The sequence below is a fragment of the Embleya scabrispora genome (assembly GCF_002024165.1).
Taxonomy (GTDB): domain Bacteria; phylum Actinomycetota; class Actinomycetes; order Streptomycetales; family Streptomycetaceae; genus Embleya; species Embleya scabrispora_A.
Window position 1 is genome coordinate 57,672 of record NZ_MWQN01000002.1, and the last position, 57,671, is coordinate 115,342.

Sequence of the window (57,671 nt, forward strand, 5' to 3'; positions counted from 1 at the left end):
CACCGCCATGATGCTGATCAGCGCGAGTGCGGACACCAGTACGGCGAACGTGCCGAAGCCCGGCACGATGTCGTTGCCCACCTGCCGCACCGCCGCGATCGCGTCCGGGTCCGGCAGCGCCGAGGCGAGCAGCGCACCCAGCGACATCAACCAGGCCGCGGAGCCCGCCGCGCCCGCGTACGTCCACCAGATCACCTTGCGCGCGGGCACGTCGGCCGGCAGGTAGCGGGAGTAGTCGGATACGTAGACGGCGTAGCTGATCTGGTAGCCGGCCGCGCCGGAGAAGACCACCAGGAACGCGGTCCAGGACATTCCGCCACCGCCGGCGGGCGTGGACACGTCGAGGTTGACGATCGCGCCGACGCTGAGCACGCCGAACACGGCGATCAGAACGTACGTCAGCCAGCGCTGGACCAGGTGCAGCAGGTCGTGGCCGACCACGGCGAGCACGATCGCGATGGCGATCAGTACCGCGTACCACAGCGTCGAACCGCCGGGCAGCACGGTCTGTAGGCCCTGGGTGGCGAGGACCACGTTGAAGACGTTGAAGCCGACGTAGACGAACACGACCGCGACGAACGGCACGATCGCGCCGCGGATGCCGAACTGGGCGCGCGACTGGATCATCTGCGGCAGGCCCATCCGCGGGCCTTGGTTGGCGTGGAACGCCATGAAGAAGGTGCCGAAGCAGGCGCCGAGTACGACCGCCAGGATCGACCAGCCCAGCCCCAGGCCGAGGGCCGGGCCGATGAAGCCGGTGACCATCGTGGTCAGCACGAAGTTGCCGGTGAACCAGAACGGGCCCTGATGCCAGACCTTGCCGTGCCGCTCCCGGGCGGGGACGTAGTCGATCGAGCGGGTCTCGATCGCCACGCCGCCGGGGCGGGGACCGGGGTCGGACGGGTGCCGCGAGCCGGAGTCGGGGGCCGACGCGCGGTGCGAGCCGCGCCCGGACGCGGACGCGGACGCGGCGTCGGGGGTGCTCGCGGCCCGTACGGCCGTCGCGGGAGCAGTGGCGGAGCGGGCGGCGGCCGGGGCTGCGCGCGATGGCCTGGTGGCATCCATGGGCTCTCCTGCGGTCCTGCGTCCTGCGCGGTCGACGCGTCGGGGTCGACGGTCGGTGGGTGACGCCTGAAGGTACGCCCGGTAAACAACCGTAAACGATCGATATCGTGTCGAATCTGATTGGCGAGGGTGGACACTGTGTCCATGCCCATATCGCACTCGGCTGATCTTCCCGGCATTCTCCGCATTTCCGACCTGGTGGCCCTTCCCGATTTGCGTCTGGCCGTGGTGTCCGGCGCCGAGCACCTGGACCGCCGGGTCGAGGCCGCGCACGTGTCCGAGCTGCTGACCCCGGGGCAGTGGCTCCAGGGCGGCGAATTGTTGATGACGATCGGCCTGCTGCTGCCGATGACCGATCGGGACTGCGCCGCGTACGTGCGCGATGTCGCGGACGCGGGCGCCTGCGCGCTTGTCCTGGGTCTGGGACGGGAGCTGCCCCACCAGCGGGCGCCCGAGCCGCTGATCCGGGCCGCCGGGGAGGCCGGGCTGCCGCTGCTCACCGTGCCGGACGAGGTGCCGTTCATCGCGGTCACCAAGGCGGTCTTCGCGGCCCGGGCGGCGCAGCAGCGGTTGGCCCTGGAGCACGCGTTCGAGGCGCAGCGCCGGTTGACCATCGCGGCGGCGTCGGGCAATGGCGTGCTGGCCACGCTGCGGGCCTGGCGGGCGGCGACCGGGGTGGACGCGATCGTCGCCGATCCGGTGGGCCGGCTGGTCGCGGACAGCCTGGCGGGGCCGCCCGAGGCGCCGGGCGCGGACGGCTCGCCGGACGCGGTGGCGTTGCTGGCCGCCAGTACCGACCTGATCCGCCGGGTGGCCGCGCGCGGGCTGCACGGCAGCGGGAGCAGCAGCGACGCCGAAGGGGTGCGGGTGGAGGTGCAGCCGCTGGGCGCCCGGCGGCTGCGCGGGCTGCTGGTGCTGGCGGGGCCGGTGGAGTCGGCGGCCCGACTGCTGGTGTCCGGGCTGGTGTCCCTGCTTTCCCTGGAACTGGAGCGGCGGCATCTGGCCGACGAGCCGGTACGTCGCCGGCGGGCCGCGTTGTTGGGCCGGCTGCTGGCTCCCGGGACCACGGCGGAGCAGGCGCGGGACGTGCTGGATGCGGCGGGGCTGGCGGCGGGGTCGGTGCGCGGGGTGGTGGTGGGCCTCGACGGCGGGCCCGGGGAGGGCGCGGACGCGGCGGTGGGGGATGCGGCGCAGGCCGATGCGGGTGAACTGGCCGCCGATCTGGCACTGGCGCTGCCCGGCGGGCTGGTCCGGGTGGCGGGCGGGGCGGTGGAGGCGGTGTTCGGGACGGATCTGGACGTGTACGCCATCCTCGGCCGGTTCGCGCCCGGGCGGCCGGCGGGGGTCGGTCCGGCGGTCGAGCCGGACGCGGCCGGATCGTCGATCCGTCAGGCCCGCAGTCTGCTGGCGGTCAGCCGGGCGGCGGGGCATCCGGTGGAGGCCCGGCACGGTACCGCGAGCCGGCTGCTGCTGGGTCTTGCCGACGCGCGCACGCTGGCGGGCTACGCGGACGCCGTGCTGGGGCCGATCGACGCCGCCGATCCGGGGGGCGAGTTGGTCACGACGCTTGCGATGTGGTTGGAGACCGGGGGCTCGTGGGACGAGACGAGTCGGCGCCTGGACGTGCATCGGCACACCGTGCGCAATCGGGTGGACAAGGCGATGCGGGTGGCCGGGCGGCGGGTGGAGAGTGGGGACGATCGGTTCGATCTGTGGCTGGCGGCCCGCATCCGTCGCGACAGTCCGGGTTGATCGTCCCCACACTCAGGCCGTCCGGCACCCGGGCCATCCGGCGGCCGTTGGCCTCAAACGCCGGCCGGGCTTCTGGCCTCAAACGCCGGCCGGGCTTCTGGCCTCAAACGCCGGCCGGGCTACTTGGCCTCAAACGCCGGCCGGGCTGTTTGGGCTCAAGTGCCGGTTCGGCTGCTTGGGGACGAGCGCCGACCGGGCTATTTGGCCTCAAACGCCGGCCCGGCTACTTGGCCTCAAACGCCGGCCAGGCTGAGTGGCCTCAAACGCCGGCCGGGCTGTTTGGGCTCAAGTGCCGGCCGGGCTGTTTGGGCTCAAGTGCCGGTTCGGCTGCTTGGGGTTGAGTGTTGGGCCGGTTGGTTGGGGATGGACGCCTACCGGGCTACCTGGGCTCGAACGCCGGCCCGGCTGCTTGGCCTCAAGCGCCCGCCGGGTTGTTTGGGCTCAAGTGCCGGTTCGGCTGCTTGGGGTGAGTGTTGGGCCGGCTGGTTGGGTGGTTTTGGTGGTGGTTGGGTTCGGGTGGGAGTTGCGGGGGTGGTCAGCCGACTACCGCTGGGGCCGATTCGTTGGGTCCCGTCGAGGCGTTGGGCTTGGCGGGTTGGAGCCTTCCGGTCGGCCGTTGGGTTTGGGTGGGCGTGTCCGAGTCGGGGTGTTCCCCGTTCGGGCTGGAGGGTGCGTTGCGGGTGAGCAGGTTGTCGAGGGCGAAGCTGCCGGAGCCGAAGACGACGATCAGGAGCAGGGACCAGCAGAACAGCACGGAGAGTTCGCCGCCGTTCTGCAGCGGCCACAGGTCTTCCTTCTGGTGTTCGGTGAAGTAGGCGTAGGCCATCGAGCCGGAGGACAGGAACGCGGCGGCGCGGGTGCCCAATCCGAGCAACACCAGCCCTCCGCCGACGAGTTGAATGACCGCCGCGTACCAGCCGGGCCACTCGCCGGCGGAGATGGTGCCGCGCCCGCTGTCCGGGAAGCCGAACAACGACGCGGCGCCGTGGCAGGTGAAGAGCAATCCGATGACGATTCGGAACAAACCGAGGACATGAGGTTTCGCCGATTCGACGGCGGCGTGCGGAACTGGGGACATCGGACGCTCCTGGGGAACGGATGCGGGAAATTGGTCCAGACCAGATTCGAGCGGCCCGTGCGCCGGCGACAATGCCGGGCTCCGCAACTGTCACAAAATGGCACAGCGCCCGCGTGGACACCGAGGGCCGAACGGGCGACGCTTCCGATGCCGCCGACTTCCGGGACGGCGGACACCGCTCCCGGGCCGCCGTGCCCGGGAGCGGCGCACGAACCCGACTTCGGGCGGCCTGTGATCCGCCACCCGACGGGCGTCGGCGCCGAACACCCTTACCGGCGCACGCCATCGCTCGGCACCACCGGCAATTGACCGGCAACCCCCTTTCACCGGGCTTTCGTTCGTTCTGCGGATCGGCTCGGACATCCCGGCCATCCGGTCGGTTCGATCCCGTGGGAGGCCGCCCCGCGCCCCGGACGTCGGCGACCTCGACGGGTGACGTGACGGTGACAACAGGGGTGCAACGAGAGTCAAGTTTCGTTTGACGTTCGGTGGATTCGCAGGGACAGTGTGTGTGCGCACCGATGCGAACAGTTGCCCCAACGGCTATCGGGCGTTTCCTGGTCGACCCCGCACCCCCTTGCGAGGAGTGATCCGTTCATGGGCGTTTTTGCGGCGAAAGCTCACGACCGAATGATCCCGGAGCGGTGGGCCGACTGTCCGAGGGCGCCGCACCGGGGCACCAACTCCCGTGCGTGGGCCGCCACTTGCTCTCGCGGGAGCCGGCCGCATCCCGTGCCCTGATGCCCCGGGCCCGCATCCGCCCCGAGCGGCCATGACCCGCTCACGGACACCCGCCCTGCCGGCCACCGGTCCGGATCGTGTCGAGGCCCGGCACAGGATGACCGGAATGTCCGCGAACCGGAAGCGGAGGTGCCGCTACCGGCCGATCGGGACCCGATCGGCCCGGACCGGGCACAGACCCCCGCCGGACCCGCCGATCCCGGACCACCCCGTCCCGGACCGGCCCACGATCCACCGGCCGCCGCAACCGACCGCGTCGCCGCCGCCGCAACCCTGCGCCGGCGGTCCGACCACGGTCGTCCGCTCGACGCAACTCCTCCCCCGCCGACCATCGTTCAGGGATCCCTACCCGTGTTGCGATTACTCCGCCGTCCCGCTCACGCCGCCCCCGCGGCTCGCGCCGGCCGGCCGAACCGGCCGTTTTCGACGTCCGCCGCCCGGCGTCCGGTCACGGCCGTGACCGCCGGTCCGCGGCATCCGTCGACGCCGAACCCGCCCGCGCTCACCCGATCGGGCACGAGGGGCGAACACGGATGATGAAGATACGTCCCTCCCGCAAGACGGGCGCGGCCGAGACGAGCGCGGCGGGGGCGACCGCCGATACGCCGCCCGACCCCTCCCCACCCACCGGCACGGTCTTCGCGTCGCCGTCCGCGGTCGACCCGAACTCCCGTCCCACGCTGCGGATTCGGTTGACCGCCCGGATCCGGCCCCGGGTGCGCGGTCTGATCACGCTGATGGTCGTGGTGCCCTCCGCGGGCATGGTCTTCTTCGCCGGATCCGCGATCCTGGACATGGTCGAGCAGGCTCGGGCCGCCGACCACGCGCACGACCTGGTCCGCGTCTCCGCCGACGCGGGCGAGGTGGGCCGCCGGCTCCAGGCCGAGAGCGCCGCCGCGGTCACCCTGCTCTCGCGCGGTCCCGGACCGATCACCAGCGCCGACTACCGCACCGCGATCGCCGCGAGCGAAACCGCCATCCGCCGCTACCAGGACCGCCGTCGCGGTCTGGAGACCGCCTCCACCGCCGAACGCGACGCGCTGACCGCCGTGGACACCGCACTGCGCGGCCTGCCGGGCCTGCGCGTGCAGGTCGACCAGCGCGGCGTGGCCACCTCGGCGGCGGCCGTGCGCTATTGGGCCTGGATCGGCACCACCGTGGACCTGCGCGCCCGGGTCGCCCTCGACCCCGGCGTCTCCGGCGAGACCGCCGGCCGACTGCGCGCGATCACCGCGCTCGCCCAGGCCCGGGCCGCGCTCGGCCAGCAACAGGTCACCGTGCTGCGCTCGTTGGGTGCCGACCCGCTGGGCGGCCCGGTCCTCAAGGCGTCCTCCACCGCGCGCGCCGCACACGACCAGGCCCTGGAGGCCTTCGCGGTGACCGCGCCGTCGAGGTGGCGCGAACTCCTGGCCCGATCGTTGTCCGGTCCGGAGATGATCCGGGTCGCGCAGACCGAGGACGCGCTCGCGCGCGGCCCGCTGGAGCCCGAGGTGTGGCGCGCGGCGCTGGCCGAACGGGCCGACCGCATATGGTCGGTGGAGCAGGAGGCCGACGCCGACGTGGCCCGCGAGGTGGCCGACGTGGCCGACCACCGGTGGTGGCTGGCCGGCATCCAGGGCGCGGTGCTGATCGGCGCGGTACTCGCCGCCGCCGCGGCCGCCGCCTGGCTCGGCCGACTGCTGCACCGGCGCCTGCGGACCCTGGCCGAGCGGGTCACCGTGATGACCCAGGAGACGCTGCCCGCCGTCGAGGCCGACCTGCGTCGGCGCGACGCGCTGGCCCCGCACGAGACGGGTCGGACGTACGCGCTCAAGATGCTCGGCGCCAAGCCCGAACGCGAGCGCGGCGCCGACGAGATCGCCGACCTGGCCCGCGCGTTGACCACCCTCGCGTACAGCACGGTCGAGCACAGCGCCTCGCTGGTGCTGGCCCAGCGCGAGTACAACGACGCGCTCGGCGACGTCGCCCGGCGCATCCGGGTGCAGACCAGCCGGGTCAGCAGCGCGCTCGACCGGCTCCAGGAATCCAGTCTGACGGTGGATCAGCTCGGTACCGTCTTCGAGGTCGACCACGGCAACGAGGGCACCAAGCGGCTCGCCGACTCGATCGCCGTGCTCAGTGGGCAACCGCCGAACCGACTGTGGCCGGACACCCCGCTCTACGAGGTGATCCGCGCCGGCGCCCAGCGGGTGACCAGCTACGAACGCCTGCCCGACATCGCGTTCAAGGGCATCCCGACCTCGGTCGTCCTCGCCGGCGACACGGTCGGCGCGGTCACCCAGATCATCGGCGAGATCGTCGACAACGCGGCCCGCTTCTCCGGCCGGCACGAGGTGGAGATCACCGCCGCCCGCACCGAGGCGGGCGTCCTGGTGCGGATCCAGGACCAGGGCGTCGGCCACCACGACCCGGACCTGCTCAACCGGCGGCTCAAGGCCGACGTGGACGCGCTGCCGTCGCTGCGCCAGACCGGTCTGACCGTGGTCGCGCTCCAGGCCCGGCCGCTGGCCATCGACGTCGAACTGCGGCCCGGCACCGACGGCGGCACGGTCGTCGACATCGTGCTGCCGCACGCGATCATCGCCTCCGTCGGCCGGCACCGCCGCCGGGTGGACAACGGCGCCCGGCCGATCGCGCCGCGGCCGGCGCCCGCCGCCATCGCCGGCGGCGCCAACGGGAATGGCCCGAACGCAAGCGCCCCCAACGGCCGCAGCCCCTTCGCGGACGGCCCGTACCCGCTCACCGCCAACGGCAGCGGCCCCGCCGACGCGCTCGGCGACGGTACGAACGGCGCCGACCCGCACCTGACCGGCCCGATCTCCGGCGGCCCGCTCCCCGCCAACCTCGCGCCCGAGTTGACCGCCCAGGGCCTGCCGAGGCGGGCGCGGCGCACGGGCCAACCGACCCAGTTCCGTCGTAGCGCCCCACCCACCCGTGACATCGCGCAGGCCAGCGCCGCCGCCGCCTCCTTCGGCCGCGGCGCCCGCGATCTGCCCTTCACCCGGACCCCCAAGGAATCCCCATGACCGAGCCCGCCGTCGACCAGAGCGTGCTCGACGACTTCATGCGCCAGTTCGTCCACGACCACGCCCCCGACGTGCTGCACGCGGTGGCCGCCAGCGGGGACTCGCTGCTGGTCGCCCAGGCCGCGCTGCCCGGTCGCCTACGCGCCGACGAGGCGTCGCAGACGGCATGGCTCGCGAACGCCGAGAAGATCGCGTCGAGCGCCCCCGGAGCCCTGCTCATGCAGGACTACAGCGCCGACCTGATGGGCCTGGGGCCGGTCAGTGTGCTGATGTCGCAGGCCGAGCACGGCCTGCTGCTCACCATGGGCAACACCGCGCCGGGCCCGGACGGACAGGTCCACCCCTCCGCGCTGATCGTGGCGACCACCTGGAACGCCGACGTCGGCGGGCTGATCCGGGCGATGCACGCGTTGATGGAGCGGGTCGGCCCGTCGCTGACCCCGCTCGCGCGCGGTCGCGGCCTCCAGCCGCAACCCGCGCGTATGCCCGCCCCCAGCCGGGTCTTCTGATCCGAACGGCCCGGCTGCCCCACCGAGCGATCCGGCCATCCGCCCGAGTCGCCCGGCGTACTCGCGCGCCCGGCCCACCGGCCGATCCGGCGCAGCGCGCCCCGCGTGGCTCGCGCACGCCCCGGGACGCACCCCGAGATCCGCGTCACGCGCCGTCGCGGACGAGCCGCCGACCCGAAGGGAGTCCGACCCGTATCGCGCACCCCGTTTCGCGCGTCCCGTCCGCGCCACGACGGTCGACGCCCGGTCCGTCCGGCAGCGCCCCCGTCCACGCTCCTTCCGTCCGTGCTCTTCCAGTCCGAGAGAGAGACCGACATGCGCAGCTCCATACGTAGACGGATCCGCTCCACTCGCACACCCGTGGCCCTCGCCACCGGGCTCCTGCTCGTCCTGTCCGCGTGCTCGGGCAGCGCGGCCGGGAACGACAAGGGCAAGACCGCCGACGAGGTGGCGAAGATCGGCCTGCTCACCCCGGCCACCGGGCCCTACGCCGCGGTCGGCGAGGACACCCGCGCCGGCCTCGAGCTGTACCGGGACACACACGGCGGCAAACTCGGCGGCCTCAAGGCGGACATCGTGGTGCGCGACGAGGGCGCGGGACCGCCGACCGCCGTACCGGCCGCGACCGAACTGGTCAAGCAGCAGAACGTGTTGGCCATCACCGGCATCGTCAGTGGCGGCAGCGTGGCCGGTGTACTGCCGATCGCCGCCGCCAACAACACCGCGCTGATGGGCGTGGCCGGTCGCCCCGAGTTCCCCGACCCCAAACTGACCGCGCACGTCTGGTCGTTCAACACCCAGTCCTACGAGGCCGGCGCCGCCGCCGGGCCCTGGGTCAAGGAGCACGTCAACGGCCCGGTCTACGCGATCGGCCCCGACTACCAGGGCGGCTGGGACCAACTCAAGGGCTTCACCGAGTCGTTCACCAAGGCCGGTGGCACGCTGGCCAACCCGGACGGCAAGACCACGTTCACCCCGTTCCCCGGTACACAGAACTTTTTGCCCTATCTGAACAAGATCGCGCAGAGCGGCGCCAAGGCGGTCTACACCTTCTACGCCGGCACCGCGGCGGTCGACTTCGTCAAGCAGTACCGGGCGTCCGAGGCGGCCAAACTGCCGCTGTACGGCAGCGGTCCGCTGACCGAGGGACGCCAACTCGACGCCCAGTCCGACGCCGCCGCCGGCATCACCACGTTCGCCACCTACGGCGCGGACCTGGACAACCCGGCGAACCGCGCCTTCGTCGCCGCGTGGCAGCAGCGCCACCCCGACCGCAGCCCGACGATCTACGCGGTCGCCGCGTGGGACATCGCCCGCTCCCTGGACAGCGCCATCGGCGCGGTCCGCGCGCAGAAGAAGCCGCTCACTCCCGAGGCGGTGAACACCGCCCTGGGCAATGTCGGCCAGATCGACAGCCCGCGCGGCGCGATGCAGTTGAACCCGGCCACCCATTCGCCGGTGCAGCAGTGGTACCGCTTCGAGGTGCGCAACGACGGCCCCAAGCGGGCCAATGTCGCGGTCGAGCAACTGGCCGTGCTGGGCGGCTGATGCGCCCTCCATCCCCACCCTCCACCCCACCACGCGAGGAGCCGGCCTTGTACGCGTTCGCCGAAGCCGACGACATCACCTACCAGTTGGAGACCCTGCAACGCCTGCTCGACCCGACCACCCGGATGGTGCTGGACTCGCTCGACACCCCGACCGGCCAGGAGTGGCTGGAGATCGGGTACGGCCTGGGCAGCATCGCCCGCGAACTCTCCCGCCGGATCGGCCCGTCCGGCGCCGTGCACGCCACCGACCTGTCCGCGCGCTCGGTGTCGGCACCGACGGGCGGTGCGCCCATCCACACCTTCCCGCTGGACCTGCGTACCGACAGCCTGCCGCCCCGTCCGTTCCTGGGCATCCACGGCCGGCTGGTGCTGCTGCACATCCCCGAGCGCCGGGAGATTCTGACCCGTCTGGTCGACGCCCTGGAGCCGGGCGGCGTACTGGTCCTGGAGGACTGGTTCTGCCCGACCGCCCCGCGCGTGCTGAACTGCGCCGATCCGACCGACGCCAAGATCTTCACCGAGGTGGTGGAGGGCGTCCTGGCCGTGCTGCGCAACCGGGGCGCCGACCTCGAATGGGCGGCGTCCACGCACGAGGCGTTCGCCGAGGCGGGGTTGACCGGGATCCGGGCGGTGCGCACCGAACCCGACTGTGCGGGTCCGGGCCCGGCCCACCGCCTGTACGCCTGCAACGCCCGGCAACTGCGGCCCCAGCTCCAGGCGTTGGGGGTCGCCGACGAACTCCTCGACCGCTTCCAGGAGATCGTGGTCCAACCGGACCTGGTCACCACGGGCTGGCGGCTGATCTCCACGGTCGGCACCAAGCCGGGCAAGCACTGACCGTCGAACCCGGGCCGGCCGAACACCCGGCGCCGGCACCGTGTTCGACCGTCCTCCGGCCCGAAGCCGCCCGGTTTCGGGCCGGAGGCGTGTGCGCGCGGCGCCCGGTCACACGTGGTGGAACGTCGGGTGGGGATGCATCAGGAAGTCGTGGTGGGAGATGTTCCACGCGTAGGCGCCGGCCATCGCGAACACGACGCGGTCGCCGACCGCCAGTCGGGCGACCGGTCGGCGGCGGGCGAACACGTCCTTGGGGGTGCACAGTTGACCGACGAGGGTGACCTCGGCGGCGGTCGTCTGCGGGCGCGGCCACGGATGCGGCCACGGGTGTGGGCTCGGCAGGACGGCGAAGGGCTGGTCGTGTCCCTTGGCCGCGGGAGTGCGCAGGTGGTGGGTGCCGCCGCGGAGCACCGCGAAGGCCGCGCCGTGGCTGCGCTTGAGGTCCAGCACCTCGGTGGCGTACCAACCGCAGTACGCGGTCAGCGCCCGGCCGGGTTCGATCCGCAGGGACAGATCCGCGCGGCCGGCGAGGATGTCGGCCAGTCCGGCGCCCAGGCGGGACCAGTCGAAGCGGGCGGTGGGGTCGGTGTAGTCGACCGCCATGCCGCCGCCGACGTTGACCTCGGACAGGGCGATCCGGTGCCGGTCGGCGACCGTTCGGGTCCAGTCGACGATCCGCGCGGCGACGGCGACCTGGGTGTCCGCGTCCAGACCGCTGGCCAGGTGCGCGTGGATCCCGCGCACCCGGACCCGGCCCGCGTCCGGACCCCGCAGCAGGTGCAGGCATTGCTCGGCCTCGTCCGGGTCCAGGCCGAACGGGGACGGATCGCCGCCCATGGTCAGCGCGGCGCCACGCAGCAGTTCGCCGCCCAGGGGCACGTCTACCCGGAGCAGCACGTCGACGTCGCGGTCGGGCGCATGCCGGGCGGCGAGCGCGATCAGGCGATGCAGTTCGGCACGGCTCTCCACGTGGATGCGCCGCACGCCCGCCCGCAGCGCGGCGATCAGCTCGGTCTCGGTCTTGCCCGGCCCGCCGAAGGCGATCCGCGCGCCGGGCAACACCGCCAGTACATGGGCGAGTTCGCCGCCCGAGGAGACCTCGAAACCGCTCACCGAACCGTCCAGCGCGGTCAGGATCTCCGGTGCCGGGTTGGCCTTTGCCGCGTAGTGGACCTCGACCCGTTCGGGCAGCGCGGCGCGCACCGCCGCCGCGTGTGCCCGGAGCCCGGCCCGGTCGTACAGGTAGGCGGGCAGCGCCTCGGGGTCGAGGTCGGTGACGCGGGCGCGAATGTGCGGGGGGATCATCGGGTGCTCCGGGCGGGGGTACGGGGTGCGTCGTCGGGAGTCGGTCCGACCGGCGGCGCGGGGATGCGCACGTACTCCGCCTCGCGGTCGGCGCGCCGCTCCCAGCGGGCGAGGAGGTTGGCCTTGGCGGGCAACGCCCCACCCGCGAGCAGCGCGCGCAGCGGTTCGGGTTCGCCGTGCTCGGCGGCACACTCGGCCAGCGTCGCACGTACCAGGCCCCAACAGCGGGCCTCCAGGTGCGGGTGGACGTCGACCAGCGCGGCGAGCATTTCGGCGATGTTGTTGACCAGCAGGCAGTAGACCACCCGGTCCCAGCCGCGCCGGGCGTCGTAGGTCATCGGCCCGGCCACCGAGTGCGGTAGCGCGGCCAGCACGGCGGCGTGCGGCCCGGGGAGCAGTTTCGTCCCCTCCATGTCACGCATCAACACCTGCCGGGGCCGACCGCCGGCGTCCACCGCGACCAGGACGTTCTGCAGGTGCGGTTCCAGGACCACGCCGTGCGCGAAGTAGTGGGCCAGTACCGGCGGGACGAGCAGCCGCAGGTAGTCCTCCCACCAGCGCAGCGCCTCGTCGGGCCCGGCGCCGTCGAGCAGTCGGGACAGGTGCGCGGACCCGGTCGGGTACTCGGCGGCCATGGCGGCGGCGAGCAGCGGCGTGGTTCCGGGCCGCAGTCGCGCGTCCAGCCCGTCGCGGACGATCACCCCGAAGCCCTCCAGGAGTTCGGGGGCGACGTCTGCCGACAGGCTGCGGTAGGCGGGCTCGCCGAGGATGGCGAAGTCCGGGAAGCGGGCGGCGGTGCGGGCCGCGATCGGGGCCAGCGCCCGGGTGAGCGCGACGGCGCCGGACAGTTCGTAGGCGGCGTTCTTGCGCACGCAGTTGGTGATCCGCACATTCAGACTGAACTTGAGGAACACCCCGGCGCCGGCGAGGGTGCGTACCGACGCGGTGGCGGCGAAGTGCGGGCCGGCCTCGCCGAGGTCGCGGATGTCGCCACGGAGCAGTGCGGCGCGCAGGCGCGGGTGGCCGGCGAGGAGTTCGTACTGCCACGGGTGCGCGGGCAGCAGCGTGTAGCCGGCCGGCACCGGACCGAGCCGGTCCAGGACGACGGTGTCGGCGGCGGATATGCGTTCCTGGGCGACGAGTTCGCCGCGTACGGCCAGGTGCCGCAACCGGAACTCGGCGCGGGCCTCGGGGGCGTAGGCGGCCCAGGTGGTGGGGTCGGTGCCGCGTGCCTTGGGGGTGGGGTGGAAGCGGTGTCCGAACAGCAGCGCCTGTTCCGACTCGAGGTAGCGCGACGCGGGCGGCGCGGCGCGGCGGGCCAGCCCGGCGGCCACGCCCGCGTGGCTGGAGGCGAGTTGGCCCAGGAACTCGTCGTTGGGCATACCGGTGCGCAGGCCCAGTTCGCGGTGCACCCGCCGGCCCAGCTCGGACCAGGACAGCGGATGCCAATCGGGCCCTCGTCGTTCGGTCACCGGCCCGGTGAAGCGGTGGTCGCCGAGGAGGGAGGTGCGTCGCAGTCGGATCCGCAGCTCCGTACCGGACCGGGCCAGCCAGAGCCGCAGGTGACCGCCGTCGGGTTCGACCACGCTGTGCCGTTCGGGGCCGCAGATCTCCCGGAGCAGGCAGTTGAGCAGGGTGTGTGCGACGGCGTCGTCGGCCGAGGGCGGCGCGGGCGGGGCCTGGGCGGCGGGGACCGCGGCGGGCGTGGGTCGGGCCGACTGCGGCGACATGGGCGACTCCGGCGGTTCTTGAGGTGCGAGGCGCAGGCTGCGGGATGCGCGGTGCTGGGTGTGCGGCTCGGGGCCGTCGCATGGGCGGACTGCGCCGGCCGCTATGGGATCTCGGCGGGCCGGCGCAGATAGTTGGGTCCGGTCGTGTAGTGCTTGTTGATGTCGGCCGCGCCGGAGCGCTCCTTGGTGAGCAGGGTCCCGGCGGTGACCATCGCCTTGATCGGGAGTCGGTCCGCGTCGAGGATCCGGCGGCGCAGCCACGGATCCGCCGTCTCCGCCAGCCGGTCGCGCACCAGGCGCAGCAGTCGGGCGCGTTCGGGGTCCGAGAGGGCGAAGGCCAGGGCGCCGGCGCACAGATGCACGGTGATGGTGGTGAACAGGTCGGCGAGCGGTTCGTCGCCAGAGCTGTAGGTGCGCGGGTCGTCGAAGCCGTCGTGCTCGACCGGGCAGCGGGCCCGGTTGATCCTGGGGCCGTCGTTGTCCTTGAGCAGGAGGCGCACGGGTCGGTCGTCGGCGAGTACGAGGGAGAGGTTCTGCGGGTGCGATTCGAGGGCGACGCCGTACCGGAACAGGGTGGTCTGCCAGTCCAGGAGCAGTGTGAGGTAGGCGTCGAGCAGCGCGAGCCGATCGCCGCCGTACCAGCGTTTCGCGACTCGGTCCAGGACGGACGTGCCGTCGTGCGCCCGGGCGAGCAGTGCGGCGGCCGGGAGCACGAGGGTGTCGTCGGGGAGGTTCGGGTAGCGGCGCACCAGGACGGCGAGCAGTTCGTGGTCGGCGTGCAGGTGGGTCTGTTCGTCGGCGAGCAACACCCGGTCGCGTAAGCGGGGTTCGCGGTCCAGGACGGCGGCGAGCAGGCGCTCGCCGGCGGCGCCGTCGACGAGGGTGCCGGGTTTGATCGTGCGTCGGTTGCGCATGCCGAGGGTGGCGATCGGCAGCGGGAGCTTGAGGTGTACGCCGGGGTGGTCGAGCACGGCGACGGTGCGCATCGACAGGGTCGGGCGCACGTCCAGGTGGGCCGGCGCGGTGGGCAGGGCCGGCTCCGGGAGGCGGTCGAGGGTGAGCGGGTGCACGGGCAGCGCGAGCCGGCTGTGTTCCAGGTCGGGGCGGCCGAGCGTGGTGGGGGTGGGCCACCAGTCGGGCAGGGTGCCGGTGAGCGTGGCCGCGTCGTGCGGGAGCAGGGCCCAGCGCAGCCGGAAGGTCGGGTGGTGTTCGGGGGCGTAGCGGCGCAGCGCCGCCTCGTCCAGGCCGGAGCGGGCGCGCGGGGCCGGGTGGACGGGGTGGTCGAGGTGTGCCGCGAGGGTGTCCAGGGCCGGGCCGGCGCGCGGTCCGGTCCAGGTGCTCGGGTCCGGGCCGAAGTCGGCGGCGAGCCGGGCGCGGACTGCCGGGATCGCCTCGGCCATGACGCGGCCGGCCCGGGCCGACTGGCGGCACTCCTCGGCGAAGTCGTCGAAGCCGGACCGGTCGCGGGGGTCGGCCAGGTCGCGCAGGGTGGCCAACACGGCGTCGGTGGTGGTCAGTCGGGTGCCGTCGCGTTCGGAGAGCAGCAGGGGTGCGCGGGCCGCGTACTCGCACTGGAAGCCGTCGAGCCGCACGGGCATCAGCCAACTCGCCGTGCCGTCGGGGGCGTTCAATCGCAGCCAGGTGCCGTCGGGTCGGTGCAGGGTCTCGGCGGTGGAGCGCAGTCCGAGGATGTCCTCGCGCAGCACGGCGTCGAGCACGCGCCGGAGTTGCTCGCCGTCGAGGGCGGGCGTCGACGCGGTGCGCGGGGTCGGGCCGGCCGGCGCCGGGTCGGTGACGGCGGGTTCGGTCACGGGGTGATGCCCCACGTGTGGTCGGCGAGGAACGCCTCGGCCGCGTGGTCGACCGCCGACCGGTCGGTGCCGATGGTGCGCAGTGCGCCGAGGTAGTCCCGGTTGGAGTGGTGCAGTTCGTGCCGTTCGCCGAGCGCCCGCAGCGGGTGGTAGTCGATCCGCACCCCCGCGTCGGAGGTGACGTCCTCGCGGCCCGGCGCGCTGGTGAGGACACCGGCACGGTCCGCGCAAGGCCAGTCGATGCGGGCGTGTCGATCGTTGCGCGCGCCCGGGTCGGCGGGGAGGTCGTCGCCGAGGTGTACGCGCAGGATGTACTCGAAGAGCGGGATGCCCAGGACGTCGGCGAGCAGCAGGTCGCACTGGTCGCCGATGGCGCGGTAGTTGACCTCGATGATCCGGGGTCGGCCGTCCTGGAGCACGAACTCGGTGTGGCAGGCCCCGAATCCGACGCCGAGCGCGTCGAGCCGGGCGAGCACGCCGGCGGTGCTCGCGGCGGGCGGGTGGGGGATCAGGTCCAGCCGCAGTTCGATGAAGTGGGGTGGCGGCGACAGGTGGGTGTGGAATCCGGCCAGCACCCGCGTGCCGTTTCGGTCGCCGAGGGTTTCCAGGGTGTACAGCTCGCCGCTCAGGAACTCCTCGACCACCAGCGCCGCGCCGGGCCGCCGGGATCGGATCTCGGCGCAGCGCGCCAGGAGTTGCCCGTCGTCGGCGACCAGCACCACGTCCTCGCCCGCGACGCCCTCGCGCGGTTTGACCACGCACGGGAACGGCGGGGCGAGCGTGAGCAGTTCCTTCGCGTCCTGCTCCGGCGCCAGTTCGACGGCCCAGACCGGGTCGACGCCCGTCGCGGCCAGTCGCCGGCGCATGTGTGCCTTGTTCTTCGCGCGCAGCGCGGCCCGCCAGTCCTTGGCCGGGAGGTCGAACCAGGCGGCGGCCAGAGCGGTTTGCACCTGGAGGTGGTCGCTGTTGCTGAACACCGCGTCGGGGCGGGGGCCGTCGGTGATCCGGTCGATCACCGCGCGGAAGTCGCGGACGTCGCACTCCACCACGTGGACGAAGTCCAGGCCGCCGCACACCGCGCGGTGGGCCGGCGCGTACGCGGGGTCGGTGAGCAGGGTGACGTCCAGGCCCAGGCGGTGGGCGGCGGGCAGGAAGCCGTCGGTCACCGAGTCGGTGGGGTTGAGCGCGAGCAGGTACAGCCGCATGCGTGATCGGTCCCCCTCGGACACGTCGACTCGTCGATCCGGACACCGGATTCCGGGCACCGGGCCCGGGCGTGCCCCGCCCTCGGCGAAGCCCGCCGACGGGCGTCGCGATCCCGACCGGCCGGGGACCCGGACCAACTTAGGCTAGCCATACCTCCCGGCCAAATCCGGCCCTTACCAAGCCCGTTCGGCCCAGTGTCGGCGCGGCGCGGGGAATCGTGAACCCGGCTCGGTTAGGCTAACCTAACTCCGACATCGTCCCGTGTCGTCCACCGGTCGACCCGTGTCCGAGAGGGCGAGTTCCCATCACCACCGAACGTGAACGTCGTGCGCAGCTGTACCGGCCCTTCCACCTCACCGTGGTCCGCAACACCCCGATCACCCGCAACGCGGTCCGGATCACCCTGACCGGCCCGCGCCTGGCGAACTTCGTGCCCGGCGGACCGGATCAGCGGATCAAGCTGTTCGTCCCGCGCGAGGGCCGACCGGCACCCCGGATCACCCGGACGGACCTGACCTGGCGCGAGGCGTGGGCCCGGATCCCCGAGGCGGACCGGCCGTATCAGCGCACCTACACCGTGCGCGCGCACCGTTCGGATCCGGTCGAGATCGACATCGACTTCGCGCTGCACGCGCCGGGTGGGCCGGCGTCCCGCTGGGCGCGCGCGGCCCGCCCCGGGGACCCGATCGAGGTGTTGGGGCCGACCGCCGCCCGCAACGGGGGTTACAGCTTCGAGCCGCCGGCGGGCCGCCGGCTGCTTCTGGTGGGGGACCACGCGGCGCTGCCGGCGATCGGGTCGATCGTCGAGTCGCTGCCGGCCGACGCCGAGGGGGACGTGTTCGTCGAGGTGACCACCGAGGCGGACCGCCAGCAGTTGGCCGCGCCGCCCGGCGTGCGGGTGAACTGGCTGCACCGGGGTGGCGCGCCGGCCGGGGACCACCGCCTCCTGGACGCGGTCCGCGACGCCCGGCCGCCGACCGAGCACGGCTACGCGTGGCTCGCGGGCGAGGCCGGCCGGGTCCGGGCACTGCGCCGACACCTCAAGGACGAACGCGGCATGGATCCCCGCGCGATCGCGTTCATGGGCTACTGGCGGGTCGGCCACACCGAGGAAACCGCCCACGCCGAACCCGCCCCGCCCCGAGTCGCCGCGCCGAGGGTGCGGCTCACCCTCTGAGCAGAGGCGGCTTCGACGTGGCGGGTGAGCGATCGCCTCACCCGGGTCGGCCGGATCGGGTCCGCTCCCGGCGCATCCGGCGGGCGATCACTCGCAGGTCGATCCAGGCGATCACGGCCGTGAGGGCGCAGACGATCGCCGCGATCAGCCAGAGGGTGCGCACGTTGTCGGCGACGTCCCCGGCGGCGGCCACGGCGCACGCCGCGCACGCGAGCACGAAGAAGGGCAGCGCGATCCGGGACATGACCCTACGCGCGGGGAGGTCGCTGCGGGGGTGGGCCGCCTCGCTGCCGGGAGGGCGCCTGCTCGAAGCGCGGTGTCGCGCGTTCATACCTTTCGCATACCCGACGGCAGGACCGGTACGCGGTCGCGCGCCCGGGCGTTTGCACGGGCGGGAGCACGGGAGGACGCTGGAAGCGTACGAGATCGAGTCCTCCGCGACGCCCGAGACGAGTGTCGAGCGCGATCCGTACCGAAACGCAGGTGAGATCGATGCGCATGCTTCTCTCCGCTCGGATGAACACCGAGGCGGGCAACCGGGCGATCGAGGACGGGTCGCTGGGCAAGCGGATCCAGTCCATCGTCGAGCGGGTGCACCCCGAGGCGGCCTACTTCGCCGCGTTCGAGGGTGACCGTACGTGTCTGCTGGTGTTCGACATGCAGGACTCCTCCCAGTTGCCGTCCATCTCCGAACCGTTCTTCGAGTTGGGTGCCAAGGTCGCGGTCCGACCGGTGATGAACCTGGACGACCTGCGGACGGGCCTGGCGTCCCTCGGCTGACCCTCGGCCGACGCCGGTGGCCTCGGTTCTCGGCTCTCGGCTTTCGGCTCTCGGCCGGGGCCGCCGGTAGGGTCGGACGCGGTCCGGCCGGGCGAGCCACGCGACGGGGGCCGCACACGAGGGGGCGCACGTGTTTCGGGTGGCCGTGATCGACGACTATCAGGGGCAGGCCGCAGCGCTCGACTGCTGGGGCAAGCTGCCGGACGACACCGAGGCGGTCTTCTTCCCCGACCATGTGCACGACCCGGACACGTTGGTCGAGCGCCTGTCGGGGTTCGACGCGGTGGTGGCGATGCGCGAGCGCACCGCGTTTCCGGCGGAACTGACGGCCCGGCTGCCCGCGTTGCGGCTGCTGATCACCACCGGGATGAACAACGCCGCGATCGACGTCGAGGCCGCGCGTGCCCGGGGCGTCACCGTCTGCGGCACGAGTCTGCTCCCGCACCCGGCGGCGGAGTTGACGTGGGCGCTGATCCTCGAACTGGCCAAGGGCACCGGCGCGGAGGAAGCGAGCCTGCGGGCCGGTACCTGGCAACACGGCGTGGGCGTCGACCTCGCCGGCGCCACGCTCGGCGTGATCGGTCTGGGCAAGCTGGGCACCCGGGTGGCCCGGGTCGGCGCCGCGTTCGGGATGCGGGTGCTGGCCTGGAGCAGCAACCTCACCGCCGAACAGGGCGCGGCGGTCGGCGTCGAGGTGGTGGCCAAGGAGGAGTTGTTCCGGCGCGCCGACTTCGTCACGGTGCATGTGCGCTACAGCGAGCGCACCAGGTCGCTGGTCGGCGCGGCCGAACTCGCGCTGATGCGGCCGACCGCGTACCTGGTCAACACCTCCCGCGCGCCGATCGTGGATCGGGCCGCGCTGCTGGCCGCGCTGCACGAGGGCCGGATCGCGGGGGCCGGGTTGGACGTGTACCCCGTGGAGCCGATCCCGGCGGACGACCCGATCCTGGCGGCGCCCAATACCGTCCTCACTCCCCACATCGGGTATGCGACGCGCGACAACTACGAACTGGCGTACACCGAGGCGGTCGAGGACATCGCCGCCTTCCTCGCGGGCGCGCCGGTACGGGAGTTGTGAGTCGGTCGACGGCCTAGGCTCGTGCGCATGCTCATCTGGATCAACGGCCCCTTCGGGGGCGGCAAGACGCAGACCGCGCACGAGTTGCGCCGGCGGTTGCCGGGCAGTGTGGTCTGCGACCCGGAGGAGGTCGGCTTCGGGCTGCACCGGATGACGCCGCGTGCGCTGCGCGGCGACTTCCAGGATCTGCCGGCGTGGCGGCAGGGGGTGTACGAGGTGCTGGACCTGACCCTGGCCAGGCATCCGGGGCCGGTGTTGGCGCCGATGACGGTGATCGAGCCGGACTACTTCCGGGAGATCGTCGGGCGGCTGCGCGAACGGGGCCACGATGTGCGGCACTTCGCGCTGTTGGCCGAGCGGGAGACGGTGTTGCGGCGGCTGGCCGAGCGCGGCTTCGGGCGTGCGGTGCGCGTGGTGGCGGGCCGGGAGGCGCCGCTGCGGCGGGAGAGCTTCGCGGTCGCGCGGCTCGATCCGTGCCTGGAACGCCTGGCCGGCCCGGAGTTCGCCGAGCACATCCACACCGACCACATCGACACGCCGGGGGTGGCCGACCTGATCGCCGCGTCGACCGGGTTGACCCTGACGCCCAACACCGACTCGCCCGCGCGGGCTCGGGTACGCCGGGCCTGGACGGGGTTGCGGCACATCCGCTTCGTGTAGCCCGGTCAGAGCGGGGACGGCGGCCCGTCCGGCAGGAGGGTGTCGAGGGGGAACGCGGTGGTGTGGTCCTCGGGGCGGGACAGGTGCAGCGCGGTGTGGAACCAGCCTGCGGGCTCGCGGCCTTCGGGGTCCTCGGCGGTGGCGATCACCGCTTCGACGGCGTAGCGCTGTTCCCGATCGCTGGTGAAGCGGCGTTGCGGGAAGGTGTGGGGGCCGAACTTCTCGGTGACCAGGCCGTGGGCGGTGAGTCCGTCGACGATGGCTGGGTAGGAGCCGGTGCGCAGGACGAACGCGGCCACCCACACGGGTGCCGGGGCCTCGGTCAGGAAGGGCCGGAAGCGGCGCGCGGACAGGAAGCCGGCGCCGCCGGTGACGGTGATCAGGCCGACCGGGCGCGCGGCGGCGAGCAGTTCCGGCGCGGGTGGCGCGACCTCGAGGTTTTCGGCGAACCCGGCGTCGAGCAGGCCGACCGCCCGCGCGTAGGCGATGGCGTTGGCCGCCACGTCCAGGCCGATCACGGGCACGGCGTCGGCGCGGCGGCGGGCGGCGTACCACGCGCGGTCGGCCTCGATCAGCTCGGCGGTGTCCATGGCGACGATGGGCGCGGAGCGGTACCGGTCGTACAACTCGGCAAGGGTCACGTCGTGGTTGAGCAGCGCCGCAGGGCGCATGCAAAGCGGACGGGCTAGCGAGCGCAGAGCAGGCAGGCGCGGGGCCGACGAGCGCGGAGTAGGCGAGTGCGGGGCGGGCGGGGAGCGGGCAAGCGCGCGGGCCGGCGGGTGCGGGGCGGAGCGGGCGCGGGGCGTGTGCAGTGTGGACGGGCTGGCGGGCGCGGAGCAGGCAGGGGCGGGGCCCATGGACGCGGATGGGTGCGGGGGTAGGGCGGGGCGGGCGAGTGCGGGTGCGTGGGGAGCGGGTGGACGAGCGGGCGGGGCGGGGCGGGTGCGGGGCGCGTGCGAAGCGAGTGAGCGCGCGAGTTGGTGGGTGGGGGTTGGGGGCTGGGGCGTTTTGGGGGTGGGTGGGTGGGTGACACTGGTCGGAGCGGTTTCGTTGGCGAGGAGGACCAGACGCGTGAGCACCGATGGGCAGCCGCCCGAGTCCGAACCGTTCGCCTCGTCGAGCGATCGTGGGCGTCCTGCCCCTGCCGGGTGCGGCCTCGCGCCCGGGTGGGGGACACCGTCCTTGCCCGGGTCGACGGGCTGCGCGTGGCCGCTCGGCGGATCGGGGTCGACCCGCCCGATCGGTACTGGTTCGGCGAGATTCGCGAGACGCCGCTGGGGCCCGGACGGTGTTCGGGGACGTGGCCGGTGACCCGCTGTGCGCCCCCGACCTGGCCGCAGAGGTGCTGGCCGCGTTCGGGGCCGCCGCCCCCGAGTTGCCCTCGTTGAGCGAGGTCTCCTACCGGATCGCCCTGTCCCTGCGCGAGGACCACCAGCGCGGCCATCGCCCCCTGGTCCGCCTGCTCCTGGTCGAGCGCGCCGGCGGCCCGGCCGGGGACGGCTCGCTGACCCTGGTCAACCGCGGCTATCCGAATCCGCTCCTGGTCGTCGGCCGACGGGTGCTCGGCCTGGAACCCATCTACGCCACCCCGCCGATCGGCGCGCTGACGCCCGGCACGTTCCGCCCGCCGGAGCTGACCGTCGCGGCGGGCCGGGGCGAGCGGGTGCTGCTGTACACGGACGAGCTCGCCGAGGCCGCGGGCGCGGACGGCACGCGCTACCCGTTCGCCGAGCGCGCCCCGAGCCACGTGGGCGGCGACTTCGCCGACGCGCTGCGCCGCCTGGCGGTCGACGTGGAGGCACACTTCGCCCCGGCCTTCCCCGGCGACGCGGCGCTGTTCCTGATCGAACCGGGGCCGCTCGACACCTGACCGGCGCGCCCCGAAAAAGGCCCTATCCCACCGTCCCCCGCATCGGCGTCGGCACCAGCCGCGCCGCGTCGAGCGACCGCTGCACCGGTCCGCTCCCGTGCACCCCGTACAGCCGCAGCTGGAACATCGCGTCGAAGCGCGCGTCGCCGTCGGCGAGGTCGATGGCGCCCACCTCGGACAACCGGCGCAGTCGATAGCGGAACGTGTTCGGGTGCACGTGAACGGCCGCCGCGGCGGCGGTGACGTCGCCGAACGTGTCCAGCCACGCGGCCAACGTCTCGGTGAGGTGGGTGTCGTGCTCGGCGTCGTAGGCCCGCAGTCGGGCCACCGGTCCGGCCGGCGCGTCGTCCGTGGCGGCCACCCGGTCGGCCACCTCGACCAGCAGCGACGACACGTACACGTCGCACAACCGGGCCACCCGCAGCGCGGATCGGCCCGAGCGCAACACGCGCAGCGCGCGATCGGCGTCCGCCCGGGACGAGGGCAGGTCGACGGCGCGGGCGGCGACGCGGCCGATGCCCACCACCGCCTCGATCCGCCCGCCGATCCGGGCCAGGAACTCCTCGGCCAGCCGTACCGCCCGCGCGTCCGACTCGGTCGGCAGGATCGCGTACGTGAAGCCGCCCAGCCGGGCGGTCGCGGTGCGCGGGTGTACCGCCGCCAGGTGCAGCGCCAGCGCGTCGACGATCCGGTGCTCCTCGGCGGTGCGTTCGGCCGGTGCCGCGTCGCCCACCACGGCGAGCGCGAGCACACACGCCGGCTGATGTGCCAGGCCGAGTCGGCCCGCCGCGTCCACCGCCGCCGGCCCGCCCTCCAACACCGTGGCCAGCAGGTCGGTGCGCAACCGGCGCTCCACGTCGGCGCCCGCCCGGCGGCGCAGCAGGTGCAGCGCGACCACCTTGGCCGCCTCGATCAGCGACCGCTGCAACTCGGCGGACAGCGGCCCGCGCACCACGACCCAGATCGAGCCCAGGATCTCGTCCCCGGCGCGCACCGCGATGGCCACCCGGGGCATGTCAGAGACGCCGGCCAGGTACACCGGCCCCTCACTGCGATACAGCGCCTGGAACGCGCCGCGCTCCTCCAGGATCCGCAACCACTCGGCCGGCACCTGGCGGTCCAGGATGGTGGCGATCCGCGGCTCGTCCGCCTCGTCCTGGCGACTGGAGAAGGCCAGGACGCGTCCGCTGCGGTCCTCCACCGTCACCGGCCCGTCCAGCAGCGCGGCGATCGCGTTGACCAGCGCGAACAGGTCGCCCGAGGGCGCGCCGTCCAGGGTTTCGCCGGTCTGCGCGCTGCCGATCTCGTCCACCGCGAGCAGCGAGCGCAGCAGCGTGGCGACCTGGGACCAGGACGCCCCGGGGGTCAGCGCGAGCACCACCACGCCGGTCCGCGCCACCGCGTCCCGGATCTCCGCGTCCGCCGCGAGCGGCCCGCGCACCACGACGGCCGAGGCGGCCAGTGCGGCCGCGCGGTGCACCAGCGTGGCGATGGCCGAGGACCCGTAGACCGCGACGCCGAGCACCACCGCGCCGGGCGGGTGCGCGGGTTCGTCGCCAGGGTCGTGGATGAGGACGCCGGTGACCTCGCGTTCCGGGTCCGGTTCGCCGGCGGCGACCTCGAACAGGGTCGAGCCGAGGTCGTCGATGATGCGCCCGAGCACGGCGCGCGAACGCGTGGTCATCGCGGGTCCGTCGAGGCGCCGGCGGGCACATCGGCCCGGGCGGATATCGGCGGGTTGTCGGTCAGGTCCGTCACGAGGGGATCCATTCGGTCGACACGAGCCCCCGTCGAACGCACCGGAGCGGCCGTGTCGCCGGTGGCCGATCCGTGTGCGGGAGTCTAAACGATCTTGGGTCGAAAGTGGGCAGTCTCCGGCCCACGCCCGGTTCGATCCCACGGCCGGCGCCGCCGAACCGAACCGGACAGGGTGCGTCACACATCGGGCCGAGCCGCGCTCAGCCCCCGTCCCGTCGCCGGTCCACGACATAACCCCCGAGCCGCCCGAAGCCGCGCACCACACGGCCCTCCCCCATCAGCCCGCCCAGCACCTCGCGCACCGCCAGGCGCCACGCGAGCACGGCGGCCGGATCGCTGCGCCGCAGCGCCTCGATGTCGCGCGGCACCCGGACCACCACCACGTCGGCGTCGGTGCTGCCGAGCACCGGCCGGCCGTCGGCCCCCACCTCCAGGGCGATCGCGACCCCCTCCTCCCCCGGAGCGGCCGCGTCGTCCGCCGGCTGCGGAATCCCCTCGCAGGCGAGGGCCACCCGGGGGGCGGTCAGATCCCAGCGGACCAACAGCCGATCCGTGTGGTCGCCGGCGTTGAACGCATCGGTCAGGCGCCCGTAGAAGTCGACCAGATACTCGCCGGGCACCGCGCCGAGCTTGGCCAGATTGAAGAACGCGTTGCGCCCCACCAGGGGATCGAACGTCCAGCTGATCCGGCTGATCCCGCGGTCCAGGCACCAGGCGCGCTGGTGCACCTTGAGCGCGTGGCCCACCTCGCGTCCGCGCGAGCGCACGTCCACGCCCGCGATGTGCGAGTGCAGGCCGTCGGTGGCGAGCAGAGCCACGCAGGCGCCGGTCAACCGGTCGCCCTCGTAGGTGCCCGCCACGTAGCCGCCCGCGTGCGCCAGGACCATCAGCAGTTCGGGCAGCATCATCGGGTTCGCCGAGTCCACCTGCCAGATGCGGTCCAGCAGCTTGCACACCTCGGACACCTCGTCCAGCGTGTGCAGTTCGCGGATCTCGACGTGGGCCGCGCGAGCCGCGCGGACGGCCGCCGCGGTCGCGCGGTCGCGAAGCGCACCGGAATCGGGTGCGGGCTCGGGTTCGGCACGGTACAGGTCGCCGCCGATCCGCGCGCCCGCCGGTGTCGGGGTCATCGGTTCCCGGTCTCCGTTCCCTCGTCCGTACCGGCGGAGGCGGCCCGCGCCGCTCCCCCGGTCCGCGCATCTTCGCCGACCGCGCCCGCGGCGCCCGCGCCCTCCGGCAGCGGCTCGCCGATCCGCGGTACGCCCGACAACAGCGCCCGCGTGTAGTCGTGTTCGGGGTCCTCCAGGACCTGTGCGGCCGGCCCCTCCTCGACCAGGACACCTCGGTCCATCACCGCGATCCGGTCCGCCAGGTAGCGCACCACGGCCAGGTTGTGCGTGATGAACAACATCGCGAAGCCCAACTCGCGCTGCAGGTCGCGGATCAGGTTGAGCACCGCGCCCTGGACCGAGACGTCGAGCGCCGAGGTGACCTCGTCCGCCACCAGCACCGCCGGTCGCGCGGCCAACGCGCGGGCCAGCGCCACCCGTTGCCGCTGGCCGCCGGAGAGCGCGCGCGGAAGTCGGGTGCTCATCCCCGGGTCGATCCCGACCAGGTCGAGATACCGGGCCACCTCCTCCGCGCGCCGCGCCCGGTCCTCGCGCGGCACCGCCTCGGCCACCGAGGCGCCCACGCTCAGCCGGGGGTTCAGCGACGCGAACGGGTCCTGGAAGACCAGCTGCACCGGCCTGCGTCCGGGCCGCCGACCCTGGTCGACGCCGTCCACCAGGACGTTGCCCGCGGTGATCGGCACCAGCCCGACCGCGGCCCGGCCGAGGGTGGACTTGCCCGAGCCGGAGCCGCCGACCAGACCGACCACGCGGCCCGCCGGCACCTCCAGGGACACGTCGTCGACGGCGGTCACCGCCGAGCGGCCGCGGCCGTAGCGCACCGTGATGTGGCGCAGTTCGAGCGAACCGGACGTGCCGGCCCCGGCGGGCGCTGCGTCGGCCTCGGCCGCGACCGGGGCAACCGTACCTGCGGCTTTCATCGAACCTCCTCCAGTTCGTGCACGGCGGTGGTGATCGGGTCCCAGCACGCCACGCGGCGTCCGGGACCGATGCGTTCCAGGACCGGCTCCTCGGTCCGGCAGCGGTCGTTCGCCCGGGCGCAGCGCGGCGCGAACGGGCAGCCCACGCTCTCCTCGCCGGGCTCCGGCGGGCGGCCCGGGATGGTCGCCAGCGGCACGTCCCGGTCGGTGGTCATCGTCGGTACCGCGCCGATCAGCGCGGCCGAGTAGGGGTGCGCGACGCCGTCGGCCAGGTCGCCGACCGGCAGTTCCTCGACGACCCGGCCCGCGTACATCACCACGACCCGGTCGCACACCTGCGACACGACGGCGATGTCGTGCGAGATGAGCAGCAACGCGGCGCCGGACTCGGCCCGTACGTCCCGCAGCAGCGCCAACACCTGGGCCTGCACGGTGACATCGAGGGCGGTGGTCGGCTCGTCGGCGATGATCAGTCGGGGCTCGCCCATCAGGCCCATCGCGATCATCACCCGCTGGCGCATGCCGCCGGAGAACTCGTGCGGACGTTTGGTGACCCGCTGTTCGGGGTTGATGATGCCCACCGCGCCCAGACGGGCGACCGCTCGGGTCAGTGCCGCCGCGCGGCCGGCGCCGTGGTGCACCTCGGCGACCTCGGCGAGCTGCCGGCCGACGGTCAGCGCCGGGTTGAGCGAGGCCATCGGGTCCTGGAACACCATGGCCAGTGAAGTGCCCTTGGGCGCCTGGCGGTTCAGATCCCGGTCGGCGAAGCGCAGGGTACGGGCGCTGACCCGGCCGGGGTGCGGGACCAGTCCGGCCGCGGCCAGCGCGGTCAGGCTCTTGCCCGAGCCGGATTCGCCGACGATGCCGACCGCCTCGCCCTCGGTGACGCTCAGGCACACGTCGTGTACGGCTGTGTGGCCGGGGAAGCGCACCCGCAGGTGGTCGACGTGCAGCAGGGCCGACGCCGCCTCGGCGGCGGATTGTTCGTCGGTCGAGGCGACCGGCTCGGCCTCGGGCCGGTTCGCGCCGCGGCCGCCGCTGGCACCCGCGACCACCTCGCCGATCAGGCCGAAGGTGATGCCGGTCAGTACGATCGCGGCGCCGGGGCCGACCGCCGACATCGGGTCCACCATGACCCGGTCGAGCTGTTCGTTGAGCAGGCGCCCCCAGTCGTAGTCGGGCGCCTGTACGCCCAGGCCGAGGAAGGACAGGCCGGAGAAGGCGACCAGGATGCCGGCGGCGACCTGGGCGACGAACAGCGCGACCGGTTCGGCGATGTTGGGCAGGATGTGTCGCACGATGATCCGGAGCCGGCCGACGCCGAGGATCCGCGCGGCGGCCACGTAGTCGGTGCCGGCGACGGAGGCGGTCAGGTTCTGCACGAGCCGGGCGGTGGCGGGGGCCGCGCCCAGGCCGATGGCGAAGGCGGCGGAGAAGGTGCCGACGCCGAAGATGACCGCGAGGAAGAGCACGAACAGCAGGCCGGGGAAGGCCACGAGCAGGTTGACCGTCGCGGTGATCAGCCGGCCGGCGCGCCGGCCGAGAACCGCCGGGAGCACACCCAGGATCAGCCCGCCGAGCACCGCGATCAAGGTGGCGAACAGGGTCAGTTCGAGGGTGAGTCGGGTGGCCACCACCACCCGGGCGGCGATGTCGCGGCCGAGCGCGTCGGTACCGAACAGGTGCTCGGTGCCACTGTGTCGGCCGATCGCGTCGGTGTCGATCCGGTCGGCGGTGTCGCCGGCCAGCATCGGGCCGAAGATCGCCACGAGCAGGATCAGGGCGCTCAGGATCGCCGTGGCGATCCCCATCGGGGTGCGCAGCGCCTGGCGCAGTCTAGGGGCCTTGGACATCGTCAGCTCCCGCGGATCGTGGACTTGGGGTCGGCGACGGCGACGGCGAGGTCGACCGCGAAGTGGATCACGAGCGCGGCGGCTCCGTAGACGAGCACGATGCCCTGGACGAGCGGATAGTCCTTCTGCAGGATCGCCTGGACGATGGTCATGCCCAGGCCGGGCCAGGCGAAGACGTTCTCGATCAGCACCGTGCCCGCGAGCAGGCTGCTGAGGATCAGGCCGCCGAGGGTCAGCGAGGAGGTGAGCAGGTTCGGCAGCGCGTGCCGCAGGTAGAGCAGTCGGGTCGGCAGCCGTTTGGCGCGGGCGGTGCGCATGTAGTCGGTCTCGAACACGCGCAGCGCCTCGACCCTGACGATCCGCGACAGCGCGGCGATCGGGGTGATGGCCAAAGCCAGCACGGGCAGTACGTAGGAGTCGGGCCCCTCGCGCAGTGCCACCGGGAACCAGCCGAGGCTGACGCCGAACACCGAGGCCAGGCCGACGGCGAGGAGGAATTCCGGGATGGCCACGATCGCCCCGGTCGAGGAGGCGAAGGCCAGTTCGCTGCGGCGCCGGCGGCCGTTGAGGGTGAACACGGCCATCGCCATGCCCAGGGGGATGGACACCACCATGATCAGGACGAACGCGTAGATCGCGATCTCCAGGGTGGCGGGGAGTCGGTCGCCGATCATGCTCGACACGGAGACCCGGGCGGTGATCGATTCGCCCAGGTCGCCGTGGAAGAGCCCGCTCACGAAGTGCTTGTACTGGGTGATCAGCGAGTCGTTCAGGCCCAGTTGTTCCTTGCGGGCGGCGACCGCCTCCGGGGTGGCGTTCATTCCCAGGGCGCCGCGGACGGGGTCGCCGGGGACGAAGTGGATCATCGCGAACGCGGCGGTCACCAGGGCGGCGAGCGAGACCACCAGGCGGCCGGTGCGACGCAGGAAGAAGGAGGTCCAGGGGCCGAGACGGAAGTCCACGACCCGGCCGGACAGGGCTGCGGTGCTCATCGGCCACCGACCTTGTGCAGGGAGGACGGCACCACGCCGCCACCGTCGAGTTCGAAGCTGTAGCCCCGAACGAAGTAGGGAGTCATCGAGTCCACGAACGTCACCGCGTCGGCACGCTTGATCAACTCGGATTCGGCGGCGGTCCACTCGGGACAGCCGGCCGTGTCGGGCTTGGCCATCGCCGCACCGACCAGACGCTGGTATTCGGGGTTGTCGAGCGATCCGAAGTTGAGCCCCTCGGGGGGCTTGGGTCCGGAGAAGAACGGGAGGATCTGATCGGGGGTGGTCACCGAGATCGGCGCCCACGCGAGTTCCCACTGACCGCCCATCAGGATCGGCGCGTTCGTCGACGCCGTGGTCGGCTGGATACTCACCTTCGCCCCGAACGACTCCCACTGCTTGACCGCCAGTTCGACGGCCGAGACGAGTTGGGTGCCGAACACGCCCGGATACGGCATGGAGATCGACAGCTGTTTGCCGTCCTTGCTCCAGCGCCCGCCGGACTTCTTCCAGCCGGCCTCGCGCATCAGCGCCGCGGCCTGCGCCGGGTCGTGCGGCGGGAGGTTGCCGGTGACCGAGTCCTCGGTGCATGGTGGGCCCATCGTGATACCGAGCCGCAGCGGGGCCATGCCCTTGCCACCGGTGGCCACCGCGCCGATCTGCTTGAGGTCGAGCGCGGACAGCAGCGCCCGGCGCACCCGGACGTCGGCCGTGACGCGATTCGGCGCCTCGTTGAAAAGCAGCATCCCCAACGGGTCCCGCTCGATCACCGCCTTGATTCCGGCCGCGGTCAGTCGGGCCCGGTCCGGGCCCATCACCGACGCGATGTCCAGTTGCCCGCTGAGCAGCAGATTGCTCCGGGTGGACTCGTTGCCGACGACCTTGAAGACCACCCGATCGGGCGACGCGGAGTTGTCGACGCCGTCCGGTCCCCAGGTGTAGCCGGGACGCTTGACGAAGGTGAAGTGGTCGCCCGCGACCACCTCGGCGAGTCGGTAGGGACCGGTGCCGTCGGAGGTGTGGGTGAGCTTGTCCGAGTCCTTCAAAGAGGCGGGACACACCAGCCGCAACATCGAGGTGCCGCGCAGCAGGAACGGGGCCGGTTGCGAGGAGTTGAGGGTCACCGTACCGGCCTCGTTGTCGGCGGTGGCGGTGACCCCGGGAGGCACCATCAGGCCGTACAGCGGCGACTTGTTGGCCGGGTCGACGATGTGGTTGTACTGGGCGGCGACATCGGCCGCGGTCAACGGCGCGCCGTTCTCGCACCTCACGTCGCGCCTGAGCGTGAACGTCGCCGAGTTCGCGTCCGAGGTCCACTTCTCCGCGACGCCGGAGACGATCCGCCCGTCGGTCCGGACGTTGATCAGCGAGTCGTAGGAGAAGCGGTTCATCATGGTCGCGTACGAAATCAGCGTGGTCATCGGGTTCAGGTTGCTGGGGTCGCTGGGAATCGCGATGGTGACGGTGTCGCCGTCCCCCGAGTTCCCACCCACGCCCGTCCCACCGCATCCGGCGGCGAACAGGCCCAGCGCGACGGCCGCGGCGGCCCCGCGCGAGGCTCGTCTCATCGCGCGCCTCCGCTACAGGAGTCGACGCCGACCCGCTCGGCACCGGTCGTCCCGGCCGACTCGCCGGCCACCACCCGGGGCAGCGCGCGGGTCATGTGCACAAAGCGCGCCCGGTCGCCGTCTCCGACGAAGGCGTACTGCGCGTGCTGCCCGCCCTTCGCCTCGACGGCGATCAGCGTGCGGGCGTCGCGGGCCACCAGTTCGCTCGTCTGCACGCTCTCGCCCATCACCTCCGCCGCGGCACCCAGGGTGCGCGTGGTCAGCTCGAAGCCGCGCTCGGACTCGACCACGTCCATCGCCAGCACCTGCGACGCGTAGCGCCCGACGAAGAAGCGCGCGTCCACCACCGGCGGATCGACGGGCGGCACGGCGGACTCGGGCATGCCGACACCCGCGGTGCTCGCCAAGACCTCGCGGACCAGCTCGTACATCACGCCCAATTCGCCGCCGTTGGTCAGGATCGCGATCGAGACCCCGCTCTCCGGGACCACCCGCAGGATGGCGGCCTGGCCGAGGGTGCCGCCGTCGTGGCCGATCACCGGGCCGCCCGCCCAGTCGAACAGGTTCCAGCCCAGGCCCCACGCGGTGCCGACCGCGCCGATGTCGGGCACGTCCACCTGCGACTCGCGCATGGCCAGAGCCGACGCCTCGGACAGCAGACGGGTGCCGTCGGGCAGCAGCCCGCGCGCGACGTGCGCGGCGGCGAACGCGACCAGGTCCGTCGCGGTGGTGGCCAGCGTCGAACCGGCCGGCGCGTTGGAGCGGGGCATCTGCCACACCGGCGCCTTGACGGTCGTTCCGTCGGGGCCCGCCACGTGCCCGATCGCCACCCGGTGCAGGATCGCCTCGGCGGCACCGCTCGCCACCCGGGTCAGCCCGAGCGGGACGGTGATCCGCTCGCGCAGCGTGGCCTCCCACGTCTGTCCGGTCAGCACCTCGACGATCCGACCGAGGGCGACGTATCCACTGTTGCAGTAGGAGAACATCTCGCCGGGCGCGAAGAGTCGGTTGCCGTGGTCGGCCAGATGCCCGACCAGTCCGGCCACCGCGTCGTCGCCGGGACCGAACTCCTCGAAGATGTCGCCCTCGAACCCGGCGGTGTGGCACAGCAGTTGACGGACCGTCACGCTCGCCGACGCGGTCTCGTCGACCAGCTTGAAGCCGGGGAGGAAGGTCCGCACCGGTGCGTCGAGGTCGAGTACGCCCTCGTCGACCAGTTGCATGATCAGCGTCGCCGTCCAGACCTTGGTGATCGAACCGATCTGGAAGATCGACTCGGTCGTGGCCGGGTACCCGATCTCCGTGTCGAGCACGCCCGTGGCGGCCGAGACCGTCTCGTCACCCATCCGCACCGCGACGCTCGCGCCGGGGATATTGCCACGCTTGGCCAGCTCGCCGAGACGGGTCGCTAGGTACTCGGGAGTCGGCAGTGTCCGGGCAGCGGCCCCGGACACATCGGATCGTCCCATCGTGGGATACCTCCTCGGAAGGCGGCGGCGAGTGCCGCAGAGGACGATCACGGTAGGCAGCGTCCGAATGCCTCGAATCGTCGTCCCGGACGAAGAACGGCTCGCGAACCTGTCCGAATCACCGACGCCGAGGCATAGCGCGGGGGGCGATGCTCGGCAGGGGCCGCCGCAGGGTCGTGAACCGGCCGCCGAGGCCGCCCGACGCGCGCACCACCTTCTCGCGGGCGGCCGACCGACGACGGACCCGCCCACACCGCCTCCCCTGGCACCCCACATCGGCGCCGACCCCGGCAACCGCCGCCGGCGACCGGCCCTTCGGGGCATCCGACCACCCACACGGAGCGGACATGAGCACCGATCGAGAGTCGGCAGAACCCACACAGCGCATCCGGGCGATCTTCGACGCCGCCCGGGTGGACGGCTTCCTGCACGTACGCGACCTCGACACCGCCGACGAGATCGCCTACCAGGCCGACGACCCGGTCGTGCTCGCGTCGGTCCTGAAGGTGCCGATCGTCCTGGAGTACGCCCGCCAGGCCGCCGACGGCCGGCTCGACCGGGCCGGCCGGCACCTGGTCACCGCCGCCGACCGCGAGGGCGACGGCATCGGCACCGACGGCTGTATGTACGACGTGGAGATGAGCGCGCGCGACCTCGCCTTCATGATGATCACCCAGAGCGACAACGCGGCGACCGACATCGTGCTGCGCCTGGTCGGCCGGGACAACGTACGGGCCACCCTCGACGCACTGGACTGCCGCGACACCTCCGTCACCGGCTGCAAGGACCTGTTCCAATCGGTGCTGGACGACCTGGGCGTCGACCCGGACGGCAACGTCGACGAGCAGGTCGCCCGCGCCACGCCCGAGCAGATCCGCGCGCTGACCGTGCGCGACCCCAAGCGCACCGCCGCGACCACCCCACGCGAGATCACCAAGCTGCTCGCCGCGATCTGGCGGGACGAGGCGGGCTCCGCCGAGGCCTGCGCCGAGGTGCGCGACATCATGGGCCGGCAGATCTGGCCGCACCGGCTCGCGTCGGGATTCGCGGACGAGATCCGGGTCTCCGGCAAGACCGGCACCCTGTGGGGCGTGCGCAACGAGGTCGGCGTGGTCGAGTACCCCGACGGCAAGCGCTACGCGGTGGGCGTGTTCCTGCGCCTGGAGTCGCTGGGCTTTCGCGCGCCCGCGGCCGACGCCTCGATCGGGCTGGCGGCCCGCGCGGCGATCGACCACCTGCGCGCCCGATGACCGGGGTCGGGTCCGGCGGCGCGTGCCCTGCCGCCGGGCCCGATACCCCGACCCGCGTCCCGACCCGTCGGCCGGCCCTCACGGCGGGTCAGGACGCGGGCTCCTCCGGTGTGCGGGCCACGTACACGGTGTTGGTGGCCGTACCGCCCTGGAGCGGGTTGTCGAAGTCGACGACGTGCGCGGCCGAGTCGGCGAAGACCTCGCCGAGCACCGCGCCGAACTCCAGGTCCGGCGGGTCGTTGGACCACAGCGCGAACACCCCGCCCGGACGCAGCCGATCGGCCAGCGCGCGCAGCCCGGCGGGCCGGTACAGCGCGGCATGGCTCGGGTGCAGCACGTGGCGCGGGGAATGGTCGACGTCCAGCAGGATCGCGTGGAAGCGCCGACCCGGCTCCCGCGGATCGAACCCCCGCGCCTCGCCGGCCAACGCGAAGAAGTCGCCCTGGACCAGCCGGCAGCGGGGATCGCCCGCGAGGCCGGCGCCGAGCGGGACCAGGCCGCGCCGGTGCCAGTCGATCACCTCGCCGAGCGCGTCGACCACGATCAGGTCGCGTACGCGCGGATCGTCCAGCGCCGCGCGGGCGGTGTAGCCCAGGCCCAGACCGCCCACCACCACGTCGAGTTCGACGTCCGGCAACTCGGCCAGGCCCAGCCGGGTCAGCGCGATCTCGCCCGCCGTGAACAGGCTGGACATCAGGAACTCGTCGCCGAGCTTGACCTCGTGCACGTCCTCGCCGGAGACCGGATCGCGCCTGCGGCGCAGGCTGATCTCGCCCATCGGCGTCGTCCGCCAGTCGAGTTCCTCGAAACGCGCGCTCATCCGTGCACCCTCAACCGTGTCGATACCGCCCACCGGCCGCGCCGGTGGGCGGTCAGCCTATGGTCCCGGGCGCCGTCTCGCCGTCGGGCCCGCCGTCGGACGGGCGGCGGGACCTCCGGGTGGCCGGTCGGGCCGTGGCCGCCGCTCGGGTTGCCGGACCCGCCGTGCGAGGCCCCGCCGTCGGCGTCGAACCGCGGCCACGCGAGCGCCCGACCGGGTGTGATCGCCCGATGGCATCAGGTTACCCCCGTGGGGGCTGGTCCCGGAGGAGGCCGCCGGGTCCGGTAGGGCCGGGCGATCAGCCCCAGGCGGCGCGTTCGGTCTCGCGCGGGGCGAGCACGGTGGTCGGAGTCGGCGCGTCGAACACCCGTACCGGTCGCCGCGCGTCCCACGGTTCCCACCCGGGATCGCCGGTCTTGGCGAACCGCACCCAGGCGGCGTGCATCTCGTCGGCGAGGGACTGCGGCGGCGCGTCCCCGGTGAGCGAGGTCCACGCACCGGAGTCGAGCCCGTCGAAGACGAACGGCAACTCCATCGCGTGCGCGGCGCCGAGGTCGCGCACCGGACTGCGCCAGGCGAACTCGTAGACGTGGGTGGTGGCCCCACGCTCCAGGCGGGCATCCGCGAGGCGGTTGATCGGCAGCCGGACCAGCAGGTCGGTGGCCAGCGCGCCGAGCAGTTCGCCGCGCCCCGCGCCGGGTCGGGCCGCCCGGTACGCGGCCAGGACGCGGCGGCCGATCCGGAACTTCAGCCGCGCGCCCGCGAACACCAGCGGCCCGACCCGGTCGAGCAGGCCGGTGGGCACGAACCACAGCCGGTACTCCTCGGTGTTCGAGCCGAGCAGCAGGCCGATGCCGGAACCCGCGCCGGCCACCAGGGCGTCGAGCGGGTGCGTGGGCACGAGGTCGTCGCCGATCGCCAGGGCGAAGCCCGCGCCGCCGGTCATCGGTGTACCGCCTGCGGTGACCGCCTGTTCGGCGGCGACCAGTTCGTCCGGCGGCACCTCGGCGAACGCCGCCCGGGACCGGGTCCGGCCCAGCCGCTCGGCCACCGACGCGGTGATCCGCCCGGCCTTCGCGGGCGGCAGCGCGTCCGGCATCCCGCTCTGCAGGATCGCGCGCGCGAACAGCGTCTCGGCGTCCGGGTGCGCGACCAGCGCCCCGAGCAGGATCGATCCGGCGGACTCGCCGAACACGGTCACCCGCGCCGGGTCGCCGCCGAAGGCCGCGATCTCCGCGCGCACCCAGCGCAGCGCGGCGACCACGTCGGCGAGGCCGACATTGCCCGGCGCGCCGTCCAGGACGGAGAAACCCTCGGACGCCAAACGGTAGTTCACCGCGACGTACACCACGCCGTCGCGGGCGAACGCCGCGCCGTCGTAGCCGGGCAGCGCGTTCGCCCCGTGCGCGAGCGAGCCGCCGTGCACCCACACCATCACCGGCAGCCCGCTCGCGTCGGTCGGCGCCCAGACGTTGAGGTTGAGGTATTCGTCGCCCTCGATCACCACCGTCGGCAGCAGTTCCCCCAGCACTCCCCGGTACGGCGCCTGCGGCGCGGTCGGGCCCATCGTGTCGGCGTCGCGCACCCCGGTCCACCCCGGGTGCGCGGCCGCCCGCTCGAAGCGCGACTCCCCCACCGGCGCGGCGGCGTACGGAATGCCCAGCCAGCGGGAGATGCCGTCGGCCCCGGTCACGCCCCGGAGCGATCCGGCGGAGATCGTCACCGTGGCCCGTCCCTGCTCGGCCTCCGGGGGAACGCTCATGACTGGCCATCCGATCCGCGGGTCGGCCCGCTCGACGATTCCGGCAGATCGGCCGAGGGTAGCGAAGCGGGCCGCCGCGTGGGCACGGACATCCGGCCCTCGGGGCGCACCGGAACGGGCCCCACCGCTTCGGATCTTCCGGGCATTGCGGCCGCACGCGCCACCAACCGATGACACCGTGTTCCCGGGCGGACACCGACCGCCATGTCCGGCCCACCACGCCATCGTCCGAAGCGTTCGCGAAGCGGGAAGGGGCCGAAGCGAGTTCACACGAAACGCACACGAGCGGCCGGCATCCGGACGTGGGCGAGGCGAGCTCGGCGCGGTCGGTCGAGGCATGGGAGACCGGGGACGGATCCGTGCCGCGGTGACGCCACCGTCGCGGACAGCACGATCCCATTCGCCCTCTCCGACGGGGATCCGTCCCATCCGGAGCTTTCGCCGAGCCGAATCGGGCACGCCGGCCGGCCGGTCCGCCCCGACCGGGCGGCCCGCTCGCGAACTTCGTGAAGACATTCTCCGTCGGGCGCAACTTGCCTGTCCGATAAGGAGTTTGACAGATTTTGCCGACCCCGCGAAGCCGCATTGTTCGGGGCAGTGCGAACGTGTGAGCGTTTGCCGATCGGGCACGAACCCGGCGGTCACGCTCGTCGGCGGTTCGCTCACGTCGCGAATACGCGCACGACGAAGGCCGGTTCGTGGTCGAGGTCTACCTTCCACTCGAGGAGCCTCGATGAATCGAAAAACGGTGACGGCCGGGACTGTCCTGGCCGTACTCGCCGGATTGGCGGTCTCCACCACCGCACAGTCGGCGTCCGCCGACCCGTCTCCCCCTCCCGGCTCGCAGGCGTTGGCGGTAGCCGCCGCCGACCAGGCCGTCTCCAGCGGCCTGGACTCCCTTGCCAAGGGTCCCGACGAGCAGTACCGGCGCCAGACGGTGACCCCCTGGGTCAACGGGCTCTACTCGGTCGCGTACGAACGCACCTACCGCGGCCTGCCGGTCGTCGGCGGAGACGCGGTCGTGCTGGCCGACAACCAGGGCCGGGTCCGCGCGACCCAGTCCGCCACCGGTACCCGCATCACCGCGAAGACCACGGCCACCATCGACGCGAGCGCCGCCGAGGCGACATCCAGGGCCCGGCTCGCCGCCGTGGACAAGGTGGAATCGCACCGCCTGGTCGTCCGGGTCAAGGACGGCGTCGGAAATCTCGCCTGGGAAACCGTGGTCGTCGGTCGTACCGCGACCGCGCCCAGCCGCCTGCATGTCTTCGTCGACGCGAGCACGGGCACGGTGCTCGACCAGATCGACGACGTGAAGGCCGGCAGCGCGAACAGCCAGTGGAACGGTCCGAATCCGCTGACCATCGACACCACCAACTCGGGCGGCACCTACTCCCTGCGCGACCCGAACCGGCCGGGCCTGACCTGCGCCGACTACAGCACCGGCACGATCTTCTCCAAGTCCACCGACTCCTGGGGCAACGGCCAGGCGTCGAGCAAGGAGACCGGCTGCGCCGACGTCATGTGGGCGGCGCAGAAGGAATGGAACATGCTCCGCGACTGGCTCGGTCGCAACGGGCACAACGGCAACGGCGGCAGTTGGCCGGTCAAGGTCGGCCTGAACGACGTCAACGCCTACTGGGACGGCTCCTCCGTCTCCATCGGACACAACCAGTCCAACCAGTGGATCGGTTCGATGGACGTGGTCGGCCACGAATTCGGCCACGGCATCGACCAGTTCACCCCCGGCGGCGCCGGTACCGAACCGGGTCTGGGCGAGGCCACGGGCGACATCATGGGTGCGCTGACCGAGGCGTACACCAACGAGCCCTCGCCGTACGACGTCCCCGACTACACCGTCGGCGAAGCCGTGAACCTGGTGGGCCAGGGCCCGATCCGCTACATGTACAAGCCGTCCACCAACGGCGACCCCGACTGCTACAGCTCCTCGATTCCCAACACGGAGGAGCACGCGGCGGCCGGACCGCTCAACCACTGGTTCTACCTGCTCGCCGAGGGCACCAGCCCGGGCGGCGGCAAGCCCAACAGCCCGACCTGCAACAACACCACGATGACCGGGGTCGGCATCCAGCAGGCGGGCAAGGTCTTCTACGGCGGCATGCTGCTCAAGACCAGCGGCATGACCTACAAGAAGTACCGCACGGCCACGCTCAACTCGGCCAAGACGCTCGACCCGACCTGCGCGCTGTTCACCAAGACCAAGGCCGCCTGGGACGCGATCAGCGTGCCCGCGCAGACCGGTGACCCGACCTGCACCGGCGGTCCCGCGCAGAACGACTTCTCGATGAGCTTCAACCCGAGCTCCGGTACCGTCCAGCCCGGTGCGTCGATCACCGCGACCCTGGGCACGACCGTCACCTCCGGCAACGCGCAGTCCGTCTCGCTGGTCGCGACCGGTCAGCCGAGCGACGTCACCGTGGCCCTGAGCCCGAACCCGATCCAGTCCGGCACCTCCTCGACGCTGACCGCGACGGCCGCGGCGGGCGCCGCGAACGGCACCTACGTGATCACCGTCACCGGTACCGGGCCCAACGCCACGCACACCGCCCAGTACACCCTGACCGTCGGTACCGGCGGCCCGGGCGGCGACGCGATCAAGAACGGCGGCTTCGAGGACGGCACCGCCAACTGGACGCAGAGCGCGAACGACATCACCAACAGCTCGCAGAACGCGGCACACGGCGGCACCTGGTACGCGTGGATGATGGGCTACGGCTCCACCGCCACCGAAACCCTGTCGCAGTCCAACGTCGTGATTCCCAACACCGCGGCACCCACGTTGAAGGTGTGGATCAAGACCACCACCAAGGAGACGGGGTCCACGGTCTACGACACGCTCAAGGTGCAGATCAACGGCACCACCCTCGCCACCTACTCCAACGTCGGCGCCACCGGTGCCTACGTGCAGCGCACGGTGAACCTGAGCGCCTACAAGGGCCAGACGGTCACCCTGCAGTTCGCGGGCGCCGAGGACTCGTCGCTGACCACCACGTTCCTCGTGGACGACGTGACGATCTCCTGACCGCGCGCGACCGATGACGGCCCTGCTTCCGGCGCCCCACGCCGGGAGCAGGGCTTTCGGGCGTACCGGGCGCGCGCGGGTTTGGCCGTCCGCCGATCCGGCGACCATCTCGCCCACGGTGGCCGTACCCCGCCCGGACGGGCGCGCGGCGGCCGGACCGCCCCGCCGTGCGTCTGGAGAACGATGGCCTCGAATCAGTCCGTGCCCTGGGTCGGCGCGTGGCGGGTGCTGCGCAATCCGCGGATCTGGGCGGCCCCGTCGATCATCGTCGGCCTGCTGGCCTTCCTGCTGTCGATGCTCTACATGGGCGGCATCCTCGATCCGCGGGCGGATCTGCGCCGACTGCCGATCGGCGTGGTGGACGCGGATCGCGGCGCCGGAGACGGGACGCCGGGCCTGGGCGCGCGGATCGCCGCGGGGATCGCCGCCGCCCCCGGCGACGCGGTGTCCTGGAAGCGGCTGGACGAGGCGGCGGCCCGCCGGGACCTGGCCTCCGGCAAGCTGTACGGGGCGATCCTGGTGCCGGCCGGCTTCACCGCGTCGGTGGCCGCGCTGAACGCACCCGCGCCGAACACGGCCGCGCCGACCCGCCCGACGATTTTGGTGCTGACCAACCCGGGCGTGGGCAGCCTGGCCTCGTCGCTGGCCACCTCGATCGCGCAACAGGCCGTCCACGGCGCGTCGTCGCAACTCGCCGCGACACTGGGCGCGACCCCGCCGACCGGGCCGGACACCGCCGCCGGCCGGTTGCTGCGCGCCGATCCCATCGCCGTCGCCGTGACGGTCGGCCACGGCATCGGCCCCCGCAGCGGCCTGGGCCTGACCGCGTTCTACTACACGCTGCTCCTGGTCCTCGCGGGCTTCCTGGGCGGCAACATCATCGGCAACATGGTCGACGTCGCGCTGGGCTACACGGCGAGCGAGATCGGCCCGTGGCGTACCGAACGACCGCTTGTGCACATCACCCGTACGCACACCCTCGCGGTCAAGTGCGCGATGTCGGCGGTGTTGTCCGTGCTGACCGCCACGCTGATCATGGTGGCGACCGTCGGCATCCTGGACATGGACGCCGCCCACCTGCCGCTGCTCTGGATCTTCTCGGTCTGCGCGACCACCGCGGTCGGCATCGGCGTCCAGGCGATCAACGCGGCGTTCGGCGGGATCGGCCAGTTGGTGAGCATGTTCGTATTCATCGTGCTGGCGCTGCCCTCGTCCGGCGCGACCATCCCGCTCCAGGCGTTGCCGTCGTTCTACCGGGTGTTGTCGGTCTTCGAGCCGATGCGCCAACTCAGCGACGGCGTCCGGGCCATCCTGTACTTCGACGCCCGCGCCGACGCGGGTCTGACCCGGGCCTGGATCGGGATCGGGTTCGGGATCGTCGCCGGACTGGTCTTCGGTTTCGCGATGACCGCCTACTACGACCGCAGGCAACTGCACCGCGTCCCGCCGAAGACCGGGTAGTTCGCGGCGGTCCGGATCAAGGCCGTGCCGGTCGGTCAGGGCCCCACCGCGGCCAATCCGGCGGCGTCGCGGCGAGGGGGCCGCGGGTCGCCGCCCGTTCCGGTCGGGGTCGCCCGGCGGTGCAGGGTCGCGGCCTCGCGGGCGTAGCGGTGTACCGGGAACTCGTCGGCCGCCGCGCCCAGGATCCGTACCGCCGCCGTGCTCGTCTCCATCGCGGCCTCCACGGCGACCAGTTCGGCCACCGACGCCTGGCGGGTGTACGACAGGCCGGCGTCGCGGCGGCGGGCGGCGTCGAGGTACATCGCGCGGGCCGAGTCGATCGCGCCCGCGCATTCGGCCACGACCCCGCGGTCGGGTCGGGCGGCGAAGTCGGTCGCGATCTCCAGCGCCGCCTGGGCCAGTCCGGTCGCACACGCCGCCGCGCCGAGCCGGCCGGCGTCCAGGATCTCGAACGCGATCCGCAGGCCCCGGTCCCGGACGCCGATCAGCCGTTCGGGTTCCAGGTACACGCCGTCCCAGTAGGCGGTGGTGGTCGGGAAGGCGCGCAGCCCGAGCGACTGCTCGGGCGGGCCGAAGTAGAGGTATTCGTCGGCACCGGGCGCCAGGAAGCACGAGACGTCGGGCCGCGCCGGGCCGGTGCGGGCGAACACGGTGTGGAAGTGCGCACGCCCGCCGTGCGCCAGCTCGACCTGGGTGCCGACCAGCAGGTGACCGCCCCTGGTCCGCTCGGCCCGGCAGGCCACCGCCGACGGGTCGGCGCCCACATGCGGCTCGGCGCGGCCGTGGCCGCCGATCAGCACGCCGTCGAACATCCCCGGCAACCACTGCTCGCGCTGCGCGTCGGTACCGTGCCCGGCCGCCGGCAGGCACGCCAGCGTGTGCACGTGCAGCGCGTCGGCGAGCCCCACCCAGCGCACGGCCAACTCCTCCAGGACCTGGAGGTATACCTCGTACGGCTGGCCGCCGCCCCCGTAGCGCACCGGGTAGGGCAGCCCGGAGAGCCCGGCCCGCCCGAGCGCGCGGAACAGCCCCGTGGGGTAGAGCGCTTCGGCCTCGCAGGCGCCGGCCCGAGGCGTGAGCTCCCGATCCCCGAACGCCCGCGTGCGGGCGATCAGGTCGTGGGCGGCATCAGAGGGGAGCAAACGGTCGACAGGCACGGGCGCCTCCCAGGGCCGACGAACGGCCCGGCCAGAAATCCGGGTCGGACGCCGAACCCGCACGACACCCCCCGCACCGGAGCCGCCCGAACCAACCCCGGGAAGCCCGGGACACCTGCGCACGGTAGAGCGCCGGCCCCCACCCACGGATCGTCCACCACGACAAACCCGACCCCCCTCCTTCGTCGCCGCCACCCACCCCCGGCCCCCACCATGCCCCAGCGCTCCCCGCCGGCCCCGCCCGGCTCGGGCCGGCCACCCGCCCGCGGGCTGCCGTCGTCCTCCCCCGCGCCTTCGCAGGTTCTTGCCGCCGTTCCCGTGGGCTCTTGTCGGTCCCCGTCGGGTGCGCGAGCGTTCGGACGGGCTGTGTCGTCGTGGCTTTGTGCCCGGTTACGGAAACCATCGACAGCATTGGTCATTCGGACGAAGCACTCGGTGCGCGCCGCCGCCTAGCGTCGCTGACACACCGACCGGAAGGATTCGACATGGGTTCCGACCTGCACACCCGCGCCGTCGTCGCGGATACGCACAACGACCTGTTGATGGCGGTGGTCGAGCGACCACCCGGACGATGGGCGAGCTTCTTCCGTGAGCAGTGGTTGCCGCAACTGCGCGAGGGCGGCGTGGACGTACAGGTGCTGCCGGTCTTCGTGGACGACCAGTTCCGGCCCGAGGGCGCGTTGCGCCGCACGCTGCGCATGGTGGAGTGCGCGCACGCCATCGCCGAGGGCAATCCGGACGACGTGCGCCTGTGCCTGAACGGGGACGACATCGACGCGGCGCTGACCGAGGGCCGGATCGCCCTCGTCCTGGCCCTGGAGAGCGCCCCCGGTGTGGACGCCGACCTGGAGCTGTTCCGCACCCTGTACCGCCTGGGCGTCCGGGTCGCCTCGATCGCGCACTGGGGCCGCTCCCCGCTCGGCGACGGCAGCGGCGAGGACGCCACCGGCAGCCGGCTCACCCACGCCGGCGTCGAGGCGCTGCGCGAGATGGAACGCCTCGGCATCGTCTTCGACATCTCCCACCTGGGCGCCTCCGGCGTCGCACACGTGTTGCAGGAAGCCACCCGCCCGCTGCTCGCCAGCCACTCGGCGGCCCGGGCGCTGTGCGACCACCACCGGAACCTGACCGACGAGCAGATCCGGGGTGTGGCCGCCACGGGCGGTGTCGTCTGCGTCAACTTCGTGCCGGACTTCCTGAGCACCGAGCGCGCCGAGCAGACCATCGACCGCGTCGTCGACCACATCGAGCACGTGATCGGCGTGGCCGGCATCGACCACGTCGGGATCGGCCCCGATTTCCTGCGCGAGGTGCTGGCCGACATCACCCCGCCGTGCTGCGAGGGCGTCGACTACACCGGCGTGGATACCTCAACCACCCTGCCGGGCCTGGACGGTCCGGCCGAACTCCCCGCGCTGACCGAGGCGTTGGTCCGGCGCGGCTACGGCGAGAAGGAGATCATGGCGATTTTGGGCGGCAACGTACAGCGGCTGTTCCGCGCCGAGCTGGGGCGGGCCCGATGACCGGCCCCACGCCCGGCCCCGCGAGCGCCGTCTCCGCCTTCGACACCGACGCCATGCTGGCCGATCTGGCCGAGTTGGTGACGTGCGAGTCCTTCTCCGCCGACCTGGCCGCGGTCGCCCGCAGCGCCGAGGTGGTCGCCGCGCAGGGGGCGCGCCTGCTCGGTGCCCAACCGCGTCGGATCGTGCTCGACGGCGTGACCCATCTCCAGTGGACCTTCGGCACCCCGCGCGTACTGCTGGTCGGCCACCACGACACGGTGTGGCCGATGGGCTCGCTGACCACGCATCCCTGGTCGGTGCGCGACGGGATCGCCCGGGGGCCGGGGTGCTTCGACATGAAGGCCGGCCTGGTCCAGATCTTCCACGCGCTCGCCTCGCTGGACTCGCTCGACGGGATCGGCGTGCTGATCACCGGCGACGAGGAGGTCGGCTCGACCAGCTCGCGGGGGCTGATCGAGGACGCCGCACGCGGCTGCGCGGCGGCGTTCGTCCTGGAGGCGTCCGCCGACGGCGGCGCGCTCAAGACCGCGCGCAAGGGCGGCTCGCAGTACGAACTGGTCGTGCACGGCAAGGCCGCGCACGCCGGTCTCGAGCCGGAGAAGGGGATCAACGCCGCGATCGAGGCCGCGCACCTGGTGCTCGCCCTCGGCGGCCTGGCCGACGTGGTCGACGACGGGGCGGCGGGTGACTGGCGCACCACGGTGACCCCCACCGTGGTCCGGGCGGGCGCGGTGTCCAACACGGTGCCGCCGCACGCGGCGGTGACGGTCGATGTACGGGTGCCCACGCGCAAGGCGCAGGACCGGGTCGACGAGCTGATCCGCGCGCTGCCCACGACCGTGCCGGGCGCCCGGGTCGAGGTGTTGGGCGGCCCCAACCGCCCGCCGCTGGAGGACGCTTCCTCCCGCGCGTTGTTCGAGCTGGCCGGCCTGACCGCGGCCTCCCTGGGCCTGCCGCCGCTGCGCTCCGCGGCGGTCGGCGGTGCCTCCGACGGCAACTTCACCGCCGGCATCGGCTGCCCCACCCTCGACGGCCTCGGCGCCGTCGGCGGCGGCGCGCACGCCGACCACGAGCACGTGATCGTGGCCGAACTGGCCCCGCGGGCCGCGCTGCTGGCGGGCCTGATCGACGCGGTGCGGCGATGAGCGCCCCCGTGCTCAGCGCCCCGGCCATCCGGGAGCTGCACGAGCTGGACGAACTCGAGGCCGTCTGCGCGCTTTTCTGCGAGATCTGGGGCACGCCGGCGAACAACCCCCCGATCAACGTGGAGCAGATGCGCGCGTTGTCGCACGCGGGCAACTACGTCGCCGGCGCCTACGCGGACGGCCGGCTCGTCGGCGCGACGGTCGCCTTCTTCGGCGCGCCGGTCGCCCGCACCATGCACTCGCACATCACCGGCGCGCTTCCCGGCCACGCGGCGGGCCTGGCGCTGAAGCTGCACCAGCGCGACTGGGCGCTCGATCACGGCCTGCACCGGATCACCTGGACGTACGACCCGCTGATCGCCCGCAACGCGCACTTCAACCTGGCCAAGCTCGGCGGTGTGATCGACGCCTACCTGCCCAACTTCTACGGCGCCGTGGACGACGCGATCAACGCCGGCACCGACACCGACCGTGCCATGGTCGGCTGGGACCTGGCCGAACCGCGCGTGGTCGCCGCGGCCCGCCACGTGTTGATCCCGGTGGTCGTACCGCCCGGCGCGGTGGCCGCGCTGACCGATCACGACGGCCGGCCCGTGCTCGGCCGCACCGACGCCGAGGACCTGCTCGTCGGCGTCCCGGCGGACATCGAGAAGCTGCGGCACACCGACCCGGCCACGGCCCGGGACTGGCGACTCGCGCTGCGCGAGGTGCTGGCCGGGCTGCTCGCCGACGGCGCCCGGGTGACCGGCTTCCACGGCCGATCCCGATACGTCCTCACCCGCAGGCCGGCCGCATGACCGGCCACCGAACCACCTCGAACCGATCAGGAGTCCAGGCACCATGAAGATCAACGCAATCGAACTGCGCCGGATCGCGATGCCGCTGCGCGCGCCGTTCCGCACCTCGTTCGGCGTCGAGACCGCCCGAGACATCGTGCTGGTGCGTGTGGTCACCCCCGAGGGGGAGGGCTGGGGCGAGTGCGTGGCGATGTCCGAGCCGCTGTACAGCTCGGAGTACGTGGACGCCGCGCTCGACGTGCTCAAGCGTTTCCTGATCCCCGCGCTGCCGGAAAAGGTGGACGCGCGGGCGGCGAAGCGGGCGATGAAGCCGTTCAAGGGCCACCGGATGGCGAAGGCGGCGCTGGAGACGGCCGTGCTGGACGCGCAACTGCGGGTCTCCGGCGAGTCGTTCGGCTCCTTCCTCGGCGCGTCGCGCGAGCGGGTGCCCTGCGGGGTGTCCGTGGGCATCATGGACTCGATCCCCGAACTCCTGGAGGCGGTGGACGGGTTCGTCGAGGAGGGCTATGTCCGGATCAAGCTGAAGATCGAGCCGGGCTGGGACCTGGCGCCGGTGCGCGCGGTGCGCGAGCGGTTCGGCGACGACCTGCTGCTCCAGGTGGACGCGAACGCCGCGTACACCCTGGCCGACGCCCGGCAACTGGCCAAGCTGGACGACTTCGACCTGCTTTTGATCGAACAGCCGCTGGCCGACGACGACCTGGTGCAACACGCCGCGCTGGCCAAGCAGTTGAAGACCCCGGTGTGCCTGGACGAGTCGATCGAGTCGGTCGAGCACGCCGCCGCCGCGATCACCCTGGGCGCGGCCTCGATCATCAACATCAAGCCGGGCCGGGTCGGCGGCTACCTGGAGGCCAAGGCCATCCACGACCTGTGCGTGGCGCACGGCGTGCCGGTCTGGTGCGGCGGCATGTTGGAAACGGGCCTGGGCCGCGCCGCCAACGTCGCCCTCGCCGCGCTCCCCGGCTTCGTGCTCCCCGGCGACACCTCGGCCTCGCGCCGCTACTTCGCCACCGACATCACCACGCCGTTCGAACTCGCCGACGGGCACCTCGACGTGCCCACCGGCCCGGGGCTGGGCATCGACCCGATCCAGGACATCCTGGATTCGGTGACCACGTCCAGCGAGTGGATCAAGTTCTGAGACACCGGGTGCTCGGGGCGACGTCCCCCGGCGCTCGCTGAAGAACCCGCGGCGCCCGGGCGATCGACCGGTCGTCGGATCACCACCCGATCCGACGACCCGATCGTCCGGGTGCCTTCGGCATGCGCATCGGGCGCCGGGCGCGCCCATCGGCCCCGGCACGGGCGTGCGCATGTGGACGCCGTGCGCGTCGACCGGCTCCATCCGCATCATGAGACGCGTTGGACGAGGCGTGGCGGGTGTGCGAACTTCGATGTCATGCGGCGTCGGGCGATTATTACCGACGGCGTGCCGACACCGGGCTGACCAGGACGACCAATTCCCTGCGGCCCACCGTCCGCACGCAGACCTCTCGCGCTTCGCGAGGGGTCTTTCTGTTTTCTCCGACGGTTCGCATCGAAACCGCGCACTCACCCCCACCCACGACAGGAGCACAGCGACCCATGGTTGACGACGGCGCCCAGGTCCTCGATGTCGCTCGGTACGCACCACCCGCCCAACCACTCGGCCCACCGCCGCAGTCCCGAACCGCCGAGCCCGGGATCGCCCGCCTGGTGGCCCGCATGCGCCATCACCATGGCTCGCTGGCCCGGGTCGCCACCGTCCTGAACAACCACGGCGTGCACCGACTGACCTACACCTCGACCGACCTCGGCGCCGCCACGGTGGAGGTGAGCGTGCATCCGCGCGATGCCGCTCGGGTCGAGGCCAGGCTGCGCCGACTGGTGGAGGTCACCGAGGTGACCCGCCTGTCGGCCGACTGACGCGCGCCGCCGCCGGGATCGCCGCGCCCCGCCCGGGCGGGGCGCGGCGATCCCGGGAGTGTCACCCGAGTGGGCCTTGCGCCGGGTACGCGCGGTTGACGAGCGTGTAGGGGCGCGCGCGACTGGGACGCACGACGGCGACGGGAGTGTTGTGAGCGACCGCAACGGCAGCGGCAGGACGGGCGATGCGATCGTCCGACTACGGATCCACCCGGCCATCGGCATCGCGCGTGTGGGCAACAGCACGCGCCCCGACGGCTGGTTCCTCGGTCCCGAGACCCCGAACCCGCCGGTTTCCCCGACGGGTTCGTTCAAGGACCCCGACGGCGCGATCAAGCGGCAGGCGGCCCGGTTCCGGCTGTACGGCTACACCGCCGACGGCCGGGTGGTGCGCGAGGTGACCACCTCCGACCCGGGCACCAGGATCACCTGGGGCGTGCACGTGGCCAACCGCAAGGCGGGCTGGTACGAGTTCCATCTGCCGCTGGACATCCCCGACTCGCGCGACCCGGCGGCCAAGCCCTCGGTGCGGCGCAACCCCCGGGTCGGCGACCGGGGTTCGCTGGTGATCGACCCCGGCCGCAAGACCCTGGACGCGGCGAGCGGCGCGGTCGTGCCGTTCACCGGCGGCCGCTTCCTCGGCCGGGTCGACGTGCCGCTGGGCGAGATGCACGCCGACGAGGCGGGCCGGTTGGTGGTGCTCGGCGGACACGGCACGTCCGGCTCCCCCGACCACACGCCCCTGGCCTCGGTCACCAACAACGACGGTTGGTACGACGACATCTCCGACGGGCCGGTCACCGCGACGGTCACCGTCGACGGCATGCCGATCCCGGTGGATCCGGCGTGGGTGGTGGTCGCGCCGCCGAACTTCGCGCCCGAGGTGCGCACCCTGCGGACCCTGTACGACCTGCTCTTCGACGTGTTCGTCTCGACGGGGCAACTGCCGTTCCCGGCCACGGTGTCCTTCGGCGAGCACATCGAGCCGATCCTGCGCCGGTTCTGCGAACTCCAGTGGGTCAACGCGGGGTTCGCCGCGCAGTTCGGCTGGGCCGGTCCGCGGCACTTCCTCGACCCGGACAACCTGGCCCGGCTCGGGAGTCCGGCGGCCGAGTATCGCGAGGTGCGCCGGCAGGTGTACACGGCGCTGCGCGACTACGGCCGCGACGACAAGTCGCCGATGCCGTGGCCGTGGATGTACGGGGACGGCATGGCGAGCGTGCCGCGCACGGTGCGGCAGTACATGACGTTGTCCCCGACCCAGGACCGGATGTTGCTCGCGTGGTCGCGGGGCGAGTTCGATCCGGCGCCGTTCCCGGGCCACCCCTCGAGGGTGGAGGACGCGCCGCCGGCGGCGCGGCCAGGGTTGTTGGATCGGGCCGCGTTGGACTTCTGTGTGGCCGACGCGTTCCATCCGGGGATCGAGGTGACCTGGCCGATCCGGCACGCGTCGATGTTCGCCGAGCCGTTCCGGATCCTGCCGCGCGCCGAGGGTGCGCCCGATCCCGACTACGGCGACACGCTGACCCCGGACGAGGCGCTGGCCGCCGACGGGCCGTTGCACGCGCAAGGCCCGGGAGACCTGAGCCGATGGATGGCGGTGCCGTGGCAGACGGACACCGCCGGGTGTCGGGCCGGGTACGAGTCGCAGGCCGGGCTCGGGCCGCGCTACGACCCGTACGTGCCCACGTTCTGGCCGGCGCGCGTGCCGAACCACGTGCTGAAGCAGAGCGACTACGAGACGGTCAACCGCCCGGACGGCGACGGCTCGGCGGACCGCGAGGCCGCCTTCGCGCACCGCGCGGTGTGGCTGCGCGGCCTGACCGGGAGCACCCCGCAGGAGCAGCGCCGGCAGATGGTGGACGGCTGGTACAAGCTCGGCATCGTCGAGACCCGCCCCTACACCGTGGGCGACGGCCGCTTCCCGCAGGTGATGCAGGTCGAATCGACACCCGAGCCGCCGTTCGACCAGGCCGCCGACACCAACAACCTGGTCAACGTGCACGTCCCGGCGCGGATGGAGGTGGAGACGGCGACCGCGGCCGTGGTCGAGGCGACCGGGCACGACTCCGCGGAGGTGACGGTGGGCTACGTCGACAACATCGACCCCTACCTGGACACCCCGTGACCGGGGCCGGGGCGCCGCCCGACCGTGGGCGCCACGAGGTGATCGTGGCGGGCGGCGGTCCGGCCGGCGCCTCGGCCGCGATCACCCTGGCCCGGGCCGGTCGTTCGGTCCTGCTCGCCGACGCGGGTTCCGGGCCGCCGGCGATCGGCGAGGCGCTGCCGGCGGCCGCGGGGCGGCTGTTGGTGGACCTGGGCGTGGCCGAGCACGTACCGGGGCCTGGCCATCTGCCGTGCCACGCCACGTTGTCCGCGTGGGGTTCGGCGCGGCCGGCCACGGTGTCGGGCATCGCCGACCCGTACGGATCCGGCCGGCATCTGGACCGCGCCCTGTTCGACGCACGGCTGCGCGAGGGCGCCCGGGCGGCGGGCGCGGAGGTCGCCGAACACACCCGGGTCGGCGTGCCGTCGCGGCGTCCCGACGGCAGGTGGTCGGTACCGCTGCACCGCGGCGATCGGCACGAAGTCGCGGTCTGCGACCGGCTCGTGGACGCGACGGGCCGCCGCGCGGCCATCGCGACCGGCATCGGCGGCGCGCGCCGCCGGACCCGGGACGCACTGGTCGCGTTGCACGTGACCCTGCCGGACGTGCCCGTCCGGTATACCGACGCGAGCACCCTGGTCGAGTCGGCCCCCGACGGCTGGTGGTACACCGCCCTGGTCCCCGGCAACCGAATCCTGATCGTCTACTTCACCGACGCCGACTCGCCGACGCACGGGCCCGGCAGGGACGTCGCCTTCCGCGCCCACCTCGCCGAGACCACCCACACCGCCGCCCGAGTGGCCGCCATCCCCTTCCCCCACGACCCGGCCCCGCGCCGCGCCCCGGCCCACAGCGCGCACCTGGACCGCGTCGTCGGCGACGGCTGGATCGTGGTCGGCGACGCCGCCGTCGCCTTCGACCCGCTGTCGTCCCAGGGCATCCTCACCGCCCTGTACACGGGCCTGACCGCCGGCGAGGCGATCGACGCGAGCTTGGCGGGCCACCCCGGCGCCCTCGACGCGTACCACGATCGCATCACCACCGTGCTCGACGCCTACCACCGCAACCACCACGACGCCTACGCCGCCGAACAACGCTGGCCCGACCGCCCTTTCTGGCGCCGACGCCACCAACGCGCCCCGCTGTCGGCCATTGTTGACTGATGTGTACAGAACTGGTTGGCGTCCTCTCATGAGCAGGCCGCGCGAGTGCCCACCGCGATCCTGGGCTTCGCGGTCATCCCCGGCATGCAGACCCGGGTCCTGACCACCGCCTCCTCCGCCCCCACCCTGGCCATGGCCGTCAACGCCTCCGCCTACCAACCGGCCGTCGCCCCGGGCGCCTGGCTCGGCGGCCACACCGCCGACGGCCCGGGCCTACGCGCCATCCACCTCCTGGCCGCGACCATCACAACCCTCGGCATAGCCATCAGCACACACGCCCACCACCAGGGCCGCCCCCGAACCCGAACCCCCGAACCGGCCAACACCCCCTGACCCGCTCACTCGTTGGGGGGACAACGACCAAGACCCCACCCCGACGTGGAAATCCACGCGTACGGTTCCCCCGACGACAGCACATCGGCCCGGTTGATGGCCCCATGGGCGGTCGGCGGCAATCATGGACGAATGACGCGACGCGAGCCACGGGAACGGAGGCCACCGATGAACACGGTGACCGAACGTGCGGGCATGCCCGTCGAACAGTTCGAGGGCATCGCCCGCGATACCGCCGAAGCACTACGGCTGGAACTCATCGGCGGCAGGGTGGGGGTAAAGGCGATGCCCGACGGGGACCACGACGAGTTCGTCGTGTGGCTGATCGAGGAGTTCACCCGAAGGCAACGCGAGCTTTCGGTGTATCCCGAGCGCGGCCTCCGCGTCGAGCGCTATCGCAACGGTCGCGCCCGCCCGGACTGCACCGTCGCACCCCGGCGCAGTTTCGCCGGCCACGGCGAGTGGGCCGACCCCGCGGCGGTGCTCATGGTCGTGGAGGTGACCTCGTTCGACCCGGACACCAACCGCCGCGACCGCGAGGACAAGCCGCAGGCATACGCCGAGACCGGCATTCCGCTCTATCTTCTGATCGACCGCGACAGTTGCGAGACGATCGTGTACAGCGAACCGGACGGCGCGAAATACACCAACGTCGTCCACCGCCCGTTCGGCAGCCCCCTCCACATCCCCGCCCCGATCGAGCTCACTCTCGACACCGACCCCCTCCTCGACCTCGTCCGGTGATCGCACGGGAGGGTATGGACGCCGAGGAGTTCGAGGGCATCGAGCGGGTTGCCGACGGCGAATTCGTGCGATTGGAGCTTGTCCGAGGCGAGATGCGGACCACGGCGCGGGCCGATGGCGATCGTTCCGAGGCCGTGGCATGGCTGATACGGACGTTCGTACGACTGCGGCCGGAATACTCGCTCTACTCCGGGTACGGACTCAAGGCCGAAGTCGACCATCGTGGGCGGCTCCGGCCCGATGCCGTGCTCGCGCCGGCGGGCAGTTTCGCCGGCCACGGCGAGTGGGCCGACCCCGCGGCGGTGCTCATGGTCGTGGAGGTGACCTCCTGCGAGCAGGCGCGTGATCGGCGTACTCGCGAGGAGAAACCCCTCGTGTACGCCGAGACCGCCATCCCGCTCTGCCTCGTGATCGACCGCGACGGGCGCGAGACGGTCGTGCACGGCCGGCCCGAGAACGGGGTCTACACCACCGTTGTCCGGCACCCCTTCGGCACGCGCGTGCGCCTTCCCGCGCCGGTCGACCTCACGTTCGACAGCGATCGCCTGCTGAGCCTGGGTCGGTGATCGCTCGCCGGTGGTGGGCCCGAGTCGGGCCCACCGCCGGGTGGGGTTGGGTCAGGTGTTCGTGGGGGTGCGGATGCTGCGGGGGCGCATGTCGGTCCAGACTCTGTCGATGTGGGCCAGGCAGTCCGCGCGGGGGCCGGTGAAGCCTTCGGCTCGCCAACCGGCCGGGATGTCGCGGTCGGCGGCCCAGACCGAGTATTGGTCCTCGTCGTTGATCACTACACGGCACACAGGCGTGGGTTCGTCGTCGGTGGTCATACCTTCTCCGGTTCGAGGTGGGTCGGGTTGGGCTCGGTGGATGGGTTCTCGGTGCGCTTGCGGCGTTCCTCGATGCCGATCAGGTCGTCCGGCATGGCGTCGGCGACCTCGTCGTCGAAGCGTGAGATGACCCGGTGTCGGAACGAGGCGAGGGCCAGCAGGATCATCGCCGACGCGCAGATCAGGTACAGGAATCCGGTGCCGCGCCCCTCCCCCACGCCGATCACCCGGCCGACGCTGGAGGCGAGCGCGCCGTCCGGGCGGAACAGCGGTTCGAGCAGATGCACCGACAGCGGCGCGATCACCCCGAAGCCCAGCGGGAGGGTCGACCACGCCACCATCGTGTTCAGCGCGATCACCCGGCCGTGGAACCGCTGCGGCACCTTGACCTGGATGATCGTCGCGTAGATGCCGTTGAGCAGCGACAGGCCGAAGAACACCCCGAAGAAGGAGATCCCGACCAGCACCGGCGAGGGCCGCAGCCCGGCCAGGAAGGCGAACACCGCGATCAGCACCGTGGCGACCAGGATGCCGTGCATCCGCCGATGCCGGGGGCCGCCCCACACACCCATGGCCAGCCCGCCGAGCAGCGCACCCGCCCCGGCCGCCACGCCGACCGCACCGGCGGTGTGCACCGAGCCGAACGACAACACCAGCGGCGTCATCAACACCAGCATCGGCGCCAGGAAGACGTTCAGCAGCGCGAAGTAGAGCAGCATCGTGCGAAATCCCGCGTGCCCCATCGAGTAGCGCACCCCGTTGGCGATCTCCTTGACCATGCTCTCGCGCCGAGTCTGCGCCATCGTGTCGGGGAACGGCACGAACGCCACCACCGTCACCGCGATCACGAAGGTGGTGATGTCGATCAGCAGGATCCCGCCGAGCCCGATGCTCGCGAGCAGCGCCACCGCGATCAACGGGACGATCAACTGGGCCAGTCCGGTGCTCATTTGCACGATCCCGTTGGCATGGCCCAGATAGCGCTTCGGCACCAGTTGCGGCACCGCCGAGTTGTAGGCCAGCCGTTGGAAGGTCGCGGTCAGCGACAACACCACGAGCAGGCCGTAGACCGCGCCCACCCCCAAATGGCCCGCCCACAGCAACAGTGCCATCGTCACCTGCACCAGACCCGCCGCACAGTCCGCGACCAGCATCACCGACCGGCGGCTGTTGCGGTCCACCACCGCCCCCGCGAGCGGCGCCACCACGATTCCCGGCACCAGGGCCAACACCGAGAACAGCGCGAACTGGGTGAGCGAATCGGTACGCAGGTAGATCCAGATCGGGATGGCGAACTCGGTCAGCGCGGACCCGGTGATCGAGGCGAGTTGCCCGAGCGCCACCGCCATGAAGCGGCCCATGCTCGGCCGCACCGCCGACCGATCGGCTCTCTTCGCGTCCACGACCGAGCCCGACCCCGAACCCGGCACCGCCTCGGCCGGCGAGTCGGATTCGGTCCCGGAGACCCCGTGGAGCCACCAGCTCGCATCCTCGCCGCGCACCGCCCGGGTCAGCGGTTCGGTACGGTCGCGCGCCACCGCGTCGTGTGTCGCGGTGACGATCTCGGCCAACTCCTCGGCCCGGTACCGCAGGAAGTAGTGGCCCGCCTCGTCGATCACCACCAACGCCGTGGCCGAGGCCATGAAGTGCCACTCGCGGTAGCGCTCCTGGTAGAACTCGGTACTCGGGTCGCGCTCGCCGACCACCGAGATCACCGGTGCGGCCAGCGGCGGCAGGTCCTCGGCCATGCGCTTGGTGAAGTAGGCCTCCGAAGTCAGCCCATCCTTGCGCATGTTGCGGATGATGAAGCTCACCTGCTCCTCGTCCAGGTCGCCGAGGTCGGCGCCCATCGAGGTCAGCCAGTTCAGGTGCACCCGGTCCCCGCGCAGCCGCTCCAGGCCGGCGAACCGGGTCAGCGCACCGAGCACACCGCCCTCGGGCCGGGCGAACGGGAAGATCGCGCCCAGGTACACCGCCTCCAGGCGGCGCCCGGCCTGCTCCAGGAGATACGCGATCTGCGCGGTGAGGGCGCTGCCCACCCCGCAGTGCCCGTACAGCGCCAACGGCCCCTCGACCCCGGCCAGGATCTCGTCCGCGCACTCCCGGGCGACCTCCTCGATCGGCCTGGGCGCCTCCGGCATCGACAGGTCGTGGCCGGGAATCGCCACCGAGTACAGCGCGTGCCCCGCCGGCAGCGCGTCCGCCAACGGCTGATAGACCACCGCGCTGCCACCGCCGTACGGCACGCACACCAGCGACAACACCCGCTGCCCGACCGGGATCGGCCGGGTCAACTCGTGCAGCAGCGACCGTGGTTCGTCCCCACCGACGGGACGTTCGAGCAGCTGCGCCAGTTCGCGGACGGTCCGGTGCTTGAACAGTTCGAGCAGCGACACCTGCCGACCACCGGGCGGCAACGCCTTGCGCAGTTGGGCCAACACCTGCATGGCGAGCAGCGAGTGGCCGCCGAGTTCGAAGAAGTCGTCGGTCACACCCACCGAGCCGAGTTCGAGGACCTTGGTCCAGATCTCGACGAGAGTTGCCTCGAGTTCGCTCGACGGCGGTACCCGCTCACCGCCACCCGCGCCCTCGGCGGTGTCGGGTTCGGGCAGCAGCGCCCGATCCACCTTGCCGTGCGCCTTCAGCGGCAGGCGGTCCAGCCACACGAAGCGCGACGGCACCATGTACTCGGGCAGTCGCACCGACAACGCGCGCCTCAATTCCGCACCGGCGGGACGCTCACCCGGGGGAGCCGGATCGTCCCCGTCCTCCTCCGGCGGCACCAGATACGCGATCAGCCGCTGCGCGCCCGCCGGACCGCGCGCGTCCACCACGGCCTGCGCGACGCCCTCCTGTGCCCGCAACGCCTCCTCGATCTCGGCCGGTTCGACCCGGTAGCCGCGAATCTTGATCTGCTGGTCGCCGCGTCCCAGGAACTCGATGTCGCCGCCGGGCAGATACCGTCCGAGGTCGCCGGTGCGATACAGCCGCCCGCCCGGCGGGCCGAACGGGTCGGGGACGAACCGGTCGGCCGTGGCGCCGGGTTGGCCCAGATACCCCCGGGCCAGCCGCTCACCGCCGATGTGGATCTCGCCCGTGACCCCGATCGGCACCGGTTCCAGGTGGGCGTCCAGCAGGTACACCCGCGCGTTCGGCAGCGGCCGGCCGATCGGCGTCACGGTCGAGGTCACCATGTCGTCGGGTCGGACCCGATAGGTGGTCACCCCCACCGTGGTCTCGGTCGGCCCGTAGTGGTTGACCACCGCACAACCGCCCGCCGCGGCCAGGTCCCGGGTCCACTCCCACGACGAAGCCTCGCCGCCCAGGATCAACAGCCGCCGTGGCATCAGCGGTTCGGTGCCGACCTCGGCGGCCAGCCCGGCCAGGTGCGAGGGCGTCATCTTGAGGTAGTCGACCGGATGCCGGGCCAGATAGTCGGCGAACTCGGCGCCGGAGAGCCGCTTGGGCATCAGGTGCAGTTCGCCGCCGGTGGTCCAGGCCAGGTACAGCGCGGTGATCGCGAAGTCGAAGGACAACGACTGGGCCAGCCCGTACACCGACCCGGGTACCACCTCGAACCGCTCGCGCACCCCCTCCAGATAGGCCAGCGCCTCGCGGTGCTGGACCGCGACCCCCTTGGGACGCCCGGTCGAGCCGGAGGTGTAGATCACGTAGGCCAGATTGCCGGGCTGCGCCGTGCCCGGAATCGGATCCGCGCTCTCCGCCTCGATCCCGGCCCGCTCGCGGTCGACCAGGATCACCGCTCCGGTGTGGCCCACCGTACGTTCGCGCAGCGCGGAATCGGTCACCACCACCCGCACGGCCGAGTCGGTGAGCATGAACGTCAGCCGCTCCACCGGCTGTTCCGGATCCAGCGGCAGATACGCCGCACCCGACTTGAGCACGGCGAGCACCGCCACCGCCAGGTCCAGGGACTGCTCCAGGCACAACGCGACCGGCGTCTCCGGCCCCGCTCCGGCCGCCCGCAACCGCCGGGCCAGCCGATTCGCGCGGGCGTCGAGTTCGCCGTAGTCGAGCGTGGCGCCCTGCGAGGTCACCGCCGGCGCACGCGGATCGCGGGCCACCTGCGCCTCGATCGCCCCAGCCAGCGTGGCGTGTTCGGACAGCGGACGAGCCGTATCGTTCCACTCGGTGAGCAACCGAGCCCGCTCGGCCGCGTCGAGCAGCTCGATCCGGGACAGCGGGACGTGCGGATCGGCGACCACCGACCGCAACAGCGTGGCCAGATGCCCGGCCAGCCGCTCGACCGTGCCCGCGTCGAACAGGTCGGTGTTGTACGTCACCAGCCCGTGCATCCCGGTGCCGACCTCGAAGACGAACAGGCTCAGATCGAAGCGGGTCACCCGGGAGTCGGCGGTGAACCACTCGTGCGCGAGCCCGGTGAAGCCGTGCTCCCCGCGTCCGTAGTTCTGGAGCGCGAAGGTGACCTGGAACAGCGGCGTCCGGGAGACGTCGCGCACCACGTTCTGCCCGCGCACCACCTGATCGAACGGCAGATCCTGGTGGGCGTAGGCATCCAGGCTGCTCTCCCGTACCCGGCCCAGGAGTTCGGCGAAGGTCGGATCACCCGCCAGCGGCGCCCGCATGGCCAGCATGTTCACGAACATGCCGATCATCGGCTCCAGATCCGGATGCGGACGCCCCGCGATCGGCGAGCCGACCGCGAAGTCGCTCTGCCCGCCGTGCCGGGACAACACCGCCTGCCACGCCGCGAGCAGCGTCATGTACTGCGTGGCACCATGGGCCCGCCCCAACGCGGTGACCGCGTCGCACAGTTCCGCGTCCAGCACGAACGAGTGCCCGCCCCCGGGAAACGTCTGCTGCGGCGGGCGCGGCCGGTCGGTGGGCAGCGCCAGCGTACCCACGCCCGCCAGTCGCTCGCGCCAATAGGCGGCGGCACGTTCGCCCTCGGCACCGCCGAGCCGCCGCTGCTGCCAGGCCGCGTAGTCGCCGTAGCGCACGGGTGGTGCCGACAGGGGCGAATCGAGGCCGGCGACGAACGCGTTGTAGTCCGTCATGAGTTCGTTCACCATCAGGTGCACCGACCAGCCGTCGCCGACCAGATGGTGCAGCACCACGACCAGGATCGTGTCGTCCCGGTCCAGCCGCACCAGCGCGGCCCGGAACAGCGGGGCCACCTCCAGGTCGAACGGCCGGGCGAACTCCTCGCCCACGAGCGCCGCGGCCCACCGCTCGCGAGCCCCGAGATCCAGGTCGAGGGGTGCGCTGCGCCGCGTCACGGGGACCGGCGCCGGCGGGTGCACGGTCGCGGTCGGGTGACCGTCGGCACTGGTCCCGAATGTGGTGCGCAGGCTGTCGTGCCGGGCGAGCAGCCCGGTCAACGCCCGCTCCACCGCCGCCTCGTCCAGCGGCCCGCGCAGCCGCAGCGCGAACGGAATGGTGTACGCGGCGGTGCCCGGCGTCAGGTTCTCCATGAACCACAGCGGGATCTGCGCCGAGGACAGCGGAATCTCGGCCTCGTCCGGCAGCCGGGGAATCGACGGCGGGGCGGCGGCCGTCGACCGGCGCAACCGCTGTTCCAGCAGGGCCCGCTTCGCGGCGGACAGGCCGCCCGCTCGGGTCGGGGGTGAGGTGAGCGTCATCGCACGTCCCCCGTCTCGGTCCCGTCGAGCACCAGTCGTTCGGCGTCCGCCTCGGACAGCCCGTCCAGTTCGACCATCAGCAACTCCTCGATCGCCGCGGCCAGACCGGCCACGGTGGGATCGGCGAACAGGGTCCGGATCGGCA

At 72.7% G+C, this 57,671-nt stretch carries 43 protein-coding genes and 1 pseudogene (2 of these 44 cut by a window edge); 23 read left to right on the forward strand and 21 right to left on the reverse strand.

Annotation, left to right across the window (positions count from 1 at the left end; genetic code table 11):
- Window positions 1-1,065, reverse strand: partial view of a purine-cytosine permease family protein gene (locus B4N89_RS30895; protein ID WP_235619009.1) — the 5' portion only. 540 nt of this gene lie to the left of the window's left edge; the window shows 1,065 of its 1,605 coding nt (coding positions 1-1,065); its start codon is at window positions 1,063-1,065; the stop codon falls past the left edge of the window.
- Between the two features lie 144 nt (window positions 1,066-1,209).
- Between B4N89_RS30895 and B4N89_RS30900 the strand changes: the two genes are divergently transcribed.
- Window positions 1,210-2,817, forward strand: coding sequence for a PucR family transcriptional regulator (locus B4N89_RS30900; RefSeq protein WP_078979788.1), 1,608 nt, complete (start codon window positions 1,210-1,212; stop codon window positions 2,815-2,817).
- 535 nt (window positions 2,818-3,352) lie between these two features.
- On the opposite strand, the gene B4N89_RS30905 is transcribed toward B4N89_RS30900, so the two are convergent.
- Window positions 3,353-3,895 carry a DoxX family protein gene (locus B4N89_RS30905; protein WP_078979789.1) on the reverse strand — a complete coding sequence of 181 codons (543 nt, stop codon included), beginning with the start codon at window positions 3,893-3,895 and terminating at the stop codon, window positions 3,353-3,355.
- A gap of 1,274 nt (window positions 3,896-5,169) precedes the next feature.
- On the opposite strand from B4N89_RS30905, the gene B4N89_RS30910 reads away from it, so the two are divergent.
- The 4 genes from B4N89_RS30910 (at window position 5,170) to B4N89_RS30925 (ending at window position 10,558) form a co-directional block, all read left to right on the forward strand.
- The gene (locus B4N89_RS30910; RefSeq protein WP_078979790.1) at window positions 5,170-7,662 is read left to right on the forward strand and encodes a nitrate- and nitrite sensing domain-containing protein; all 2,493 of its coding nucleotides are present in this window, start codon (window positions 5,170-5,172) and stop codon (window positions 7,660-7,662) included.
- The gene (locus tag B4N89_RS30915) at window positions 7,659-8,171 is read left to right on the forward strand and encodes a hypothetical protein (RefSeq protein WP_078979791.1); all 513 of its coding nucleotides are present in this window, start codon (window positions 7,659-7,661) and stop codon (window positions 8,169-8,171) included. The genes B4N89_RS30910 and B4N89_RS30915 overlap by 4 nt, the downstream gene beginning before the upstream one ends.
- A 315-nt stretch (window positions 8,172-8,486) precedes the next feature.
- Window positions 8,487-9,719, forward strand: coding sequence for an ABC transporter substrate-binding protein (locus B4N89_RS30920; protein WP_078979792.1), 1,233 nt, complete (start codon window positions 8,487-8,489; stop codon window positions 9,717-9,719).
- Window positions 9,720-9,766: 47 nt separating this feature from the next.
- Window positions 9,767-10,558: a class I SAM-dependent methyltransferase gene (locus B4N89_RS30925; RefSeq protein ID WP_161500884.1), complete on the forward strand. Its 792-nt coding sequence runs from the start codon at window positions 9,767-9,769 to the stop codon at window positions 10,556-10,558.
- Window positions 10,559-10,666: 108 nt separating this feature from the next.
- On the opposite strand, the gene B4N89_RS30930 is transcribed toward B4N89_RS30925, so the two are convergent.
- The 4 genes from B4N89_RS30930 to B4N89_RS30945 all read right to left on the reverse strand — a co-directional run bounded on the left by B4N89_RS30930 (window position 10,667) and on the right by B4N89_RS30945 (window position 16,609).
- Window positions 10,667-11,863, reverse strand: a complete 1,197-nt coding sequence (locus B4N89_RS30930) for a decarboxylase (protein WP_078979794.1) — start codon at window positions 11,861-11,863, stop codon at window positions 10,667-10,669.
- Complete coding sequence (locus tag B4N89_RS30935) at window positions 11,860-13,593, reverse strand: IucA/IucC family protein (RefSeq protein WP_078979795.1); 1,734 nt, start codon at window positions 13,591-13,593, stop codon at window positions 11,860-11,862. The genes B4N89_RS30930 and B4N89_RS30935 overlap by 4 nt, the downstream gene beginning before the upstream one ends.
- Before the next feature lie 101 nt (window positions 13,594-13,694).
- A complete protein-coding gene (locus B4N89_RS30940; protein WP_101897429.1) occupies window positions 13,695-15,404 on the reverse strand; it encodes an IucA/IucC family protein in 1,710 nt (569 codons plus the stop codon).
- Entirely contained in the window at window positions 15,401-16,609 is a 1,209-nt protein-coding gene (locus tag B4N89_RS30945; RefSeq protein ID WP_078979797.1) for an ATP-grasp domain-containing protein, read from the reverse strand. The genes B4N89_RS30940 and B4N89_RS30945 overlap by 4 nt, the downstream gene beginning before the upstream one ends.
- 359 nt (window positions 16,610-16,968) lie before the next feature.
- Here B4N89_RS30945 and B4N89_RS30950 point away from each other — a divergent pair, with 359 nt between their 5' ends.
- The gene (locus B4N89_RS30950) at window positions 16,969-17,787 is read left to right on the forward strand and encodes a siderophore-interacting protein (RefSeq protein WP_078979798.1); all 819 of its coding nucleotides are present in this window, start codon (window positions 16,969-16,971) and stop codon (window positions 17,785-17,787) included.
- A 37-nt stretch (window positions 17,788-17,824) separates the two neighbouring features.
- Here B4N89_RS30950 and B4N89_RS30955 read toward each other — a convergent pair whose 3' ends face one another.
- Window positions 17,825-18,031, reverse strand: a complete 207-nt coding sequence (locus B4N89_RS30955; protein WP_078979799.1) for a hypothetical protein — start codon at window positions 18,029-18,031, stop codon at window positions 17,825-17,827.
- Window positions 18,032-18,279: 248 nt separating this feature from the next.
- On the opposite strand from B4N89_RS30955, the gene B4N89_RS30960 reads away from it, so the two are divergent.
- The 3 genes from B4N89_RS30960 (at window position 18,280) to B4N89_RS30970 (ending at window position 20,305) form a co-directional block, all read left to right on the forward strand.
- The gene (locus B4N89_RS30960; protein ID WP_201261036.1) at window positions 18,280-18,567 is read left to right on the forward strand and encodes a hypothetical protein; all 288 of its coding nucleotides are present in this window, start codon (window positions 18,280-18,282) and stop codon (window positions 18,565-18,567) included.
- A gap of 130 nt (window positions 18,568-18,697) precedes the next feature.
- A complete protein-coding gene (locus B4N89_RS30965) occupies window positions 18,698-19,645 on the forward strand; it encodes a D-2-hydroxyacid dehydrogenase family protein (protein WP_078979801.1) in 948 nt (315 codons plus the stop codon).
- 27 nt (window positions 19,646-19,672) lie between these two features.
- Window positions 19,673-20,305 carry an AAA family ATPase gene (locus B4N89_RS30970; protein ID WP_078979802.1) on the forward strand — a complete coding sequence of 211 codons (633 nt, stop codon included), beginning with the start codon at window positions 19,673-19,675 and terminating at the stop codon, window positions 20,303-20,305.
- 5 nt (window positions 20,306-20,310) lie between these two features.
- Here B4N89_RS30970 and B4N89_RS30975 read toward each other — a convergent pair whose 3' ends face one another.
- Window positions 20,311-20,976, reverse strand: a complete 666-nt coding sequence (locus B4N89_RS30975; protein WP_078979803.1) for a hypothetical protein — start codon at window positions 20,974-20,976, stop codon at window positions 20,311-20,313.
- A 410-nt stretch (window positions 20,977-21,386) separates the two neighbouring features.
- Here B4N89_RS30975 and B4N89_RS30980 point away from each other — a divergent pair, with 410 nt between their 5' ends.
- Window positions 21,387-22,175 (forward strand): SpoIIE family protein phosphatase, encoded by a 789-nt coding sequence (locus B4N89_RS30980; RefSeq protein ID WP_078979804.1) that lies wholly within the window; start codon window positions 21,387-21,389, stop codon window positions 22,173-22,175.
- Window positions 22,176-22,197: 22 nt separating this feature from the next.
- On the opposite strand, the gene B4N89_RS30985 is transcribed toward B4N89_RS30980, so the two are convergent.
- The 7 genes from B4N89_RS30985 to B4N89_RS31015 form a co-directional block, all read right to left on the reverse strand.
- Window positions 22,198-23,859, reverse strand: a complete 1,662-nt coding sequence (locus B4N89_RS30985) for a PucR family transcriptional regulator (protein ID WP_078979805.1) — start codon at window positions 23,857-23,859, stop codon at window positions 22,198-22,200.
- A 274-nt stretch (window positions 23,860-24,133) separates the two neighbouring features.
- A complete protein-coding gene (locus tag B4N89_RS30990) occupies window positions 24,134-25,063 on the reverse strand; it encodes a GNAT family N-acetyltransferase (protein ID WP_235619010.1) in 930 nt (309 codons plus the stop codon).
- Window positions 25,060-25,983, reverse strand: a complete 924-nt coding sequence (locus B4N89_RS30995; protein ID WP_078979806.1) for an ATP-binding cassette domain-containing protein — start codon at window positions 25,981-25,983, stop codon at window positions 25,060-25,062. The genes B4N89_RS30990 and B4N89_RS30995 overlap by 4 nt, the downstream gene beginning before the upstream one ends.
- Complete coding sequence (locus tag B4N89_RS31000; RefSeq protein WP_235619011.1) at window positions 25,980-27,836, reverse strand: dipeptide/oligopeptide/nickel ABC transporter permease/ATP-binding protein; 1,857 nt, start codon at window positions 27,834-27,836, stop codon at window positions 25,980-25,982. Before B4N89_RS31000 ends, B4N89_RS30995 begins: the two co-directional genes overlap by 4 nt.
- Window positions 27,837-27,838: 2 nt before the next feature.
- The gene (locus B4N89_RS31005; RefSeq protein WP_078979807.1) at window positions 27,839-28,828 is read right to left on the reverse strand and encodes an ABC transporter permease; all 990 of its coding nucleotides are present in this window, start codon (window positions 28,826-28,828) and stop codon (window positions 27,839-27,841) included.
- A complete protein-coding gene (locus tag B4N89_RS31010) occupies window positions 28,825-30,396 on the reverse strand; it encodes an ABC transporter substrate-binding protein (RefSeq protein WP_078979808.1) in 1,572 nt (523 codons plus the stop codon). Before B4N89_RS31010 ends, B4N89_RS31005 begins: the two co-directional genes overlap by 4 nt.
- Window positions 30,393-31,865, reverse strand: coding sequence for a serine hydrolase domain-containing protein (locus B4N89_RS31015; protein WP_078979809.1), 1,473 nt, complete (start codon window positions 31,863-31,865; stop codon window positions 30,393-30,395). Before B4N89_RS31015 ends, B4N89_RS31010 begins: the two co-directional genes overlap by 4 nt.
- A 347-nt stretch (window positions 31,866-32,212) precedes the next feature.
- On the opposite strand from B4N89_RS31015, the gene B4N89_RS31020 reads away from it, so the two are divergent.
- On the forward strand, window positions 32,213-33,115 hold the full coding sequence (locus tag B4N89_RS31020; protein WP_078979810.1) for a serine hydrolase: 903 nt from the start codon (window positions 32,213-32,215) through the stop codon (window positions 33,113-33,115).
- An 88-nt stretch (window positions 33,116-33,203) separates the two neighbouring features.
- Here the strand turns inward: B4N89_RS31020 and B4N89_RS31025 are convergent, their stop codons facing one another.
- Both B4N89_RS31025 and B4N89_RS31030 read right to left on the reverse strand, forming a co-directional pair.
- On the reverse strand, window positions 33,204-33,935 hold the full coding sequence (locus B4N89_RS31025) for a spermidine synthase (protein ID WP_078979811.1): 732 nt from the start codon (window positions 33,933-33,935) through the stop codon (window positions 33,204-33,206).
- 298 nt (window positions 33,936-34,233) lie between these two features.
- Window positions 34,234-35,697: a carboxylesterase/lipase family protein gene (locus tag B4N89_RS31030; RefSeq protein ID WP_078979812.1), complete on the reverse strand. Its 1,464-nt coding sequence runs from the start codon at window positions 35,695-35,697 to the stop codon at window positions 34,234-34,236.
- Between the two features lie 733 nt (window positions 35,698-36,430).
- On the opposite strand from B4N89_RS31030, the pseudogene B4N89_RS31035 reads away from it, so the two are divergent.
- A pseudogene (locus tag B4N89_RS31035) lies at window positions 36,431-38,311 on the forward strand (M4 family metallopeptidase); the annotation flags it as partial.
- A gap of 612 nt (window positions 38,312-38,923) precedes the next feature.
- Window positions 38,924-40,201: a YhgE/Pip domain-containing protein gene (locus B4N89_RS31040; RefSeq protein ID WP_078979814.1), complete on the forward strand. Its 1,278-nt coding sequence runs from the start codon at window positions 38,924-38,926 to the stop codon at window positions 40,199-40,201.
- 35 nt (window positions 40,202-40,236) lie between these two features.
- On the opposite strand, the gene B4N89_RS31045 is transcribed toward B4N89_RS31040, so the two are convergent.
- Window positions 40,237-41,358, reverse strand: coding sequence for an acyl-CoA dehydrogenase family protein (locus tag B4N89_RS31045; protein ID WP_101897383.1), 1,122 nt, complete (start codon window positions 41,356-41,358; stop codon window positions 40,237-40,239).
- 485 nt (window positions 41,359-41,843) lie between these two features.
- On the opposite strand from B4N89_RS31045, the gene B4N89_RS31050 reads away from it, so the two are divergent.
- The 10 genes from B4N89_RS31050 to B4N89_RS31095 all read left to right on the forward strand — a co-directional run bounded on the left by B4N89_RS31050 (window position 41,844) and on the right by B4N89_RS31095 (window position 51,644).
- The gene (locus tag B4N89_RS31050) at window positions 41,844-42,881 is read left to right on the forward strand and encodes a dipeptidase (RefSeq protein ID WP_078979816.1); all 1,038 of its coding nucleotides are present in this window, start codon (window positions 41,844-41,846) and stop codon (window positions 42,879-42,881) included.
- A complete protein-coding gene (locus tag B4N89_RS31055; protein ID WP_078979817.1) occupies window positions 42,878-44,026 on the forward strand; it encodes a M20 family metallopeptidase in 1,149 nt (382 codons plus the stop codon). The genes B4N89_RS31050 and B4N89_RS31055 overlap by 4 nt, the downstream gene beginning before the upstream one ends.
- Window positions 44,023-44,823 carry a GNAT family N-acetyltransferase gene (locus B4N89_RS31060; RefSeq protein ID WP_078979818.1) on the forward strand — a complete coding sequence of 267 codons (801 nt, stop codon included), beginning with the start codon at window positions 44,023-44,025 and terminating at the stop codon, window positions 44,821-44,823. Before B4N89_RS31055 ends, B4N89_RS31060 begins: the two co-directional genes overlap by 4 nt.
- A 43-nt stretch (window positions 44,824-44,866) precedes the next feature.
- Window positions 44,867-45,967, forward strand: coding sequence for an o-succinylbenzoate synthase (gene menC / locus B4N89_RS31065; protein WP_078979819.1), 1,101 nt, complete (start codon window positions 44,867-44,869; stop codon window positions 45,965-45,967).
- Window positions 45,968-46,410: 443 nt separating this feature from the next.
- Window positions 46,411-46,731, forward strand: coding sequence for a hypothetical protein (locus B4N89_RS31070; protein ID WP_078979820.1), 321 nt, complete (start codon window positions 46,411-46,413; stop codon window positions 46,729-46,731).
- Window positions 46,732-46,882: 151 nt separating this feature from the next.
- The gene (locus tag B4N89_RS31075) at window positions 46,883-48,859 is read left to right on the forward strand and encodes a LodA/GoxA family CTQ-dependent oxidase (protein ID WP_235619012.1); all 1,977 of its coding nucleotides are present in this window, start codon (window positions 46,883-46,885) and stop codon (window positions 48,857-48,859) included.
- Window positions 48,856-50,001, forward strand: coding sequence for an FAD-dependent monooxygenase (locus B4N89_RS31080; RefSeq protein WP_078979821.1), 1,146 nt, complete (start codon window positions 48,856-48,858; stop codon window positions 49,999-50,001). Before B4N89_RS31075 ends, B4N89_RS31080 begins: the two co-directional genes overlap by 4 nt.
- Before the next feature lie 15 nt (window positions 50,002-50,016).
- A complete protein-coding gene (locus B4N89_RS31085) occupies window positions 50,017-50,334 on the forward strand; it encodes an MFS transporter (RefSeq protein ID WP_143658150.1) in 318 nt (105 codons plus the stop codon).
- Window positions 50,335-50,502: 168 nt separating this feature from the next.
- The gene (locus tag B4N89_RS31090; protein ID WP_078979823.1) at window positions 50,503-51,078 is read left to right on the forward strand and encodes a Uma2 family endonuclease; all 576 of its coding nucleotides are present in this window, start codon (window positions 50,503-50,505) and stop codon (window positions 51,076-51,078) included.
- A 14-nt stretch (window positions 51,079-51,092) separates the two neighbouring features.
- Window positions 51,093-51,644 (forward strand): Uma2 family endonuclease, encoded by a 552-nt coding sequence (locus tag B4N89_RS31095; protein ID WP_078979824.1) that lies wholly within the window; start codon window positions 51,093-51,095, stop codon window positions 51,642-51,644.
- A 51-nt stretch (window positions 51,645-51,695) separates the two neighbouring features.
- On the opposite strand, the gene B4N89_RS31100 is transcribed toward B4N89_RS31095, so the two are convergent.
- The 3 genes in view from B4N89_RS31100 to B4N89_RS31110 are tightly spaced (each overlapping or abutting the next) and all read right to left on the reverse strand, a layout consistent with a single transcriptional unit that may run on beyond the window.
- Window positions 51,696-51,902, reverse strand: a complete 207-nt coding sequence (locus B4N89_RS31100; protein WP_078979825.1) for an MbtH family protein — start codon at window positions 51,900-51,902, stop codon at window positions 51,696-51,698.
- On the reverse strand, window positions 51,899-57,526 hold the full coding sequence (locus B4N89_RS31105; RefSeq protein WP_078979826.1) for a non-ribosomal peptide synthetase/MFS transporter: 5,628 nt from the start codon (window positions 57,524-57,526) through the stop codon (window positions 51,899-51,901). The genes B4N89_RS31100 and B4N89_RS31105 overlap by 4 nt, the downstream gene beginning before the upstream one ends.
- A protein-coding gene (locus B4N89_RS31110) for a non-ribosomal peptide synthetase (protein WP_078979827.1) crosses the window boundary here: on the reverse strand, window positions 57,523-57,671 show its final stretch. 3,175 nt of this gene lie beyond the right edge of the window; only the last 149 of its 3,324 coding nucleotides appear in the window; the start codon falls outside the window, past its right edge; the stop codon is at window positions 57,523-57,525. Before B4N89_RS31110 ends, B4N89_RS31105 begins: the two co-directional genes overlap by 4 nt.

Coding starts and splice junctions, on each gene's coding strand:
- B4N89_RS30900 (WP_078979788.1), top strand. CDS start 1,210: ATGCCCATATCGCACTCGGCTGATCTTCCCGGCATTCTCCGCATTTCC.
- B4N89_RS30905 (WP_078979789.1), bottom strand. CDS start 3,895: ATGTCCCCAGTTCCGCACGCCGCCGTCGAATCGGCGAAACCTCATGTC.
- B4N89_RS30910 (WP_078979790.1), top strand. CDS start 5,170: ATGATGAAGATACGTCCCTCCCGCAAGACGGGCGCGGCCGAGACGAGC.
- B4N89_RS30915 (WP_078979791.1), top strand. CDS start 7,659: ATGACCGAGCCCGCCGTCGACCAGAGCGTGCTCGACGACTTCATGCGC.
- B4N89_RS30920 (WP_078979792.1), top strand. CDS start 8,487: ATGCGCAGCTCCATACGTAGACGGATCCGCTCCACTCGCACACCCGTG.
- B4N89_RS30930 (WP_078979794.1), bottom strand. CDS start 11,863: ATGATCCCCCCGCACATTCGCGCCCGCGTCACCGACCTCGACCCCGAG.
- B4N89_RS30935 (WP_078979795.1), bottom strand. CDS start 13,593: ATGTCGCCGCAGTCGGCCCGACCCACGCCCGCCGCGGTCCCCGCCGCC.
- B4N89_RS30945 (WP_078979797.1), bottom strand. CDS start 16,609: ATGCGGCTGTACCTGCTCGCGCTCAACCCCACCGACTCGGTGACCGAC.
- B4N89_RS30955 (WP_078979799.1), bottom strand. CDS start 18,031: ATGTCCCGGATCGCGCTGCCCTTCTTCGTGCTCGCGTGCGCGGCGTGC.
- B4N89_RS30960 (WP_201261036.1), top strand. CDS start 18,280: ATGCGCATGCTTCTCTCCGCTCGGATGAACACCGAGGCGGGCAACCGG.
- B4N89_RS30970 (WP_078979802.1), top strand. CDS start 19,673: ATGCTCATCTGGATCAACGGCCCCTTCGGGGGCGGCAAGACGCAGACC.
- B4N89_RS30975 (WP_078979803.1), bottom strand. CDS start 20,976: ATGCGCCCTGCGGCGCTGCTCAACCACGACGTGACCCTTGCCGAGTTG.
- B4N89_RS30980 (WP_078979804.1), top strand. CDS start 21,387: ATGGGCAGCCGCCCGAGTCCGAACCGTTCGCCTCGTCGAGCGATCGTG.
- B4N89_RS30985 (WP_078979805.1), bottom strand. CDS start 23,859: ATGACCACGCGTTCGCGCGCCGTGCTCGGGCGCATCATCGACGACCTC.
- B4N89_RS30990 (WP_235619010.1), bottom strand. CDS start 25,063: ATGACCCCGACACCGGCGGGCGCGCGGATCGGCGGCGACCTGTACCGT.
- B4N89_RS30995 (WP_078979806.1), bottom strand. CDS start 25,983: ATGAAAGCCGCAGGTACGGTTGCCCCGGTCGCGGCCGAGGCCGACGCA.
- B4N89_RS31000 (WP_235619011.1), bottom strand. CDS start 27,836: ATGTCCAAGGCCCCTAGACTGCGCCAGGCGCTGCGCACCCCGATGGGG.
- B4N89_RS31005 (WP_078979807.1), bottom strand. CDS start 28,828: ATGAGCACCGCAGCCCTGTCCGGCCGGGTCGTGGACTTCCGTCTCGGC.
- B4N89_RS31010 (WP_078979808.1), bottom strand. CDS start 30,396: ATGAGACGAGCCTCGCGCGGGGCCGCCGCGGCCGTCGCGCTGGGCCTG.
- B4N89_RS31015 (WP_078979809.1), bottom strand. CDS start 31,865: ATGGGACGATCCGATGTGTCCGGGGCCGCTGCCCGGACACTGCCGACT.
- B4N89_RS31020 (WP_078979810.1), top strand. CDS start 32,213: ATGAGCACCGATCGAGAGTCGGCAGAACCCACACAGCGCATCCGGGCG.
- B4N89_RS31025 (WP_078979811.1), bottom strand. CDS start 33,935: ATGAGCGCGCGTTTCGAGGAACTCGACTGGCGGACGACGCCGATGGGC.
- B4N89_RS31030 (WP_078979812.1), bottom strand. CDS start 35,697: ATGAGCGTTCCCCCGGAGGCCGAGCAGGGACGGGCCACGGTGACGATC.
- B4N89_RS31040 (WP_078979814.1), top strand. CDS start 38,924: ATGGCCTCGAATCAGTCCGTGCCCTGGGTCGGCGCGTGGCGGGTGCTG.
- B4N89_RS31050 (WP_078979816.1), top strand. CDS start 41,844: ATGGGTTCCGACCTGCACACCCGCGCCGTCGTCGCGGATACGCACAAC.
- B4N89_RS31055 (WP_078979817.1), top strand. CDS start 42,878: ATGACCGGCCCCACGCCCGGCCCCGCGAGCGCCGTCTCCGCCTTCGAC.
- B4N89_RS31060 (WP_078979818.1), top strand. CDS start 44,023: ATGAGCGCCCCCGTGCTCAGCGCCCCGGCCATCCGGGAGCTGCACGAG.
- menC (WP_078979819.1), top strand. CDS start 44,867: ATGAAGATCAACGCAATCGAACTGCGCCGGATCGCGATGCCGCTGCGC.
- B4N89_RS31070 (WP_078979820.1), top strand. CDS start 46,411: ATGGTTGACGACGGCGCCCAGGTCCTCGATGTCGCTCGGTACGCACCA.
- B4N89_RS31090 (WP_078979823.1), top strand. CDS start 50,503: ATGAACACGGTGACCGAACGTGCGGGCATGCCCGTCGAACAGTTCGAG.
- B4N89_RS31095 (WP_078979824.1), top strand. CDS start 51,093: ATGGACGCCGAGGAGTTCGAGGGCATCGAGCGGGTTGCCGACGGCGAA.
- B4N89_RS31100 (WP_078979825.1), bottom strand. CDS start 51,902: ATGACCACCGACGACGAACCCACGCCTGTGTGCCGTGTAGTGATCAAC.
- B4N89_RS31105 (WP_078979826.1), bottom strand. CDS start 57,526: ATGACGCTCACCTCACCCCCGACCCGAGCGGGCGGCCTGTCCGCCGCG.